Below are 57,671 nucleotides of genomic sequence, written 5' to 3'. Positions count from 1 at the left end.
GTTTTTCTTGTGGGAAAAGCTCCTCGATAATCATTATTAAACCGAAAATGAGGGTTTGCCGATATTGACGGTGAGTAGTCTCCTTTACACTCATTTTAATGCTCCTTTTCCATATGATCTGCTGAAAGATTTTCGATATTTGAATAATTCTCCAGAAGTGCGACACCTTCCTCTGTCTTTGGAGAATGACTTTCCTATAGTTATGGTATACTGGAGAAGGAAAAATGTCTATCTGTGGCGAATACAAATCGGATATTGTCTTGGGGAGTGAAGCGCATTGTACGAAAGCACTAGAGGAAACTATCCGGAACAAACAGGAAAAGAAGCCATTGCCTTGGGTATGGTTCCGGTGGGAGGATTATTTGTTCCAAAGCATTACCCTAAAATCAACTGGGAAGACATTCGCGGAATAACCTATCCGCAGCTTGCCCAATTGATTTTTCAATCCTATCTTCCCGATTTTACGAAAGAAAAATGTATTGAGGCTTCAGAAATATATAATAAGAATGTCTTTGATTCTGATAATCCCGCACCATTGGTAAACGTAGGGAAGATGGGAATACTGGAATTATGGCATGGACCTACTGCTGCCTTTAAGGATATGGCGTTACAAGTTCTGCCCCATTTACTTGGAGAAAGTATGAAGGTTTTAACCCAAACAGATAGAGTCCTGATTCTTGTAGCTACTTCGGGTGATACCGGCAAGGCTGCCTTGGAAGGCTTTAAGAATGTAAAGGGCACAGAGATTATAGTCTTTTATCCCGAGAGTGGCGTCAGCACCGTTCAAGAGCGGCAAATGACCACAACTGATGGAGTGAATACCCGAGTGGTTCCCGTCATGGGCAACTTTGACCAATGTCAATCCGCAGTAAAGGAGATCTTCGCCAATTCAAAATTGAGAGAAACCTTTAATCAACGGGGGATCGCTTTTTCTTCAGCTAATTCAATCAACTGGGGTAGGCTCTTGCCGCAAATCGTCTATTATTTTTGGGCTTATCTACAAGCAGTGGAGTCCCAATCACTTCGTCCCGGAGAAAAGATGAATGTGGTTGTGCCCACGGGTAACTTTGGTAATATCCTTGCAGCCTATTATGCCAGGATGATGGGGTTACCGATTAATAAACTGATTTGTGCCTCCAATGAGAATAATGTTTTGACGGATTTCTTTGTTGAGGGAATCTACAATCGTAATCGATCTTTTTATGTGACCTCCTCGCCATCGATGGATATCTTGATATCCAGCAACTTCGAACGCTTTTTGTATGAGATGTCGGGGAAAAGACCGGATAAAATCAACAATTGGTATAAACAACTTCAGGAACGAGGTGAATTCAAGGTTGATTCCGACACACTGGCCATGGCAAGGGAGGCAGTTGTTGCCGGCTGGGCCAGTGAAGCAGAGGTTCAGATGGTCATTAAGGCTGTCTACCAAGAATACTCTTATGTCTTAGATCCTCATACTGCCGTTGCCGTGAAAGTATACGATGATTATACGAAGAAGACGGGTGATAAGACATTTACAATCATTGCTTCAACGGCAAGCCCGTTCAAATTTGCTAAAACTGTTCTTGAGGGCATCGATGCCAGTGCTGTATCAGGGGATGAATGGATTAATTTAAAGAAGCTGAGTGAGATCACCGGTTGGGCGATTCCCCAAGGACTTCAGGGATTAGAGGATAAACAAACCTTTGGTCTGAGCCACGTCAGACCAAAAGAGATTTCTGAGCTGATTAGAAAAGTTTATATATCTTAAGCCAAAACGAGTTCGGGTGCTGATATGCTCATCCCCCGAACTCGTTTTATATTTCCTATTAATCTTTGGCGAGTGGTTTGGCTTTAGGGTATGAGCCGAGAAGTTTAGTATTAACGCCTATATTTTTTAAAGCCCAGAGAGCATCTTGGAGCGAAGAAGAGAAAACATAACCATCGATGTCAATGAAGAACACATACTCTCCCAACCTTTTTTTTGAAGGTCGCGATTCAATACGGCTTAAATTTATATTTCGTTGGGAAAATTCTTGAAGTGCACTGGCTAGGGCACCGGGAGTATCTCCTGTGACAATTAGAAGTGATGTCTTGTCTTCCTCGCTCATCTCGGCGAGATGATGACCAACGAAAGCAAAACGTGTCGCATTGAGCATAGAGTCTTGAATTTTTTCAGCTAGACAGTGTAGTTTATAGATTTCTGCTGATCGACGAGGACCGATGGCAGCCCAATTATTGTCCGGATTATGTGAGATTTTCGTTGCCGCCTCCGCAGTACTGAAGCAGGGAGAATGCCTTGCTTGGGGTAGTTGAGTTTCTAAGAAGTCACGACATTGCCCTAAGGCTTGTTCGTGAGAAAATACTTGTTCAATCTCCTGCGGGTGCAGTGGTTTGGCGGTGATTAAGCATTGATCGACTGGGTGAATAAATTCTCTCATAATATACAGATTTTCAGTTTGACCTAGCATATCCATGGTAACGGCAACTTGACCTTCGGTTGAGTTTTCTAGCGGAACGAAGGCACCTTCAATCTCAAGAGCTTGACAAGCAGTTAAAAGTTTAGGAATCGTTGTGAAAGGAATGAGCTCCACTGGAGGTTCCATTATTTCCGGTTGAGTGGTTAAAAAGAGCTGGAGCGCTTCTTCTGAAAAGCTGCCCGTCGGTCCCAAATATCCAATTCTCATTCTATCTTCCTCCCCAATGGTATTTTCAAAAATAAAAAGAGCTTAACTATCCCGATGAAAGGGGTGAGTTAAGCATAATTTGATTTTACCAATTATATCAATAACTTTCGACAATGTAAAAGGCTTTTTCCTTTTCTATGTCTAAAAGATGTGATTTTAAGAGATTTCCGCTCACTTTAAACTTGCACAAACCCTATAAGCACGTTAAAATATGTGTGGAAGGTTGGGGAACCTTCCTGGGAGATAGGTGGACGAGGTGGCAGAAACAGGCAGTGGAACGTACGCTGCCTGTTTCACTTTTTTATAGAGTATCCCCTGTTATAATATTTAACATCAGACTTTAGATAAATAACTGCAGAAGAGATTTTTGCTAAATATTCCCCCTAATGTGTATAATAAGCAGGTAAGTGTGATTTAGGAGGTAAGCAAAATGGAACAAGCTAAACAAAAATCTCGCTCGGAGATCCCTCAAGAATATAAATGGAATCTTGAAGACATTTTTCCCCATGATCAAGCTTGGGAAGAAGAGTATACAAAAGCCGAAAAGCTTTTGGTACAAGCTACAGAATTTCAAGGGCGGCTGGGGGAGAGTGCTGAGACATTATTAGCATGCTTTGCCTGGGTTGACGAAATCGGCCAAAGGGTGGGAGAAATCTACACCTATGCACGGATGCGTCGTGATGAGGATAATCGAGAATCCCATTATCAAGCCTTAACAGATCGAGCCGGTACCCTCTCCGTACGTGTCGGGAGCGCTCTGGCCTTCGTAGTTCCTGAAATTCTCTCCCTACCGGATGGGAAGCTTCAGGAATTTCGTCAAGCAAATGCCCAACTAGCCCTCTACGATCATGCCTTAGATGATATTCTACGTAAACGGGAACATGTTTTAAGTCCAGCGGAAGAAAAGCTTCTCGCCGAGATGGGAGAAATTGCCGATGGTCCTAGCACCATTTTCGGGATGGCCAATAACGCTGATCTGAAATTCCCTACCATTAAGGATGAAAAAGGCGCGGAAGTTGAGCTCACCAAAGGTAATTATATTCAATTTATGGAAAGCGAAGATCGACGTGTTCGACAAGAGGCTTTTGAAACCTTCTATGCTACCTATCAAAAGCAGATAAATACTTGGGCAGCTACTCTCAATTCAAATATCAAAGGTGATGCCTTTTTCGCTAAGGCGCGTCGTTACCCCTCGGCAATTGAGTCATCCTTAAATGCCGACAAGGTTCCTCTTACTGTCTATCATTCCTTAATTGAAACGGTTCGTGAGTTTCTGCCAGAGCTTCATCGCTACGTGAAGCTGAGAAAGAAGGCTATGGGACTTGACGAGCTTCATATGTATGATATCTATGTACCTGTTGTGTCTGAAGTCAAGATGAATATTCCCTATACGCAAGCTGTCGAAATGTGTTTGGCAGGGTTGAAGCCTTTAGGACTAGATTATGGTGAGGTTTTAGAGAAGGGATTCAATTCACACTGGATCGATGTGTATGAAAACGAAGGCAAGACGAGCGGTGCTTATTCATGGGGTACATACGGTTCCCATCCTTATGTCTTACTCAATCATCAAGATACCTTGGATTCGATGTTTACGATCGCTCATGAGATGGGTCATTCACTCCATACCTATTATTCGAACCAGACTCAACCTCATATTTATGCCGGGTACACGATATTTGTGGCTGAAGTTGCCTCTACCCTTAATGAAGGTTTAGTCATGAATCACTTACTTAATACAACTGAAGACCCGAAATTGCTAGCCTATTTATTAAATCATTACCTAGAGCAATTTCGTGGCACTGTTTTCCGTCAAACCATGTTCGCGGAGTTTGAAATGAAAACCCATGCCATGGTGGAAGCTGGGGAGGCTCTTACTGCTGATTTGTTGTCTAGTATCTATCTTAAACTCAATGAGGATTATTATGGTCCGGATGTGGTTATGGATCCTCAGATCGCTATAGAATGGGCGAGGATTCCTCATTTTTACAACGCATTCTATGTTTATAAGTATGCCACGGGATTCTCAGCAGCTACGGCCTTAGGCAGAAAGATTCTCGAGGAAGGAGAGCCCGCTGTGAAGAGTTATCTTGAATTTTTGTCTAGCGGCAGCTCAGACTATCCCATCGAGTTATTGCGCAAGGCAGGGGTGGATATGGAGACACCGCTACCTGTGAGAGAAGCTTTACAGGTCTTTAAAGGACTCCTAGATCGCTTGGAGACTCTTCTTTAGAGTTAAGTCCCTGAAAAATTAGTCAAACTTGACAAAGGTTATGGAAAGGGACACTATTTATATTAAAGTGGTTTTTCGAGATTCATAAAAGAAAGGAAGAAGAAAAATGAGTGATGCATGCGGCTCATGTTCATCTGCGAGTACCTGTACTACAGGTAGTTGTTCAGCTAAACCAGAAAAAACGAAAGCCCAACAAGCTAGTAACATTAAAAAGGTTATCGCTATTATGAGCGGCAAAGGGGGGGTAGGTAAATCCTCTGTCACTTCAATGCTTGCCGTAAGTTTAATGAGAAAAGGCTATAAGGTGGGTATCTTAGATGCGGACATTACTGGACCAAGTATTCCGAAGATTTTCGGTTTAAAAGGCAAAGCTAACATAAATGAGACAGGAGTCGTTCCTGCAGAATCACAACATGGCATAAAGGTCATGTCCTTAAATCTAATGGTCCCCAACGAAGATGATCCGGTTATCTGGAGAGGTTCGATTATTACCCAGCTTGTACAGCAGTTCTGGGCCGATGTCATCTGGGGAGAACTGGACTATTTACTTATTGATCTACCGCCGGGAACTGGGGACGTACCCATTACGGTGATGCAAAGTTTGCCCGTATCCGGTGTAGTCATCGTAACCAGCCCTCAGCAATTAGCTGGAATGATTGTTCGTAAAGCTATCAATATGGTGAAAAAATACGATGCACCCATCTTTGGCCTGATTGAAAATATGGCTTATGTATCATGCCCTCATTGTGAAGATAGGATTGAGATTTTTGGTAAACCTCAAGGAGAAACGGAAGCTGCCAATAACGAAATTCCCTATCTCGGACAACTACCCATTGATCCAGTTTTAGCGACTATGTCAGACCTCGGCAAGATCGAGGATTACGAAGCGGAAAAATTTACTGAAATTGCTCAACGATTAGCCGACATCATTAAGACAACTGAATAAAGAGGAAAAGGGGTGGCCGGTTAAGCCGGGAGAACTATGGAATCAACAATACGAGATATTAATTTGGCAACAAAAGGTCAATTGAAAATTGACTGGGTTAAAGCTCATATGCCTGTATTAAATACTTTGAGGGAGGAGTTCGAGAGAACTCTGCCCTTTAAAGGTAAAAAAGTAACTATTTGCCTGCATTTAGAGGCGAAGACAGCTTATCTTGCCAAAGTTGTTCAAGCAGGTGGAGCGGAGGTCACAGTGGTGGCTAGTAATCCTTTATCCACCCAAGATGATGTAGTGGCTGCTTTAGTGGCCGGAGGTGTTCATGCTCACGCTTGGTATGGTGCAACTGATGAGGAGTATCATCAACACCTTCATAAGGCACTGGATTTTGGCCCGGATTACATTATCGATGATGGTGGCGATTTAGTCTCGACCATTCACAAAGAACGCCGAGAATTAATCGGCAAGGTCCAAGGTGGTGCCGAAGAAACGACCACCGGGATTCTCCGTTTACGAGCAATGGAGAAGAATGGAGAATTGGCATTTCCCATGATTGCCGTCAATGATGCTGAAATGAAGTATTTATTTGATAATCGTTATGGCACCGGCCAATCGGTATGGGATGGGATTATGCGCACGACCAATTTGGTAGTAGCCGGAAAAACTGTTTGTGTCGTCGGCTATGGATGGTGCGGTAAAGGTGTTGCCATGAGAGCCAAGGGCCTTGGTGCCCGAGTCATCATCTGCGAAGTCAACCCGATTAAAGCCAATGAAGCCTGGATGGATGGTTTCGAGGTCATGCCTATGGTTGAGGCTGCCCCCTTAGGCGACTTTTTTGTAACGGTTACCGGGAATAAAGACGTGATTACAGGTGAACATTTCCAAGTGATGAAAGATGGTGCGATCTTATCCAATGCCGGTCATTTTGATGTGGAAGTGAATAAAGTCCAACTAAGGGCTATGGCGCAGAGTTGTCGCGAAGTTCGTAACAATATTGAAGAATATCTACTTCAGGATGGTCGCCGAATATATCTCTTAGCTGAAGGCCGGTTGGTCAACCTAGCTGCTGGGGATGGCCATCCTGCAGAGGTCATGGATATGACTTTTGCCTTACAGGCTCTTGCCTTACATTATTTGGCGACTGCCAAGGATTCCTTAGAGTCTAAAGTTTATTCCGTTCCCTTAGAGATAGATAAGCGAGTGGCTGAGCTAAAGTTAAGAACTTTGGGATTGAAGATTGATCTACTGTCTGAGGAACAGGAAAATTATCTAGCGAATTGGCAGCATAGCTAAGTTTATCTTGAGTGCGTAAAAAGGTCTGATGTATTTTACATCAGACCTTTTTACGTCCCTCTATAAGATTGCGCACATAGATAGTCTGCTTACCGGCACATTAGCCACTGTGCTCGAATTTCCAGATTTTCTAGTTGGATTGATAAAATGAGGCTTAAAGTGAGACAAGAAGGATAAACTATGGATATATCGGCTCAGGAAAGGAAGGTATATCCATTGCGTTATATTTGGCGAGTTTTTATAATTCTTGTTATGTTATTCCTAGTAAAAGGTATTTTTCAAGAGGAACAACCTCAAGCTTATATTTCTAATCCTCAGGTTAAAGTATTGATGGATGAAATTGAATGGAGGGCTTCCCAACTACAGAAAGCCGCTCAGGATTTACCGGGAAGTATTGAAGTCATGCTGCGGCGAATATTTAATGATGGAATGCCAGCAATTGAGGCAAAATCAGTTTAATACCAGCTTATTGGATTCTTGCGTTCATTTTCGAAGTAAAGCAAGCTCAAGGACAGTCAATGTTGAGTTGTAAAAAAGATTGATTTCGTTATAATATAAATATTATAATTGTCTTTGAGCTATGGTGCGCTATTCTAGTGCGTGAAATGGCAGTCGAAGGCGGGCCTAATAATCCGCTAAGGGCATACCGATGAAGTTCCTGGTGGTGGCTTTCGACGCCCAGTCGAGGGTTGCTGCTGGGGGTTAAGGTTGAGGGGGATCCGCAATGGCATGCGGGCGATACCCTCTTCCGTGGAGGCCTAAGTTCGTGGCTGAGTTTTTGGTTACGGCTTGGGGTATGAACCTGCATTAGGAAGGAACTTAGTGCAGTGTAGCCTGCCTTGAGGTGGAGATGTTGGGAGGGCTAAAGGGACTTCTGCTCATTGGCCGATGGGTTTGAGTCTGCCTGAAATTCTTTTCTGCAAAAGAGGCTAAGCTGTCATGGGCCGTTAAGGAAAACTTCTAGAGCGAAAACTAACGAGGATTAAAGTGCGTTCTTAGTGGCGATCAAGTGCTAGATTGGGCGACATTCTAGGCTGAGGGAAAGGGGAAACCGCCTTTACAGGAAACTGGAGGAGCTCAGTGGGAAAACCTACTCGACCTATGGCGCAATATTTATTCGTCTGTGTCCTAAGGCTCAAAGATAAACACCTCTCGTGAGAGAGGTGTTTTTTTTTACATTAATTTTTAAGTTAAGCATAATATTGTGGATCGGGGGAAAGGGTTTTATAGAAAAGAACACTAGATAGATCTAGTTTTAGTAATAGGGAACCCAAGGCACAAGTCGGTGATTTTTACATTCTCCTCCCGGCTCGGCCGGTGTCAGATTATGAATGTACAGATCCGATTTTCCACATCGTCTAGTCCGTTTGTAATAGCATTGACGACAGAGTTCGACGCGGTAGTTGAGAATCATAGCTTAACTCCTTTGTCATTAAAGTGTGCATATATGGCGGCAGCTGCTGAAGAAGGAAGCCCTGCTTTCTGAAGATCCTCTAAGTTGGCTTGGCGGATGTTGTCTATCGATTTAAAATACCGCAATAGTTGTTGTCTTCTCTTCTGTCCGACACCAGGTATACCGTCAAGCTCAGAGAGCATCATGCTTTTTGTGCGTTGCTGTCGATGGAAGGTGATTGCAAAACGATGGACTTCATTTTGAATTCGTTCTAGTAGGCGGAAACCGGCTGACCGACGTTCAAAAAAATGGGGATGTCCTGCTGAGTCCATTAGAACTGAGGTTTGATGCCGATCATTTTTGACCATACCCGCTACATAAATATCAACCTTCAAGGCTGCGAGGGCTTCTTTTGCCGCATTGATCTGACCCTTACCCCCATCCACGAGAATTAGATCTGGGAGGGGGAGGCTTTCTTGAAGGAGGCGTGCATAACGTCGCTCGATCACTTGGTGCATGGAGGCTGTGTCATCCATAGTGGGCATGGGCTGTATCTTGAACTTGCGATATTGACTGCGATTCGGTTTTCCATCCATGAATTGTATCATACCAGCGACACTATGAGTTCCCGCAATATTGGAAATGTCAAAGGATTCGATCGTTCGCGGGGAGGGTATGTTTAAAGCATTCCCGATTTCCTCTAGGGCTTGGGTGCATTCTTCCAAATCGCGAATTTCGATGGAGATCTGTTCGTGTAAAGTGGTTTGGGCATTTTCCATGGCCATCTGGACTAAATCATGCTTTTGGCCCTTTTGAGGTATAACCATGGGGAAAAGCTTGCCTAATACGCTGAGATCAAGCGGAGGCAAGAGTATTTCTTGGGGAAGGGTGGGGCTTTCGGTATAGAACTGGGCTAAAAAAGAGATGAAGGCCTCTTCCGGTTCTTCATAATAGGGGAAGATAAAATTATCCCGGGAGAGGAGTTTGCCTTGGCGTAGATAAAAAATTTGTATACATAGTTGATCTCGAGAAAAAGCATATCCTACCACATCTCGATCCACAAAGTCGTTTAAGGTGATATTCTGCTTTTCTCCGACTTTCTTAAGATCTTCAATCAGGTCCCTAAATTCTTGGGCTCGTTCAAATTCTAAGTTCTCCGCAGCCTGTATCATCTTGGACTGTAAGGCTTTAAGGATGGCTCCTTGATCCCCCTTGAGAAAGGTGGCAGCATCCTTGCGAATAGTCTCATAGGCCACTCGGGGCACATTCTGGGTACATGGACCTAGACATTGACCAAGATGATAGTAAAGACAGGGCTTGCTAGGAATCTGACGACATTTGCGAAAGGGGAAAAGTCGATTCAGCAAGCGCGCCGCTTCCTTGGCTGCTGTCGCATTAGGATAGGGTCCGTAATATTTTCCTGCTCCCTTTTTTACCTGCCGTGTTACTAAGATGCGCGGATGATCTTCATCGGTAATCGTTATAAAAGGGTAGGTTTTATCATCTCTCAATAAAATATTGTATTTGGGATTATGTTTTTTGATTAAATTGCATTCTAAAAGCAAGGCCTCTACTTCTGAATCCGTGAGAATAGTCTCAAAGTCTGCAATTTGGCTAATCATCAGCTGAGTTTTTCCATTATGGGAACCCGTGAAATACGAACGGACTCGGTTTTTAAGGATTTTGGCTTTGCCTACATATATGATTTGGCCGGAAGTATCTTTCATAAGATAAACTCCCGGTTTGTCCGGTAATAAACTAAGTTTTTTGCGAAGTCTCTCCATCTTGCACACCTCGGTATTATTCTAGACGGAGATGAAGAGTTATGCAAGCAAAAGACTTTTGGTGACGCTTTGCTATGGACAAACATATCGAACAACTTTCATTAGTATAATTACTTATAGGATCTCATGATCGGGATAGAGGAGGGGTTCAGTTGTCGAATTTTTGGGGGCGGCCACCGCGCAATGATATAGGGCAGGATTTACAGGCATTGGCCTTTTGGGTATTGCTCATAGGAATAGGAGCGTATATTATTTTCCCGAATTTTTTTAGTGATGTCTATGCACGCCTTAGCGACCCTGCGGCTCAACTGGTTGACTCTTCCACCGGGTCCTATGATCCGAATTGTAATGGGGATAGTACCTATGATTTCAATAAGAATATAAGCACTACCTATCCTGATACATCATCAGGTTATCTTTATTCCACCGGAGATACAAATCTCGGATCTCCAGCCTCGTCTCTTTATCTCGGGAATGAAGTGTCAACTGGCTATTGGATACTTTTTGTAGCTGAAGGAGAATTTAAACAGCTGGCAGCAACCAGCGAAGCCTATACATTTCTATTGCGCTTAATTGAAAATGATCAGACCAGTGGCGGAAAGAATACAGTAATTATGGTTGCTAATGGTCAAATTAGAAAGTTTTCTGTTGCTGATGAAATCTATCAGATTGTGATCAATATGGCGGCCATTGACACGCGAGCAAAACTTGGCTAAGGGAAATTTCTGATCATTAAGTATAGAGGAGCTTGGCCCCAGCGGCAAAGAGAATCAATCCGAGTAATTGCCAAGGATTCCAAGCAAGACGCTCAGTGCCGAATAGTCCGAGATGATCAATAATAAGGGCAGCGCCCACCTGACCGATGATAATAGCGGTTGTCGCGTTGCATACACCAATCTTGGGAATGCTCAAGGCTACTAATCCAACAATAACGACACTAAGAACTCCGCCAAGATAAAGATACCATGGTATAGAAAGCCAATTGTATTCTAAGAACGGGACCCGAGCGATTAGGACTGCAATTAATGCCACGACAGTTCCGATTATATGAACTACCAAGGTGGTGGCTAAAATTGACGATTTTTGATAGAGTTCAGAATTCAATGTGCCTTGAAGAGCCATGGTGACACCGGAGATAGCAGCTATAATAGCGGGAAGAGATAAAAATTTATTCATGAGAACCTCCTGATATAAATATTGATTGAATTGGTCAAGTTCTCCAAGTCCGACAAGAAGTAGTTCGTATTTCCAATGTAGCTCAAGGGTAAAATGAAATTGTAGAAATAATTGAAAAGAGGTGGCGTCGTGGAAATTGATTACAACTTAGTTCAACGGGCCCAGATGCTACTAACGCTTGATCATCCACTTTCACAAGTGCGGGATATCTTGCTTTGCGAAGGATATCCTCAAGATCAAGTGGTTGAATTGATAGATGCTACTGAAGAAGTGTTGAATTATCTTGTTCCTCCTGAATATGATGAGAATAAAATAGGGATTGACATAATGAGGCCGGGTGAAAAAACGGAGGGAAGAAAGCCCGGCGTGGATATTTTAATCGATAAGCATTCAGGAAAATTGAGCTTGATGACCCCGCAATATCAAGAAACTTGGAAAGTCGCAAACGAAGTGCGTAAGGCAATAAGACATCAAAGATCTGTTGGACGATATTACCATTAGGTTACTCACCAAGGCGAGCAATTAAGCTACGCCTTTTTTATTGTAGATAGGTAGCAAGGTTTTAGATAGTATATTGTTTTCTGGAACTCCGGAAATTATGTTATAATTTTTTATTGATGCATGTATAACCTAATATCAATAGTATTAAGCATCTGTCAAAGATGCTTTTATCATACTAAGCGACGGTTATGTTTTGTTGTGTAGTTAACAATACATAGAATCTATGTTTTACTTATGGAGGTAAAGAGGTAGATGGCAGGTTTAAAAGAACACTCATATATATATCGAGCATTTCCGGCACTAACGCATTCCCCGTTCCGCTGGTTCTGGGGAGGGCAGATTATTTCACTTATCGGAACCTGGACTCAGAATATTGGGCAGGTGTGGTTAGTTTTGCAGTTGACAAATTCGCCTTTTTTACTCGGCTGGGTCTCGGCAATGCAATTCTTACCGACCATGCTGTTTTCCCTTCAGGCCGGAGCTTGGATTGATAGGCTACCCAAACGAAACGTTCTGATTGTAACCCAAAGTATCTTCATGATTTTAGCATTTGCTTTGGCCTTCTTAGTAGGAACTGGGGCTATTCAATATTGGATGCTTATCATAATGGCTTTTACTCTCGGTATCGCGAATACTGTGGATATCCCGGCCCGACAATCATTTATAATCGAATTAGTGGGTAGGGAGCATTTAGCCAACGGAATTGCTTTGAATTCGGCAATTTTTAATGGGGCTCGTCTCATCGGTCCAGCCATTGCTGGTATTATCATGGGCTTCTGGGGGCCGATGTGGTGTTTTTTGATTAATGGATTTAGCTTCATAGGAGTGTTGGGGATTTTGATTTTCGTAAAAGCTATACCACATGGCGAACGTATTAAGGCTAGGCATAAATCCTTAAGAAAAGATATTCTTGATGGTCTGAGATATATAGGGAAAACCCCGCGCATTCTATTGGTCATGATGATGATGGGATTTTTAAGTGCCATCGCCATGAATTTTAATGTTCTGGTACCTGTGCTTGCAAAAATTGATTTGCAGGAAGAGGCCTTAGGATACGGGCTTCTGATGAGCTCTTTAGGGTTTGGAGCCCTCATTGGAGCCTTAACTGTGGCCATTAGAAGTGCCGAAGGTCCGCAACCCCGTATGCTTCTGATTGGTGCCTTTGGCTTAGGGATTTTCAATGTTGTAGTCGGATTGCAGAATACATATTTCACCAGTGCTTTGTTTCTTGTTTTTTTAGGTTGGTCAATGATCGTTTTCTCTGCTTCCGCCAATTCACTAATTCAAATAACTGTGGATGGACACTATCGGGGAAGAGTTATGAGTGCTTATAACCTTGTTTTTGGTGGTATGATCCCGGTAGGAAGTCTTTATGCGGGAACATTGTCGGATTTCTGGGGAGCGAAAGTAACTTTTGTCATAAGCGGAATTCTCACTTTAATATTTATGGTTGGGATTGTTTTTGTACTTAGGCATCTTCGAAAGGGTGAACACCATGAAAATAGCGGTTATGTCTGATACGCATTTGCGTGAGGGAAAATCTTTACCAAGGTGGGTTTGGGAGCAGGTTGAAGGAGTGGACTTAATCCTCCACGCTGGTGATGTGATAGACATTGGTCTCTTAACAGATTTAAAGCAGGTAGCCCCACTAGAAGCAGTAAAAGGGAATTGTGATGGTTGGGAATTAGCTCGCTTACCGCAGCGAAGCATAGTTAGCTGCGGGGAAATTAAAATTGGCTTGACCCACGGAGCTGAAGGACCGGGACGCACAACCACTGAGAGAGCGATGAGGAATTTTGAGCATGACCAAGTTGATCTGATTATTTTTGGTCATAGCCATGAACCCTATCTAAAAAAACATGGTGAAATCCTTCTGTTTAATCCGGGTTCTCCCACGGATAAACGGCGGCAGACTAGCTATTCGATGGGAATAGTTAATATTGCGGGCAAGGAGATTGATGCCCGGCATATCTTCTCTGAATCAAGGTGAATAGATGAAACATCGAAGAAATAAAGTCAAGCGGGAACACGGAATTATTCAAGATGCCTTGGATTGGCTTGAAGAACTAAGCCAAAACCCACAAATTTCCGATATAATACCTGGAGTAATACAAGTTAACCGCTCTCCAGAGCGCGGGATTGTTTATAAATACGAAACACAAACGGGTTGTAAAATTCTACTGAAAAGCAATGGGTCGATTCAAGAAGCCTTTGTTGTGACTCAGGAACCAGAATTTGTTCGTCAGTGGGTGGAAGCGCAATTCCCTTCTGATAACAAATCGTCAAGCAATCAACCAGAGACAGCAGATGGCAAAAAGATTCCTTCAGTTAAAGAAAAACATGATAAGGGTAATCTAAAACAGCGATCAAGGAAAAAGGCAGTCTCCGATAAGAGTTCCTTCAACAAGAATAACTTGCATTCTAAAAAATCTTCTTTATCTGAAAAAAAGATTGAGAGGATATACGTGAACAATGAAGATTTTGAAGGAAATTTAGGACAGAGAATAGATGCTAAAACGCACCAGGCCTTGAAGGCATTGCAGAAGGATTTGAAAATGAACAAGGGTAAGGATAAGAAGAACTAGTTCATATAGGAGTGGGATAATTTGGAGCTACAAGGTTTGGGGCCAATTAATCTACCTTTAAAAAATACTGGACTTCAACCGGGGCAGAAATTCCTTGTCGAGGTCATCCAGAAGGATCCTAGCGGGAAGGCTCAAATTCGCATTGCTGGACAAGTGATTCCGGCTATGCTGGAGATTTCCGTTGAACCGGGTGCGAAATTCTGGGCATCAATCCATAAAATTGATGAGAATGGAGTTGTGCTTGTTCGAGATAATAGTAATTATTCCGGTAAAGATACCCCCACTGATTCCCAAAGGCTGGAGCGACTATATATTGAGTTTGCTTCCCCTAGGGGGAAATCCATATCTGATCTATTAAGTTCAGTTCTAACAGAAAGCAAAGGCACCCCTGTAGTTACAGATGGCAAGGGCACTCCCGTGACCACAGATGGCAAGGGCGCCCCGGTGACCACAGATGGCAAGGGCACCCCTGTAGTTACAGATGGCAAGGGCACTCCCGTGACCACAGATGGCAAGGGCACCCCTGTAGTTACAGATGGCAAGGGCACTCCCGTGACCACAGATGGCAAGGGCGCCCCGGTGACCACAGATGGCAAGGGCACCCCTGTAGTTACAGATGGCAAGGGCACTCCCGTGACCACAGATGGCAAGGACACTCCCGTGACCACAGATGGCAAGGGCACTCCCGTGACCACAGATGGCAAGGGCACTCCCGTGACCACAGATGGCAAGGGCACTCCCGTGACCACAGATGGCAAGGGCACCCCTGTGGCTACAGATGGCAAGGGCACTCCTGTGACCACAGATAGCAAGGGCGCCCCCGTGACCACAGATGGCAAGGGCACTCCCGTGACCACAGATGGCAAGGGCACTCCCGTGACCACAGATGGCAAGGGCACCCCTGTGGCTACAGATGGCAAGGGCACTCCTGTGACCACAGATAGCAAGGGCGCCCCCGTGACCATGGAAAGCAAGGGCACCCCGATCCCCATTGATGGTAAGGGTACATCAGTGCTTATCGATGGGAAAGGCCTGCAAAGTAGCAAAGGTGTTCAAAATGCTGTCAATGAGGAGATGTTCAATCTTTCAGGAAAAGAAATGATTGCTTCCTTTATCAATAATAATATTCCTCAGTGGTCTAATCTCGGCACAGATGGCTTTCTGCAGCTCTTTATGTTATTTAAGGGTTTGGGCTTAGATTATGAACGGAGACTCAAAAATATTGAGACTATGAAAGATGGGGATATCCAGAATTTGCAAATAGAGCTAAAAAAGAGCCTTAAGGGTATCATCCTATCCTTGCTAAATAGTAGTGAGTCCACCGGAGCCGAGAAATCCCTCTTTTCCGGTCTTCTGGAGCGCTTAACAGGGCAGCAAATTCTCTTGCAAGCAGGTAACCCTGATGCTCCCTTTTACCTCATGGAAATACCTCTCCAATCAGAAGGAGAGCTATATACCCAGACGCTAGCCTTTAAAGCTTCACGCAAGGGCAAAAAAATAGACCTAGATCATTGTCGTTTAGCACTTCATGCCGAAACCCCCACATTAGGTGAGCTGGGACTAGAGGGATGGTTGTATGAAGGTCAGTTAACCCTTAAGCTTTTAAGCGAAAAACAAGAAGAGCTACAGACTTTGATTGAGGAAAATTATGAGTCGACCCGCACCATATTCCAGCAAATGGGAATTACCCTTCACCCCATCGGAGTAGGGCAGCTCAAGACTGCGGAAGAATTTCATCGATTTCTCAAAGGAGAATTGCGTGAAGGGGTGAACTATCAGGTATGAAGGAAAAAGCCGCTGCCCTTGCTTATGACCATGCCGGAGCTCCAAAAGTCGTAGCTAAAGGCTCTGGGGAAGTAGCTCGTAAAATTATTGAGCAAGCCATTGAATATGGAATTCCCATTCAAAAAGATGAGGTATTAATTGAGACCCTTATGAAAGTTGAGTATGGGGAAGAGATACCTCCACAGCTCTATCAAGTTGTCGCTGAGCTCTTAGCTTTTATTTACCGTCTTGACAAACAGGCAATGAAATCACCAGCCCAGAAGATTAAGAGGAATGGTCCTCTAGATGAAGAATAAGCATAAAAAAGGCGTTCAAACGTTGCCAGAGACCTGAGTTTGAACGCTTTTTTTATGCTATTAGTTACTCTTATAATAGATTTAGGCATCAACGGGGTGCTTTTTGAGATTCAATTGACGCCTAGCTAAGACTGTAGCCACTTGCTCATTGTCCCCTAGTTGAAATCCGGCGAGACGCCATTCGCGGAAAGCCTGCCAGAAATGTTGTTCTGAAATGCGGCGGGTATATCGCTCGGATTCATCATCGTAAGGCCAAAAAACATCAACCCAAAGGGTCCCTTTATTGGTAAGTACAAGAACGAAATGATTCAGTTCTTGGCTTTGAGATTCGGTGTTTTTCATAAGGATATGGGATCTGCCGTTCGGGAAGTCTGTTTTCAAGTAAACTAACTTCATCTGGATCCTCCTTTTGCTCACACATTTAAGTTGGAACACTTTAATTATAGCACTTTAGGTGTTAAAAAACGACGACTAGAAGGAATATTCATTCTTTTATCATAGAATAAAAAACAGATGGAAAACGTCTACAATAGTTTATGTCAAACACGATTAAAAGTGAATCCCTTTGTATGGAAGAAGAAAGGATAGGACAGAATAAAAAGCGATTAAACATTATGATGAGGGGGTACAATTATGCTAACAATCGTTCATACTTTCGACTCACCCGATCGTGACCGGTTATTATCAGATATCCGAAGCGGATTAGATGACCTAGATCAGATCGGAGGGTTTAAGTATGCTAGTATCAATGAGCAAACGAATACGAATGAAATAATGGTTATGACGAAATGGGACGATGTGAATGCATACGATAATTGGGCATCTACCCTAGGGGAAAACAAAGCCTTTAAACAGTCCACTCCGCAAATGTTTGACGTGATTGATGAGAAATTCTAAGTGGTGGGATACTTAAAGAATGGTGGCGATGTAAGAAAAGGAGATGTACAAGGCTCCTTTTCTTAACAGCTTTTGTTAAAATATATAATGATAAGACTGGTTAAAAATAATTGTGTAATGAATTTTAAAAATTTAAAATATTATGATGATTATTACTATAAAATTGTGTATACTATAGATAAGTTTAGATTAAGAAATAAATGGGGGTGTCAAGGTTGAGGTTAGCCTTAGAAGTAAATCCGGTAAAGGAATGTCAAAGCTGTGCACGGCGTGATGAGCGAGAAGTTTCTTCTCAAATCCTCTCGTACCAAATTGCACATCAACTCCTCTCGCGCGTACCGGGACATATTCAAGTCGATGGGAATTTTCTAATTCTTAATCTCGAAGGGCATGACCCCCTCTATTTTGACTTGAGTTTGGGTTCAGTTCGGGTTAGGAACTTGAATATTCCGTTTGAGCAGCGTTACAATCGAGAAAAAGCAGTCGATGAATTAGTGAGAAAGATTATGCAAGAAGCTCAGATTAATCCCAGCTATGGGACTTATACCATTGATCCCATAACAACTTTAATTGTGAAGCTGATTGAAATTTACCATGCTCGGTGTTGTCTTCATATCGCATCGGTTCATGTCCAAGATGCTAACTCGATTTGGGAAATAAAGCTACATGAGGATGGGCCCAGTGGCTGGATTCAAAGTAATGGGATTTTAAGAAATAGTTTTGGAGAAGAGATGAGCATTCAAAATTGGGAACATCTGCGACCAGAGAAATTAGCTATGTATGTGTTTGGCTTTTATCGATTTTGTAGCCACTTCCCCAGCCCAACTAAATAGGGATAGCATATTACCTTGTTATCCTTGTGCCAACTTAATTCTTGATGTGGATATAAAAGAAAACAAGAAGCTGCTAATTAAACTGACAGTTTAAATGTGCTTCTTGTTTTCTTTTTTGGATTTAATTCAATTCATTATCATAGCGTATAGGTACCTGCTCGGTCTTCTGTAGCATGACAAGAAATTGACTAAAAGCAGATTCAAGATTTGGATTAGGGATACCCTGAAGGACCATAGTTTGGTTCAAAATAACTCGACCAGGATGAAGCCCGCTGACCTCTATTTGAATATTGGTAATTTCTAATGTAGTGAGTTCATCATCGATAAGAAGTTCAAAGGATTTAGCTTCAGGAAAAGTAGCTTCTAATAAAATTGTTTCTGATGGACGAATCGGAAGCTCAGCCATCATTGAGGAGATAGCGGGTAGTATGTTCTGACTGTTTTGTCCTTCTATCTCTATTCTTTCTCGATCTTCAAAATTTATTTCTGAAAAATCTTTTTTAGCTTCAAGAACACTAACCGGGGGAAGAGAGTCTTCCGCTATTGAAAGTGCTGAAGTCTCATTAGGGTTAACAGGGTTTTGTTTTGGAACGCTTTCAACGGTGGTATCGCTTTCAACGGTGGTATCGCTTTCAACGGTGGTATCGCTTTCAACGGTGGTAGCGCTGGCATCAGAATCAGGCAAAGAATGCAGATCCCCCAAGACAAAGGAGGCTTCGAGAAGAAGCTGTTGCATCACCGCAAAGTTTGTATTCCAAGTTAATTGGATAGGTATTTTCTGTACTTCTCCCTCAGAAGACATCGTTACTATTGAATAAATACCCCCTTTGGATAAAAAGGGTCTCTCAGCACAACCACTAAGTAAAAAGAGTAAAAGGATGATACACATCCAAGAAAAAATCTTACGGAGCTTATTCAAGGTTTGTTCCTCCCAGAAACATTATGTAGAGTCTTATCCTATTACAAATATTCGATTCAAAATCTGAATAGTCATAGCATTTATTCGCTCTTTCTTGGCTAATCCCTTCTTTTGGCAGGTTACATTGATTCCCTGTGAAAATATGTGTAAAATGACTTAAGAAAGGGGCTTATTATGATTGCTAAAAAGATAGTGGTTATAGATATAGAAACCACTGGATTAGATATATACAAAGATGAGATTATTGAATTTGCCGCCTTGAGTATAGACGAGGGGAAGGATCCAGAGATATTTAGTGTTTTGGTTTCCCCGAAAAGGCAAGTGCCTGAGCGGATTTTGCGACTAACAGGGTTAAGCTTTGATGAACTGAAGCAGGCCCAACCCATTGAGTCTTATTGCGATATAATTCTGAATCTTTTTCGGGATGCTATCATTGTAGGTCATAATGTGAATTTCGATTTAGGGTTTGTTGAGCGTGCGTTAAATATTCATTTTGAAAACCCTATCTGGGATACCTTGGAAATTGCTCGGGTCTTTTTTCCCAATATGAATAATTATCGATTGGCAGATCTTGTGAAAAGGCTTGACTTAGAACCTTTAGAAAAGGCTCATCGGGCAATGAATGATGCCCAGGCTGCTTGGAACCTCTTAAAGAAATGCTGGGAAAAAGGGATGACTCTGGATGCCAGTTTCTATCAAAGAGCACTCCCTTTAGCTGGAGGCTCGAAGCTCACTGGCTTTCTCAAGGAATTAGATAAGACCATTAGGAAAGAGTTCCCAGATCGATTAATACGAACGGATTTAGTTCTATACGATCAGGAGTTAGGACTTTTTGAACCGCAGGAGGAGGAAGCCCCGATTCCTGAGGATATAAAGTGGATTGATCAATGTTTTACCCCAGGGGGAATCCTTGAAAGTAATCTGAAGGGTTACGAAAGCCGCCCAGGTCAGCTACATATGGCCAAAGCGGTTGCTAAGGCTTTAGCTACCTCTACTCATTGTGTTGCAGAGGCAGGTACTGGTACCGGCAAGTCCTATGCTTACTTAATCCCGAGCCTTTGGTGGGCACGGAAGACAAATAAGAAGGTTGTAGTAGCGACTCATACCATACCCTTACAGGAGCAGCTCTATAAAAAAGATCTGCCTATCCTTTCTCAAATCTTGCCGTTCTCTTTTCATGGAGTTTTATTAAAAGGAAAAGGGAATTATCTATGTTTAAAAAGATGGCTCACCGTGCAAAGCCACTTTACAGAGTATGACTATGGTGAACGACTTGCCCTTCTCAGTGTCATGATTTGGCTCAGGGAGACGAGCACCGGAGACTGGCAAGAGGTTTCCCAAATACCCAGTCTGTCAAGACTATGGGGTAATTTGAACGCAGAAGAGGAAAGCTGTGTCCCGGGAAAATGCCCACAGGCTAACCGTTGTTATATGCTTCATGCCCGCAAACGTGCTGAAGAGGCAGACCTAATCATTGTCAATCATTCTTTGCTTTTTTCGGATATTAAGACGGAGAACAACATATTACCGGAATTCCATGAATTAGTAATTGATGAAGCTCATCATCTTCACCAGTCGGCCTTAGAGCAATTAGGTAATGAGATAAGTCTCGAGCAGATTTCCAGAGTCCTGAATCTTCTTAGTCGCTCAATGGCTGGAAGCTTTTACGGGAATGTGAAGGCCCGTGCTCAATTATGGGAACGCATTTTATCAGAATCACTTTGGAATCGTTTTCGGGGGCATTTAGAAAGATTGCCTGAGGCTTGTGATGAACTTTTTCTGCAGACAGAAGAAGTCTTCGCCAGCTTCGAACAGATTCTAGGCAATGAGCTTTCTTACCGATTAACAGCGCACAGTCAAAACGAAAGCTGGTGGCAGACAATCACTGTGCAAATTGAAAATTTCCAAGGACGCCTCAAAGCAATCGTAGACCTGTTAAAAGCAATGTATAATCTTCTTGAGCCTTTGGATGATGAAGATGCAGCTTCCCTTGCTTATGAACTTTCGGGTCGGATACGTAATCTAGAAGAGGTACGGGACTGTTTTAACCTCGCTATGCAGGTGGAGAAAAGCACTCGTGTTAGTTGGTTAGAACGTAATAATCGTTTGTTGTTGAAAACCTCACCTGTTGATGTAAGTACTTTGCTAAAAGAGAAACTTTTCAAGCCCCTCAATAGTGCTGTATTGACCTCAGCAACGTTAAGCATTGCCAACTCCTTTCAGCATTTTTTGCAAGAAAATGGTTTAGGCACGGATACGGCTACTTTGATTGTGGATTCTCCCTTTGACTATGACCAACAAATGCAGTTCATCGTAGTTAAAGATCTCATTGAGCCGAATCATAGTAATTTGTTTGACTCTGAGAAGATTGCTCTTTTTATCTCTGAAGTAACAGAGCGTATGAAAGGTAGAACTCTGGTGCTTTTTACCTCTCATCAATTTTTACGTGAAATACACCACCCTTTAAGTCGGTATTTAGGAGATTCGGGAATTGAATTATTGGCTCAAGGGATTGACGGGGGACGCCATGCACTTCTTGATGCCTTTATCAACAATCCCAAGAGCGTTTTATTGGGAGCCAATAGCTTTTGGGAGGGTATCGATATTCCTGGAGATAAGCTATCCTGTGTGATTCTTATCAAGCTTCCTTTTGGGCCGCCTAATCGACCGTTGATAGCTGCCCGCTCCGAATATCTGGAGGCTCAAGGGAAAAACGCCTTTTATGAATTTCTTCTCCCCGAAGCTGTACTTCGCTTTAAGCAAGGATTTGGTCGTTTGATCCGTTCCAAGTCTGATCGAGGACTTGTGATTCTTTGTGATAACAGAGTTATTGAGAAACGCTATGGAAGGATATTCTTGAATTCTTTACCTGTCAAAACCCATGTCCGATGCAACGAAACGCAAATTCTTGACCATATAGATAACTGGCTTGACGAGATGCGCCAGAAGGAACTGCTTTTATAAAATGAGGAAAGATGTTAAACTATAGCATAAGCTGGTAGCCAAGCTATAGTTGACATTAGAGGGGTATACATGAAGATTGATAGTTCTCCCACCAGATGGAGATAGTTATGCTGCAGTATAATTTGGGCAAGAATATGTTGGGAGAGTGAAGATTCGTGAATAGTAGGTCTATTAAGGTAGATATGATTCCGAGCCTATTTACCTTAGGGAATTTATTTTTTGGTTTTTTAGCAATTATTTGGACGATGAATGGAAATTACCAAGTGGCATCCGGACTCATCATATTATCGGTGCTTATGGATAGTATGGATGGAAAAGTTGCTCGTAAATTATCTGTTAGTACAGATTTTGGTAGAGAACTTGATTCTTTATGTGATGTGGTTTCATTCGGTGTTGCTCCGGCGATTTTAACCTATAAGGTTTTGTTAGAGGGACATATGGGATTTTGGGGTGTGCTTCTAGCTGCTGCTTTTGCTTTATGTGGAGCGGTACGCTTGGCTCGGTTTAATGTTTTGAATATCACGACTCATTTTGTTGGAGTGCCTATCACCTTTGCCGGAGGGTTGATGGCCTTACTTGTGCTTTTTTATCAAAGCTTGCCGTGGATCGTATATCCTATCGCCTTGGCTTTGCTGGCATTTCTTATGGTTTCGTCCTTCAAAGTACCGAAGTTAGGAAAATAAATTGCGAAAAATACATTGAAGAAGGTCGGGTACGAGATTTTTAATTTCTCTGTACCCTTTTTTTGTTTTTCACCCATTGCAAGAGCATCGCATATAGTATGGCACGGAAAACTTGCATGGAGGGGAAAACATGGATAGTCAACAAGTAAATTGGACAAATGTTGGATTAAGAATGGTTCAAGGATTAACCACGGTTATCGATGCCATTCGTCAATTAGATGCCCAAGAGGCTTCGTTAGTAATGAAATTACTTGGGAAAACTTGTACGAAGACAATGAAAGAAGGGGTAGGTCATCAATTTGGGATTGCTCTTGTGGAAACCAGCGCTCAACTAGCAATGAAAGATAAACTTGTGGTTGAGGACGTCCTCAGGATTATCAGCTCTATTATCGGACGACTTTACTTTACGGCAAGCAGCGAGGAAGAAAAGCAATTGGTCGCCCAGTTGGAAGAGGCAGTCAAAAATTACCAAATAATTTGAGTCCCATCAGGTGATCGAGTGCATAAGTTAATAAAGAAGGAAAGAGGTGATTTGAATGAAGGTTTATTATGTACGTCTGCCTGAGTTCGTACTCAGCTTTCTCCGTAAAGTGTTCAATTAGGATTAGCTAGTTTGTATCACATAAAAAAATACTTAAAACATGACATGAAATCACCCTCTTGTCTATAGATATAGAGTAAAAGACAAGCGAGGAGTGAGAAAATGGCTCGTAGCCGTTATGTCATGCTCATGGCAATTACTTTAATTTGTTTAGCGGGAATTGTTTCCTGGAAATCGCCTCAAGCAGTAATGGTTGCCCTAACAGAACCTCAGTATGCAGATTCTCCACGGGTTGCAGTTCAACGATATTGGGGCTATCTCGACACAAGACAGCTCGAACTTGCAGAACAATTGATTTTAGCAAAGGAATTAAATCCTTTCGGACAACAGGAAGTTGAACTTTGGAAGAAACAAGTCACAAACAATCCCTTAATCAGCCTGAAGAAATTGGAATTTGCCAATTCGTTAGATCCCAATGTAATTATGGTGAGTGTAGAATGGTCTTCTCCGATGAAGGATAAAATTCTTGAAACTTATCTTATAGAGACCCGATCCACTACAGAAGGGTGGAAAATCACTCAAATTCAGAAAGTCAATGCTCAATCATTAGCTAAAGTTCAATGAACCAAACGCGCTCAAAGCGCGTTTTTGATTTGCCCAAGTATATTTTCTTGAGCAAAGGTTTAGAATGAATTGTAAGAGCATAAGTGTTCCTAAAAGCACACCAAGAAGTGCTCTAGGTCACAACATGGTTTCTGCTTTTTTGGTAGAGTTAACTCATAATCGTTAAGGAGGATAAATAAATGGCTGATATGAAGAAAGAGAATATTGAACTAGATTGCTCGCATTGTGGAACAACCAGTGAGCTCACACCCGTCATAACTTATGTACACCAAGGGGAGGAAAAGCACGTCTGTGTTCATTGTCTTCCGGCGTTAATTCATGGTTGAAAGATATCGAGGTGTTTGAGATGAAATTTACTTTAGAAATGAAGCTTAAGGATATTATGGCAGCGAACCCCAAAACAGTTGAAGCTATGCAGGAACTTGGCTTGCACTGCTTGGGTTGCCCTTTCTCTGTGAATGAGACTTTGCTTAATGCAGCACAGATGCATAAATTGGATCCCGAGAAGCTGCTAACAGCTGTCAATTCGGTAGAGCAAGGGGAAATGTCTGATGAGGCAAAGGCAAAGGCTCAACCTAAGGGTGCTATTTTACAGATGGATAAAAAGACTTATGCCATAGCTCCACATATTCCTGCCGGAGTTGCCACCCCTGAGATATTACGAAAAATTGCCGATGTAGCAGAGAAATACAACGCCGCAGCCATTAAAGTGACTTCCGCACAGCGGATTGCCATAGTGGGATTAGATCCGGCGGATATCTCTAATGCCTGGGATGATTTGGGTATGGACCCTGGACATGCTATAGGAATGTGTGTGCGCAGTGTCAAGGTCTGCCCGGGAAAGACCTTCTGCAAACGAGGGTTGCAAGAGACCCTGGGTATTGGCATGGAGATCGACAAACGATACCATGGTATGTCTTTACCTGCGAAATTCAAAATCGGGATTGCCGGTTGCCCCAATAAATGCACGGACTCCATGAACGTTGACTTGGGCGTGATGGGAACCAGTAAAGGTTATCATGTCTATGTAGGCGGTAATGGCGGTGTGAAACCACGTAGCGGAGATCTGTTAGTGGAAAACCTTCAAGCAGATGAACTGATACCGGTTATGGATGCAGTGGTTGAATACTTTAAAGAGCATGCTAAGCCTCAAGAACGATTAGGTAGAATGATCGATCGTATCGGCTTAGATGGATTGCATGAAACGGTTATAAAAGTTATCAATTCTTAAGTTCAATTTGGATAGAAAATTTTTAGGGGGCGTATCAAACGATACGCCCCCTATGTTAATATAGGTGTAGTCCTAATCAAGATGAATGGCATCGGTGGGACAGCCATCCGCAGCTTCTTGAGCGGATTCTTCGAGTTCACTGGGTACTGGATTGACATAAGCTTCAGCAAGACCCTCATCATTCATTCGGAAGACCTCAGGACAAACGGACACACAAGCGCCGCAACCAATACAATTTTCATCAACAGATGCATTCATGTTCACAAGACCTCCTTTGCTAAATTTCTAATTCAATGTTCCCTTATTTTGGAGTTGTTATGCATTTCATGAGCAAGGACAAAAGGTCCCTCAAACGAATTATGATAAAGTAGAGGTAGGGGGGAGTATTATGGGACCCGAATTTAACCTTCGTAAAGCTACCCATGAGGATTTGGTGCAAATCAATGAAATATATAATTGGGCAGTACTGAACACAGTGGCAACTTTTGACCTCGAAGAACGTTCTCTCGAGAGAGCTGAACGCTGGTTTGAATCACATTTAGATCCCTATTACCCACTATTCGTGGTTGAAAACCAGAGGGGAGTCACTGGATGGGGGAGTTTATCGCCTTTCCACACCCGACCAGCTTACAAAGAAAGTGGAGAGTTTTCCATATATATAGCACCTGAATGGTCCGGTAAATCAATGGGAGATGCCCTGTTAGAAACCCTCTGCAAAGAGGCGAGAAAATTAGGATACCATACCTTATTGGGTTTGATTACGGCGACTAATGAGAAGAGTCTTAACCTAGCTCTAAAGCATGGTTTTTTCGAAACGGGTAAATATCGAGAAGTCGGTAAAAAGTTCGAACAATGTTTGGATGTCATCGTAATGCAGAGAATTCTTGCTTAATCTTATGATTATCTATGAAAATGAACACCACTACTTAAGTGGATTTCCCGCCGGGATTCGGGCGGAAATAACAACAAATAACTCAATTGGGGAAAAATGGAAATATTTAACGATGGATAAATATCCATATATATCCACAAACTCCTTTGTTTCTAGGCTTTTTTGAAAAATAAGATAATTCAGTTGATTACTTATTTTTTACGATTTCGACATCTCCATTGAAGTATAATAGGGTCACCGGCAAGAAGACAAGAGAGAATTGACAGTATAGAGAGATTAAAAGTCCGGAAAATATCACAAGGCGGGATGATAAGAGAAATGGGAAAGAAAGTAAAAATTGTTGTTGCGGATGATAATCGAAATTTGTGCCAAATGCTACAAGATTTTCTTCAAAGTCAGGATGACCTTGAGGTGGTGGGGGTAGCGTATAATGGAGTCGAAGCATGGGATCTCGTTCAATCTCAAGAACCAGACCTTATCATAATCGATTTGGTTATGCCTAGCTTGGATGGTTTGGGTGTTTTAGAGCGGATCAATGGACGAACCGCAATTTCACGTCCTAAGGTGATCATGCTTACGGCATTTGGTCAAGAATCCCTGACCCATCAAGCGATGGTTTTAGGGGTGGATTACTTCATTTTGAAACCTTTTGATTTGGAAGTATTAGGTAAGAGAGTTCGCAGTTTAACCCAAAACTGTACTCCTTCTTCTAGTCCTATGACTTCCTCGATAAGTTCTGTTACCAATGCCGGAAGCAGCGTCAATTTAGGAGCTGAAGTTACCAATATGATGCATCAGATCGGGATACCTGCTCATGTAAAGGGATACCAGTACATAAGAGATGCCATACTTATGGTTGTGGAAGATGTTTCATTATTAGGTGCCGTGACCAAAGAACTTTATCCGGCTATAGCCAAGAAGTATGATACCGCTCCCAGCCGAGTAGAACGGGGCATACGTCATGCCATCGAATTAGCTTGGGAACGGGGCCATACGGAAACCTTAAAACGTATTTTTGGGTATTCCATGAATATCGAAAGACAGAAACCTACCAATTCTGAGTTTGTCGCTCTATTAGCGGATAAGTTAAGAGTTATGAGTAAAGTTAGCTGAAGTAAAGCAGTTGATATACCAAAAGCACAGTTCTGTTAGAGGGGCGAGAAATCGCCCCTATTCTACATTTTACTTCATAAACCCTGTTTTTTGCTTAAAACTCGGATTTTGTCGGATGCGACCTCTAGCTTCTAATATATACCTGTTCTTATTAATTTTACCAATCATTATCAGAACCTTCGTAAAATATCCAAATTGACAAAGTTCGCTCTGGTTGATAGAATTGATACGCATCTCTGTTTTATATAATGGCTTATATATGGTCATTCATATGAGAATTAGGACGCATTTTTTTGCGTCTAAATTTGCTTTAATGACGGGGACAGGCTTTTATAAGAGTGAGGGGTTATTGACGTATGCTAAAGTACACTATTAAGCGAATCTTTCTGGCAGTGATGACAATCTTCGTGGTTGCGACCATAACGTTCTTTCTTATGAACATGGTGCCCGGTGGTCCGTTTGTTGCAGAAAAGTCCATTAGTGCACAAGCTCAAGCCGCACTATATGAGAAATTTGGGTTGGATAAACCCTTGATTGTGCAATACAAAAACTATATGTTAAGTGTTGCACAGGGCGACTTTGGCTTGAGTTTAAAACAGCGTGGCCGCACGGTTAGTGATATCATTTTCAGCAAGTTTCCGATTTCGGCTAGGCTAGGTGGTATCGCAGTGGTTCTGGCATTATCGCTTGGGATTCCTCTGGGAAGCATTGCTGCGCTCAACCGCGGTAAATGGCTCGACGATTTGATCATCGTTATCGCTACCTGTGGCATTGCCTTTCCCAGTTTTGTTATCTGTACTGTAGGTATGTATGTGTTCGGCGTCTACCTAGGGGTATTGCCGACCATGGGTCTCACGACACCTGCTCATTATGTCCTTCCTGTATTTGCACTTTCCTTCTATCCCACAGCCTATATTACTCGACTGATGCGCTCGTCCATGCTGGATGTGATTGGTCAGGACTATATGCGGACGGCCCGAGCCAAGGGACTTTCCCAGATGACCAGTCTTTTCAAGCACGCTTTGCGCAACGCGATTCTACCTGTAATCACTTATGTGGGCCCTATGTTGGCCTTCACCCTGACTGGCAGTTTCATTGTGGAGAAGATTTTCGTCATTCCCGGTTTAGGCGGTCAGTTCGTCAGTTCCATCGTCAATCGTGATTACACAGTTATTATGGGTACCACAATATTCTTGGCAACGCTGGTTATCACCATTAATGCAATGATCGATATCCTTTATAAGTTTATTGATCCCCGTATTCAACTTAAATAGGGAGGGCAGAAAATGACAGAAAAAAATCCGCTTAGCTTGCAATTAAAGGTTGAAGATTTTCTGCCTGCAACAGATGCAGAAAAGCAAAGTCTCACTCAAATGCGTCCTGGAGTCGGCTTTTGGAAAGATGCCATGCGGCGATTAAGGAAAAACAAGGTGGCAATGATAAGCCTTACGATTATTCTAATTGTTATGTTCTTTTCTTTTATTGTGCCTAATTTGTATCCTTATAAATATGAGCAGCAAATCAAGGGCTCCGAGTACCTCAAACCCATGACCTACTCCACGCAGGAACAGATTCGTATTGATGCCGGGGAAGAAGTATTTCCGCATATTCTAGGAACGGACAATTTGGGCCGTGATTATGCTGTCCGAGTGATGGTGGGTAGCCGCATCTCCTTAATGGTTGGTTTAATCGCTTCCGCTATCATACTTCTTATTGGTTCGACTTACGGTGCCGTGTCGGGATACTTTGGTGGGTGGGTAGATCTCATCATGATGCGTATTGTCGATATCATCTATACAGTACCTGATATCCTTTTGATCGTGCTGATTTCCTTTGCAATCAGGGATCCTCTGGCCCTACTGGCCGCAAAGCCCGGCTTTGGGTGGATTCAAACGGTCGGCCCCAATTTAATTAGTATTTTTTTGGTGTTTGCCCTGTTATACTGGGTAGGCATGGCTCGGATTGTCCGTAGCCAGGTCCTGGCCCTTAAGCAGAATGAATATGTGACTGCTGCCAGAGCTTTAGGTGCTGGTACTGGGCGTATTATCCGTAAGCATCTGCTGACCAACTGTATCGGTACTTTGATTGTTACCACGACGCTGCAGATTCCTTCTTCAATTTTTACGGAGAGCTTTTTGAGCTTCCTCGGCTTAGGGGTTGCTGTTCCGTTACCTTCTTTGGGTTCGCTGGCCAGTGATGCCCTTAACGGACTGAACAGCTATCCTTATTTGTTGTTAGCACCTGCTTTTCTGATTAGCCTCATTATTCTCAGTTTTAACTTATTAGGCGATGGTCTGCGGGACGCATTCGACCCCAAGATGAAGAGTTGAGGAAGGAGAAACATAATGAACGAGTACTTGGTTGATATCCGCAACGAGAGGCTCTCCTTCTTTACCCCGGCAGGTGAGGTAAAGGCACTCAATGATGTGTCCCTGCATGTCCGTGAAGGTGAAGTATTGGGTATTGTGGGGGAGAGCGGTTCCGGAAAATCGGTTACCTCTTACAGTCTAATGGGGCTGACGGCTCATCCTGGCCGAATCATTGGCGGCGATCTCTATTTTAACGGACACCATATCAATAAGATGACGGAAAAGGAGTTGCGTGAAATCAGAGGCAACGAGGTTTCCATCATCTTTCAGGACCCGATGACTAGCCTCAATCCGGTCTATACCGTCGGCAACCAGATCCGGGAGGTTATTCTTATGCATACCAACAAAAGCCGGAAGGAGGCCAATGAGCGCGCCCGGGAACTTTTACAGTTAGTAGGCATTAACGAACCGGAAAAACGCTTAAAACAATATCCTCATGAGTTGTCCGGTGGTATGCGCCAGCGGGTGATGATTGCTATTGCTTTGGCCTGCGAGCCTAAGCTGTTGATTGCTGATGAGCCGACTACTGCTTTGGATGTGACGATTCAAGCGCAGATTATAGAATTGATGATGAATCTGAGGGAAAGGATGGGAATGTCCATTATTCTGATTACCCACGACTTGGGTGTTGTGGCCGGAATGTGCGACCGCATTGCAGTTATGTATGCCGGCAAGGTGATAGAATCAGGTACCACGGATGAGATTTTTTATCAACCTTCCCATGAATATACCAAAGGACTGCTCCAAAGTGTCCCTAATATAAATGAGCGAGATCACAAGCAATTGGTGCCCATTGAGGGTTTACCGGTGGATATGTTAAATCCTCCGGCGGGATGTCCCTTTGCCCCCCGTTGTCGTTCATGTATGAAAATTTGCCTGAGCAGTATGCCGGCCTATACCCAACTTAGTGAGGACCATTACAGTGCATGCTGGCTGCTGGACAAAGCAAAATTCGAAGGGCAGACGGAGGTTCAGCATGACTGAAAATAATAAATTGCTGGAAATACAGCACTTAAAACAATACTTTCCGGTTAAGAGCGACCAACTTTTTGAGAAAAAAGTCGTCAAAGCTGTGGATGATGTATCCTTCCATATCAATAAAGGTGAGACCTTGGGTATTGTGGGTGAATCAGGCTGCGGTAAGACGACGACTGGACGAACTTTACTGAGGTTGCATGAACCCACTGGGGGTAAAATCATCTACGAGGGAAAAGACATCACTCATGTCAACATGCTGCCCTATCGGCGTAAAATGCAGATTGTGTTTCAGGATCCCTATGCAAGTCTTAATCCTCGCATGACCGTCGGGGACATTGTGGGTGAGGCCATTGATATTCATCGTTTGGCAGCGAATGCCCAGGAACGCCGAGAGCGTATTGTGGAGCTGTTAAGCTTAGTGGGACTGAATACTGAGCATGCCAACCGCTATCCCCATGAATTCTCCGGCGGCCAGCGCCAAAGAGTGGGTATTGCTCGTGCTCTGGCAGTAAGCCCCGAGTTTATCGTTTGTGACGAGCCAATTTCCGCACTGGATGTATCCATTCAGGCTCAGGTGGTCAATATGTTTGAAGAACTTCAGCAGCGTATGGGACTGACGTATCTGTTTATTTCCCATAATTTGAGCGTGGTGAAGCATATATCCAATCGCATCGGCGTTATGTATCTGGGTAAGCTGGTGGAGCTGGCTGACAGCTATGAACTGACTTTTCACAGTGTGCATCCCTATACCCGTAGTTTGATTTCAGCCATCCCGATAGCCGACCCCAAAGTTTCACGCAGCACTAATCGTATAGTTCTTGAGGGTGATGTCCCTAGCCCCGTGAATCCTCCCTCTGGCTGCCGTTTTCGTACCCGGTGTTTCTATGCTGACGAACGGTGTGCCGTAGAGGAACCCGAGTGGAGAGAGGTCTCTGCCGGTCACTTCGCCGCTTGCCATCATTTGGATCGTGTTCAATGATCCATTCTTATAATTATTTACCGTGCAACAATCGCGGTGAATGATAAATAACCAGAAGAAAAAGGAGGAAAAGAAAGTATGAAAAGAAAGACTACCCTAGTGTTGGTCATCATCATGATCCTATCCCTTACTCTTACCGCTTGCGGTAAAACGTCCACTCCCGCTCAATCTGACGCGGAGAAAGCCCCCAAACAACTTGTGGCCCAGATAGGTCCCAATCCCGAGACCCTTGACCCTGCTTTGAACAGTGCAGTGGACGGTGGCAACATGCTCCTATTTGCCTTTGACTGTTTGCTCAATGTGGACAAAGACAACAAGATTATTCCCGGTGCCGCTGAGAAATGGGAGACCAGTCCAGATGGCTTGACCTGGACCTTCCATCTGCGTGAAGGGCTGAAGTGGTCCGATGGATCACCCTTAACTGCCAAGGATTTTGTGTACAGTTGGAAACGGGTTGCTGATCCTGCTACCGCTGCGCCCTATGGTCAAACCATGCTTGGCATGGTGAAAGGTTTTGATGAGGCTGCCGGCGGCAATCCTGATGCCCTAGCCGTTTCTGCACCTGATGACAAGACTTTCGTTGTTGAACTGGCTAATCCTACCGCTTACTTTGATAGCCTAGCCGCCTTCGCGGCCTTGAGCCCTGTACAACAGGCTACTATTGAAGCTAATGGCGATGCTTGGGCGACAAAACCCGAGAGCTATATCGGTAATGGACCCTTCTATATCAGTGAATGGGTACCTAGCTCCTATATTCTATTTACTAAAAATCCAAATTACCGCGATGCGGCTTCTATTAAACTGGATTCCATCAAGCTGCTTCTCATCGAGGATTCTAATGCAGCTTACGCCGCCTATAAGACCGGCGAAGCCATGATGATTAAGGATGTACCAACTGCAGAAATTCCATCTCTGCAGGGCAACAGCGAATTCTATATTGACCCTCTGCTCGGTACCTATTATGTTGACTTAAATAATACCTTAGACCAATTCTCGGATCCCCGTGTCCGTATGGCTTTGAGCTTGGCCATCGACCGCAAATACGTGGCTGAAACTCTGATGCAAGGCACCTATACCCCTGCCTCTAATTTCATCGGCACAGGTGTAGCCGATTGGGATGGAAGCAGCTTCATGGACAATGCCAATGGCGGTAAGCCATATATTAGTATTGATGATCATGAAGGAAACCTAACCAAAGCCAAAGAGCTTTTGGCTGAGGCTGGTTATCCCGAAGGTAAAGGCTTCCCTGCCATTACGTACTCCCTCAATGATGCTGGTTATCACAAAGTGGTTGCCCAATACATTCAACAAGCTTGGAAGGAATTGGGACTTACAGTGAGCGTGGAAGTAGTCGAGTGGGCAAGCTTCACTCCTCAGCGCCGTGCAGGTGATTATCAAATTAGCCGCGATGGTTGGTTGTTTGATTACAATGATGCCTCCAATATGTTGGAACTGATGTACAGCACCAATGGCAACAACAATGCCAAGTATAACAGCCCAGCTTTTGATGCACTGATGGATAAAGCGGCTGCTGAAGTCGATCCTAAGACGCGTTCCGGCTATTTGCATCAGGCTGAAGATGTCATGATGGCTGATGCTGCGATCATACCGATCGCTTATTACAATCAGTTCTATCTACAAAGCCCCAAAATCACAGGTTCCTGGTACTCTCCTTACGGCTACTGGTACTTCCAGTACGCCGACATCGCAGAATAAAGAATTCTGACTTTAATCACATTACTAAGGGCATGGGCCGCCGATTATCGGCGGCTCTTGCTTCTGAGTGAGTTACAACAGAACCTTGTTTGCAGTGGGGATTGGCTATTGAAATTATAAGTAGCCTTCAACTAAATTTGACAGATATGGAGGATCAAGATATGGGAAAGCTCATCATTATCGAAGGCGGGGATGGAAGCGGGAAAGCTACACAAACGAGAAATCTTTGGAATCGCTTCACTCAGGAAGGCCTGCAGGCGATGAAGGTTGAGTTTCCTAATTATGCAAGTCCTTCGTCAGCCCTTGTTAAAATGTACCTTGGCGGAGAATTTGGGAGCGACCCTAACGCGGTGAATCCCTACGCCGCTTCTACTTTTTATGCGGTAGATCGTTATACTTCCTATAAAACTATATGGGGGAAATTTTATCATGATGGTGGAATTGTTCTTGCGGATCGGTACACCACCTCAAATATGATTCATCAAGCTGTCAAAATCAAAGATGCTGATGAATGGGAAAGCTATATAGGGTGGTTGAAAGATTTTGAATATCGACTGATGGGCTTACCAGCACCGGATCTAGTGATTTATCTTAATATGCCTCCTGACTATAGTATTCATTTTATTGCGAATCGAGAGGATAAATCTGTTGTATCTAGCCAAGATATTCACGAAAAAAATGTGTCTTATCTTAAAGAATCCTATCTAAATGCACAGAAGATAAGAATTCACGAACAATGGGTTAATATTGATTGTATATCTGAAGGAAAGCTAAAATCCATTGAGGAAATTCATGAGGAAATCTATCAAGCTGTTCAGGGGCTATTGGTTTCATAAGGACTTCCAAATCATGACTTGACAAAGACTGGCTCATTTAGTAAAGTAATAAAGCGGTTAATTTACGCGCGCTCGTAGCTCAGGGGATAGAGTGACGGTTTCCGAGGCCGCAGGTCGCAGGTTCAAATCCTGCCGGGCGCACCATATGAAAGTCAGACACTGCAAGGGATTGCAGTGTTTTTGTTTAACCAGATATAGTAAAGAAGCCGGGGGTGTGTTCCACCGGCTTTTGCGAGAGGGCTCTTCAGCTCTTCCCGTTAATTAGTCTATATAAGAGCTAGACAGTCTTGATGATTGATTGATACTAATACCATCCATAGGGATATGGAGCATAATAGGCGGATGGGTAATAGCGAGGTCGCGTGATTGTAGCGCCTAAACCAAACCCCAGTGCAAAGGGAAGAAATCCAAAACCAAACATTAGATCAGCTCCTCCTGCCCTTGATAAATAATGAGGGAATTTTTTACAAGATAACACCTAAAGCGATAAGAATTAGAACTGCGATTACTATTATTCCTACACCGACGCCACGACCTGCCCCGCCCATTCCGCCATAACCCATTCCGAACATTGATATTTCCACCTTTCTATTTAAAATACAATTCCCATTGCGATGAGCAGAAGAATAATTACTACAACTGTAGCGATTCCGGCGCCAAAGTGTCCAGTTCCTAAAGCAGCTCCATCAACTCCGCCAAATGCCATTTGCATTTCCTCCTTTGTTAAGAGATAGTTTATACTATGCAAGGGGTGGAATATAAGGAACAATATGGAATACTATCGCTACTTATTCAAATTAAGTCACGAATAGACATCACGTTTCAAATCGCTTACTATTAGGGGAGTGTTTATCTGGCAAGCATAAATTATTTTTGGGGAAGGTATAATCTAAGGAGAATTTCCTGACTATAATATGATTATAAAAACGGATAGGATTATTAGAAACGGATAGATTTTTATATCTATTCGTAATGCAGCAAGATGGGTGGGATTTCTATGGAATGGAGAAAAAACTCGCTACGGGTACCATGGATGCATTTTAATAGATTAGCAGCAATTAGTATCGGTGCTTTCATCGTCGCTGCCAGCATTAATTCCTTGATATTGCCCAATAAGATAGCAGATGGAGGAGTTACGGGGATTGCGATTATTATTTATTACTTAACCAATCTATCCGTTAGTAAAATCGTGATCCTTTTGAACATCCCTCTATTTATCGTAGGCTGGAAAATGGTAGGGCGAATGTTTCTGATCTACAGCATGATCGGAGTGGGAGTATTTTCTCTCGCTTTAGATATAACGAAAGTAATACCTAATCCGACGAGTGATCCTTTACTGGCATGTATTTTTGCCGGCGTCGTGAGCGGTATTGGTATGGGAATAATTTTCCGTAGTCGTGGGTCTTTGGGTGGAACCGATATTCTCGCTGTGTTCTTTAGCCGCACCACATCCTTTAGTGTGGGGCAGGTTCTGATGGTGATCGATGCTTTGATTTTTGTTGCTGCCGCAATTTTTCTGGGACCGGAAAGAGCCATGTATGCGATGATTTACATGTTTATTGCGACGAAGGTTATTGACATGGTTCAGGAGGGTATAAATCCCTCTAAGAGTGTCCTTGTTGTCACTCAGGACCCTCAGGGAGTTGCCAAAGACATCATGGAAAAGCTGGATCGTGGAGTCACGCTTTTTCAAGCAAAGGGTGCCTATTCTAATGAGGATAAAGAAGTAGTCTACTGTGTCATCAATCGGACGGAAATGTCGCAAATAAAAGAGATTATTCGCAATCGCGACCCTAAGGCCTTCCTGTCTATTTCCGATGTGCCGGAAGTGGTTGGCGAGGGATTCTCTGCTTGGAAAGGACACTGAGATTAGATAAAGAATAGAGAGTGAGTAAATGTTAAGGAAAAAGAGATCCTCAAGAGGATATAAAAAAAGAAAGCGCCTCCTGAAAATCCTCATTGGTGGGATCCTCATCTTCGGCATTCTTTTTTTGAGTAGTCCCTATTTAAAACATGTCATGGCCTTTCGAGGGGCTATCGATCGTTATGATTTTATTGCTCTTTCTCAGGAGCTCAGTTGGATGGAGGATAAGGCCGGCTGGCTTAAAGTAGTACCGGCAATTCGCGAGGGTGAGCTTTGGCTGAAGCTTAATCAAGGAAGTTATGAAAATTTAGAAGCGGATTTGCTGAAATATGATGACGATACCCAACGTTTATGGCTTTTACAGCTCTATTGCCTTCAAGGAAAGCCTAAAGAGGCGGAATCAATTCTGCAAACATTTAAGGCGTTTCCTCTGCAAAGACTTGCCGAAGGTTTATTATGGTATGAGGAAGAGTCATATGAGGAGGCTGTAAATGTTCTGCTTACGATTAATGACACTGACCTTAATCGGGAGGAACAAGTATTAAAGAATATTGCTCTAACGAGAAGCCACATGGCCATAGGTGATCTAGACCGGGCCCAAAAATCTTGGCGAACCGCTTCTGAGACCTCTTCTGCACACCCGCAGGTTTTGGCAACTGAATATGACTTAGCCCTGACCTTAGGTCAATGGGATAGAGCCAAAGAGCTGAGTCGTCAGCTTGTCGTGACTGATAACATTTCATATACTCAGCAATTATTAGTGAAAAAGGCGATTTTGTCGCTTGTTATCGGTGAACGCGAGAGATATGAAGATACCCTCAAGGAAATAGACAAGCTGGAGGATGGGGAAGCTTGTCTTCAATATTTAGCAGGAATTGAAGTGTATGAACACGGTGACTTTGTAAAAGCTGCTGAGCATCTTCAAGGGGCATTGGATTTAGGTTTACCACAGTTTGTCGAGAAAGACGCCATCATTGCTTTACAGCAAGCAAATGAGCGCATTGAAGCTGAGAATGCTTTGCAGAAAATTACTGGAAAGTGAGTAATCTTAACTAAAGATAGGAGCCGTATTCTTAATAGACCCTAGCAATTATATCTGTAAGTGACGTATAAGATATAAGTGATATAAGTGATATAAGTGGTATAAGTGGTATAAAGAGAATCTTATGGGGTAGCCGCCGGTTTTTCCAAAGGTGGTAAATTGCTTTCAGGAGGCCAAGTTTCTGTGGCGCTTTTAAGTAGTTGGCCTACGGGGATGAGTTGATAATTCTTGGACTGCAAGCGATCAATGACCACTGGAAGTGCTTTAATCGTGTCAGGAGCTGAATCTGAGGCGTGGAAGAGAATGATATCTCCGGGACCTGCACCATGACCCTTAGGAAGACCATTGAGAACGTTGTTAATTACTGCTTCAGGTCCGGGCCTTTTCCAATCTAGAGAGTCCACACTCCATTGAATGACTTGGTATCCTAGCCTAGCAGAGACACTAATCAGCTTATTATCGTAAGCCCCATTGGGTGGTCTTAATAAGGAAATATTTTGACCGGTGAGCTCCTCCAGAACTGCATGAGCACTGGTTATTTCGCGTTCGATTTCGCCAGGGCCTAAGGTGTTTAAGTCCACATGTCGATTGCCATGAGAAGCGATTTCATGACCATCGGCAACCATTCGTTTGACTAAATCTTCATGTTTTGAAGCCCAAGGGCTGGATATGAAAAAAGTCGCCTTGACACCCTTTTCCTTTAATATATTCAGGATAGGCTCAGCAGTTTTTTCACCCCAACTGATGTCGAAGGTGAGGCCGATTTCATTGGTGGTTACTACAGCCGAATATATTGGTTTTAACTTGCTGGAGAAGACAGATATTACATTTTCGCGATAGGCGAGCACAACGAATAAGAGAATAGCCCACAGCATGACGTTTCGCCAAGATGGCCGTTTGAATACAATAAATCGCATGATATTCCCCCCTCCCCAAAAGATATTCAGGAGGAAAGCCGAACATGAGGGGAGAGTTGTACCAAAATTCACCAAATCCTCAAGAATCTCATTTCGATAGATAAGTACAAGCAAAAGAAGCACCCTGAGGGGTGCTTCTTAGTTTAAACTAATTAATGTTTAACGACTAAAACGTGAACCTAAAATAAATCTCAGGAGGTCATAACCGAATAATAATTTAAGAAAGAAGTGGAGTACGAGAATACTAGTGACAAAGTAAACGGCAATACGAATAACCACGAAAGCGATGGAGAAAAACCAAGTAAAAACTTGACTGAGAATAATAGCAGAAAAATAAAGTGCGATAATCAAGAGGATAATCTTTAACACAGTGATCCAGTTAGAATACGGAGCTGGACGATATGCGTTCATAATAGCACCTCCTACAGCACCAGATTAACATATTTCGACTTAACTGTCTAGATTGCATATTAATTCGCCTAGAGGCTTGTTTTCGCGCCAAAAAGCCCTTCCGTGCATATGATGAAAATGATACGGAGGGAATGCTAATGAAAGAAGAGAGTTTGGATATTTGGCGAACCCTGATGGAAAAAGGTACTACCTATTTAGCACAAGCAGATTACATTCAAGCAGAGGATTACTATAGGCGGGCAATAAGAATCGCCAAAAAGTTAGACGTACCTTTAGTTAAGGCATTTTCTCTAAGATTGATGGCTACTGTTCAAGTTAAGCAAGGTAAAATCGAAGCAGCTGAAAAAGGCTTTCGCGAAGCCTTGCAAATTTGTGAAGAGGTATCTAATTATAAAGGAATGTCTGAAGCATTTGCTGGTTTAGCAAGTATCGCCGTAGAAAAAGATACTTGGGAAAGTGCTATTTATTGGTTTAACCGTGCTATTGAAGTATACCCTAGCGAGTCGCCCCCTCTACGCTTAGCTATGCTATATAGTGATCTAGGCCAAGTTTACTCAGCTTTAGAGCGATGGTCGGAAGCCCAAATTAGCTACAAGAACGCGTTAGAGCTGTGTCATCGGTACAGTTACCCGAAAGGTGAGGGGGAATTAAGTGTACTGATTGGAGAATCCTGTTACCGACAAGGTAACCAGAAAGATGCTATTGTCCATATTCGTTACTCCTGCAAGATTTTTGCTAGTCTAGGCGAAGAGTTGTCATTAGCCAATGCTCTGCAATACTACGCTTTTATGAAATTTGAACAGCAAAGCCTTACGGAGGCCCTCGCCGCAATGCAAAGGGCAGTAATATTACAGATGAGGAATCAGCTATGGAGCGATGCCAGCGAATCTAGTTACTTTATGGCAAAAATTCTGCAAAACCTGGGGTATCTCGATGAAGCTCAGTATTACTTAGAGCTATCTATTCAATACTGCACAGATTTGGAAAATAGTTTAGCGATTCGCCTGCAGAGCTTGGGCAAATTGATGGTTAATAAAGAAGAATATGGACAGGCTAAAGGATATTTGTTAGAGGCATCAACCATCTTTGAACAGCTAGGAGACGATCTTCGCCTTGGTGAGTGTTATGAATATCTTGCTTTTCTTTTAGATGCGATGGGTGAAGAGGAAGAAGGAGAATATTTCCGTAAAGAAGCCAAGCGTATGATTGCAGGTTATCATGCTCATTCCCTGAGCGCAGTACAACGTTTAGCAGAATATTATGAGAGCAGGCGTCAATACCTGGATGCTCTTCAATGCTTTTGGCAATCCATAGAGATCGCCCATGATATAGGCTATGAGACTATTGATCTGGAACGGGCAGTTCAAAGAGTGTCACGCAAGATTCGTCATAAAAAATAGTGAAATTTTCGAAGATCACTAGGAAAGTTTTCGGAATTCAGTTAAACTATGGATAAAGGTAAGAGTAGGGTTGGTGAGAGATATTGTGAGATTAGATGATATGCTGCTTTTAGAATGCTTGGAAGATCTGCATCTTATGATTGAACAGTCACTTGAAAAAGTTTCTAAGGTACGCTCAGTTCATGTCACCCATTTTGAAGAATGGGCTGAAGAAATCAGAAACCATCGGCGAATTTTTGAAGAGATTTCTTTACCCTCTCGATTAATTATTGAACATTTAATGCACTGTCGGCATAAAGCCGGACAAGTAGCTCTTGAAACGGGTCAGATGAGCCTGTCGTTCACCAGCATCGGCAGAATACAGGTTGAACCTTTTGGTATCATCAAGCTTAAATGTGGTGAATTAGAAACGACATGGCGAGATAGCAGCTATACTTATTATTTTTACCCGGATAAAGTGGAACTGCGCGCGATAGATGAAATGTCAGCCATTAAAATACTCTTTACTTACTCCTTTACCCAGCAGATTGTTGAAAAATTTCCGGAACTCATTCAATGTCCTAATGTGGCCTATATCCACCCTCAGCTAGAACAATGGACAAAGCAGGTGTAATTTTATGGAAAAACTGGAACGGGGTTTAGTACAAATTTATACAGGGGACAACAAGGGGAAAACAACAGCAGCTCTGGGTTTGACTTTAAGAGCAGTAGGTCATGGATTCCATGTATTTATCCTGCAGTTTATGAAAGGCCGTCAAGACTATGGTGAGTTGCAGGGACTGAAGCGCTTGGAGCCTGAATGCCAGATCGAACAGTTTGGTTTGCCAGGCTGGGTTCATAAAGGACAGGCAAAAGAAGCAGATTGTCTTGAAGCTCTCAAAGGGCTCGAGCGTGCTCGTGAGCTAATTACATCTGGAGAGTGGGATATTGTTATACTCGACGAGATTATCAACGCAATCTGGTTTGAATTGATTCCGGAAGAGCTGGTCTTGGATCTGTTGGAAGCTAAACCCGGGCATGTAGAAATTATCATGACGGGACGCAATGCTTCATCAACCTTAATAGACAAAGCTCATTTGGTTACGGAAATGGTTTCGATAAAGCATCCTTATGAACTTGGCATTCAAGCCCGTAAGGGAATAGAATATTGATATCTCTGTATTTTTGGAAAAAGTTCTGTCCATAAGGACAGGGCTTTTTGCGTATCAGATAGTTTGGAATACAATATACAATTTCCAAGTATTGAAAAATAGTATATTTTTCTATAATTTTCAAAATTATTTTTAATTTACACTAGATTTCACAAAAGTGTTGTGTTAGAATAAGAGCAAGATAGTACTTTCACAAGAGCGGAGGTGTAGTCACATGTATGTCGCACAGTTTGAGTCGACGACAAAGCACGGGATTCCATTTAGCTTACAGAAGCTTAGACGGGGAGATCGAGTGATTACCTATAATTCAAAAATGGGAACTGTGGTAAGGTTAGAAAAAGATGAATATGGTGAATATTTTATTGTCCAATTGGATGTTATGGCTGGGGAATATGCCTATGAGGCTCGCGATTTAAGAAAATTGCAATAATTAGGTGATACCCATTGTCCAACCCATTAAAAACGCTTGTAAGCTTATGCTTGCAAGCGTTTTTTGCTTCTAGGGTAATCTTGACACGACCAGGTAGTCAAGTAGGGTAAGAAAAATGTAATGTCTCTTCTATTTAGATGAGGCATATATTAAAAATAAGCCTGAAAGGTGTACTTGTTCAGCGAAAGGGAGGGCGACCATGGAAGTAATACAATGGCTTAGGAATTTCAGAGATAGTGAAGAAGCTTTAGTTTGGAACGGAAATTTTAGCGAGTACCTGCAAATGGTGGTAGAGAATCCTAATTTAGCGATGCATGCCCATGCTCGAATCTATGAGATGATTCACAAAGCAGGCATTAAAGATCTAAACAATCAAAAAAGTTATGCATTCTTTAATAAAGAACTCTTTGGTATGGAAAAAACCTTAGAACGTTTGGTAGAGGAGTACTTTCATTCAGCAGCTAAACGGATGGATGTTAGAAAGAGAATTCTTCTGCTTATGGGCCCTGTTAGCGGCGGGAAGTCGACCATCGTCACCATGTTGAAGAATGGCTTGGAAGAATATACTCGAACAGAGGAGGGAGCTGTATACGCTATTGACGGCTGCCCTATGCATGAGGATCCCTTGCACCTGCTTCCCCAGGTTCTGCGCGAAGAATTTGAACAGAAATACGGAATTCGCATTGAAGGGAATCTTTGTCCGGTCTGTCGGCTGCGGGTAGAAGAGGAGTTTCATGGCTATGTAGAAAATGTTCCAGTAAAACGAGTCCTTTTTTCCGAAGAGAAGCGGGTGGGCATCGGCACGTTTACCCCTTCTGATCCAAAGTCTCAAGATATTGCCGATCTGACGGGAAGCATTGACTTCTCAACCATCACGGAATATGGTTCAGAATCAGATCCTCGAGCTTACCGCTTTGACGGCGAATTGAATAAGGCCAATCGCGGACTTATGGAATTCCAAGAAATGCTCAAATCGGATGAGAAATTTCTCTGGAACCTCTTGAGCCTCTCTCAAGAAGGAAATTTCAAAGCGGGACGTTTTGCTTTAATCTCGGCCGATGAACTGATTATTGCCCACACTAACGAAAACGAATATAAATCCTTTGTGGCTAATAAAAAGAATGAAGCCCTTCAATCGCGCATTATTGTCATTCCTGTACCATATAATTTGAAGGTTAGCTCAGAAATCAAGATATATGAGAAACTAATCCAACAAAGCGATCTCAAGGGAGTCCATCTGGCACCTCATAGCCTCTGGACCGCTTCGGTCTTTAGTATCATCTCACGAATGAAGCCCTCGAAGAAACAGGGTATGGATTTAGTTAAGAAAATGCGCCTTTATGATGGGGAAGATGTAGAAGGATTTAATCAAAAAGATATTAAGGACATCATGACGGAAGGGGAAGAGCAAGGGGAAGGTATGAGTGGCGTTGATCCTCGCTATGTCATCAATCGCATATCAACAGCGCTGATTAGAGATCAGAAGTCTTGCATTAATGCCTTGGACATTCTGCGGGCTCTTAAGGATGGTTTATCACAACATACCTCGATTACTAAGGAAGAAAGAGAGAATCTCGTCAACCTAATTTCTCTGGCCCGTAAAGAATACGATGAAGTAGCCAAGAAGGAAGTCCAAAAGGCTTTTGTATACGCCTATGAAGAATCAGCTAAGTCCTTACTTAATAACTACTTGGACAATGTAGAGGCCTACTGCAACTCGACCAAACTTTATGATTCCATAACAGGGGAAGAGCTTGAGCCCGATGAACAACTGATGCGCAGTATTGAAGAGCAGATTGGGGTATCAGAAAATGCAAAAAAAGCTTTTCGGGAAGAGATTCTCATTCGTATCTCAATTTATGCCCGTAAAAGTAAAACCTTTCAATATACATCCCATGAACGGCTTAGAGAGGCTATCGAGAAAAAGTTGTTCGCCGATCTTAAGGATGTAATAAAGGTCACCACCTCGGTGAGTCATCCGGATCAAGAGCAATTGCGCCGCATCAATGAAGTAACAGACCGTCTTATACAGCTTCATGGCTATTGTCCCGTTTGTGCCAACGAGATTGTAAAATATGTCGGTTCCCTTCTCAATCGCTAAGGGAGTGTGTACCATGAGTGATGATATTATTGTCAGCCGCGAGGACTGGAGCCTACATCGTAAGGGGTATCTGGATCAAAGTCGACATAAGGAGAAGGTACAAGAGGTCATCAAAAAGCAGCTGGGTGATTTAATTGTCGATGAAAGTATCATCATCAGTGATGGCAAGAAAACTATGAAAGTCCCCATGCGGTCATTGGAGGAGTTCCGCTTTCGGTTTGATTACAACAAAAGGAATCATACCGGGCAAGGAAACAAGAAAATGAAGGATGGAGAAATTCTCGCTCGAGATAATGCGCGTAAGCATGTGGCTGGAAATAGTCAGGGTGCTGGGGAGGAGCCTGGGATCGATATCTACGAGGCTGAAGTCACCTATGAAGATTTGGCGGCCATCCTTTTTGATGAGTTGCAACTTCCTAATTTAGACGATAAAAAACGACCTTTGATTGCCCATGATAAGCCAGAATTTAGGGATATACGCAAAAAAGGTCTGATGGCCAACATCGATAAGAAACGCACTTTAATCGAAAGTATTAAGAGGCAAGCGTTGGCGGGGAAAAGGCAGAATCTGTGCATCACTCCCGAGGATCTGCGTTTTAAGACTTGGGAAACTCATCCCAATTACGAAACCAATGCGGTTATTATTGCTATGATGGATACCTCTGGATCCATGGGACAATTTGAAAAGTACATTTCGCGAACCTTCTTTTTCTGGATGGTACGTTTCTTAAGAGAGAAATATGAAAATGTCGAGATGCGCTTTTTGGCCCATCATACGGAAGCGAAAGAAGTGACGGAAGAAGAGTTCTTCACCCGGGGAGAGAGCGGGGGTACCCGCTGCTCCTCTGTTTATCAACTTGCCCTTGAAATGATTCAGCGGGAATATCCTCCGGCTCATTATAATATTTATCCGGTTCATTTTACCGATGGAGATAATATTGGTTCTGATAACACTCGAGCAATGAATCTTATGCAAAAATTAGTGGAAATTAGCCAGGTGGTGGGCTATGGAGAAATTCTCCGAACCCATTATTCCAGCACCCTGATGACGACGTTGAGGCGTATTGCCGATCCCAAGCTCCGCTTGGTGACGATTCGCGATCGCCAAGAGGTTTATGAAGCCTTGAAAACAGTATTTTCATAAGTGAGGGGTATGCAATCTACCGGTTAAAACGATCAAATATGTGAGGAGGGGTGTCCGTGGATTATGAAGTTACTGAACTTAGCTATCATGCGAAGGAGATTGTTCAGGTGGCTAAGGGGTTAGGGCTTGACTTTTATCCGGTGCATTTTGAAGTCTGTCCGTCGGAAGCCCTCTACTCTTTTGGGGCCTATGGGATGCCGGTGCGCTTTACTCATTGGAGTTTTGGGAAGGCTTTTTATCGCATGAAAATGCAGTATGATTTAAACCTCACACGGATCTATGAGCTTGTTATCAATTCCAATCCGGCGTACGCCTTTCTGTTGGAAGGCAATCGGCTAATCCAAAACAAACTCGTCATTGGGCATGTTTACGCCCATGTGGATTTTTTCAAGAATAATCGCTATTTCCAGAGGACACCACAGGACATGGTGGTGCGCATGGAAGCTCATGCCCGTCGGATACGGGATTATGAATTGGAATATGGACGGGAGACGGTGGAGAAAACACTGGATGCAGTTTTAGCCATTCAAGAGCATGTCGAATTTCGAGCTCATTTAGGGAAGAGGAAAGAAGATACTTATTCTTCTGGCAAGAAAATTGCCCAGGAAAAGAAAAAGCCCATCCCTTCCTCGGAGTATGCAGATCTCTGGGATGATGAACCAGATCAGAAAAGTGAGGAGAGGGTTATTGAGGAAGATCTATTGCTTTACCTTATCACATATTCCCCAGCCTTAAAGGATTGGCAACGAGATATTATCAGCATGATTCGTGAAGAATCTCTCTATTTTTATCCGCAAATCGAAACAAAGATTATCAATGAGGGATGGGCAACCTTTTGGCATTCTAGGATCATGCGTGAACTGGATTTAACCGATGCCGAGGCTTTGGATTTTGCGGTGATGCATAGTCAAGTAGTGCAGCCTTCCCGTCTTCAGCTCAATCCTTACTACCTAGGGGTGAAAATATGGGAAAGCTTAGCGGAACGGCATGATTTAGAGACCTTATTCGAAATACGAGAGACGGAGAATGATGTGTCTTTCCTACGCAATTATCTCAACCAAGAATTGGTTGATGATCTAAATCTCTTTAACTACCGCAAAGTAGGAGCCCATTGGCAAGTTATGGATACGGCTTGGGAAAAAGTACGCGATAATTTGGTTAGGCAGTTGGTGAATGGAGGTCATCCGCGAATTCTCGTTAGGGATGGAGATTATGAGGGCAAAGGGGGACTATATCTCCATCACGTTCATGAAGGAATGGATTTGGATATCGTTTATCTTGAGAAGACCTTGCTGCTCTTGGAAAGCTTATGGGGAAAAGGGGCATATCTGGAAACCGTAGTGGATGGAAAACAAGTGCTTTTTGAGTGTTCCAATCAAGGGATTTCACGGAAAAATATATCTTTACTTAACCATGGCTAGATTAAGAGCCAAGGATAGGAGGTAAGCAGATGCTCGAAGGGCTGCTCGGCCAATTAGGGGAATTCGTGGTTCAGCTCATCTCTAGCTTAGGCTATTTCGGGGTGTTTTTGGCTATGGCAATTGAAAGCGCTTGTATTCCCTTGCCCAGTGAGATTATTCTCCCCTTTACAGGGTACATGGTATATCTCGGGCATTTCGATTTTTGGACAGCTACTCTTGCAGCGACCTTGGGAAATCTATTCGGGGGTGTAGTGGCCTATTACGTGGGAGTACGAGGAGGGAGGCCTTTTATTCAACGTTATGGCCATTACATCTTTATCAAGGAGAAAGAACTCAAGTGGACAGAACGATTGTTTAGCAAGCATGGAGAAGTTACAGTCTTGGTGGGGCGCATGTTACCCATTATTCGCACCTTCATATCCCTACCCGCAGGGATCGCAAAAATGAATCCGGTCAAAATGGCTGTCTATACGGTATTAGGCGCCTTGCCTTGGTGTATGTTTTTAATCATTGTAGGAGAAAAGCTCGGTGCCAATTGGAATTCCCTAAAACCCTTATTTCACCGCCTCGATCTTCTCATCGGTATTCTACTTTTGTTCGGTATTGGCTATTGGTTACTAATGCGTATCAAGCATAGACGATAGGGAAATATCAAATGCCATAATAAGCTACAAAAAAATCCCCTTTGGGATAGTCCTAAACAGGGTGTTTCAGGTGTCTACCCAAAGGAGAGATTAGAGATTACAGATTACTGATCACGGCAAAGTGGGCAAACCCCAAAAAAGCGTAGCCAATGCTCCTCAATTTGATAACCGCTGTCCTGTTCCAATTTGTCTGCAATATGGGAAATCGGGCACTCTCCCAGCAATTCTTCGGTATGACCACATTGGGAGCATATCAATTGGTGGGAATGATGGTGATGTGAATGCTTGTTTTCCAGACGGTATTTCTCACCACCGGCACCGAATTCCTCGGACTTCAAGAGACCGAGGCTTTTTAGCAAGTCTAAGACTCGATAGATGGAAGCAACACCAATATGGGTGTTTTCCTGTTCAAGTAAATGATGTATATCGTAAGCACCTAAGAATTCTGAATGGTTAGCTAAAATACCAATCACTTTTTTGCGAGCGGAGGTCAGTCGATATCCTCTTTCTTGAATGAGTTGGATGATATCATCAGTGTTCACGGAGGTCATCCTTTCTCAGATAGTTTTACCCGGCCAAGACTACGGCGTAGGCCGACGCGTTTAGTGGAAAAGAGAAAGCTTATCAAAAAAATTATAGCAGCTGTCAGGGCGATACTAGCGCCTGAAGCAACGTTTAAATAATAGGATAGATAAAGTCCGACAATAGCACTCAATAGGCCAAAGAAAATTGCAAGAAGAACGAGTTTCTTCAGTGAATGAGTCCATTGAAAGGCAGACGCTGCTGGAATGGTCAAGAGTGCTGTGACTAGGATAATCCCCACTGTTTGGGAGGCCACAACCACGGTTACGGCAATGATGGCCAGCATAGCATAATGTAAACGAGCACGTGGTAAGCCAGTCACTTCCGCCATCTCTGGATCGAAGGCATAATACACAAATTCTTTATAGAAAAGAGTTAAAATGAGAAGAATCAGCAGGGTAGAACTGACAATAATCAATAGATCAAAAGAGCCAATCGAGAGGACTGAACCAAAGAGGTAACCAGTTAAATTGGTGGAATAGAACTTTAGGGAGCTAATTAAAGCCACTCCTAAGGCCATGGAGGTCGAGAAGAGGATGCCGATCGCCGTATCCAAGCTGACCTTAGTCTTTTCATGGAGCACACCGATAAACAAAGCAAGGCCAATGGTATAAATATTTCCGGCGATGTACAGATTCCAATCCAATAGATAGCCGATGGCTAAGCCTGCCAAAGATCCATGAGCCAAGCCTTCGCCGATGAAGGCCAGACGCCTTAAAATAACAAAGGTTCCCACTACGGCAGTAAGAATAGCCACAGCAATGGTTCCGATTAAAGCCTGCTGCATGAAGGGATATTGTAAGGGATCAGTTAATAGGTGCATTGCGAATTATCCCTCCCATTTGACTTCCCAAGAATGTACGCTGTAATATATCGGGAACGAGGACTTCCTCTGGTGTGCCAAAAGCAATGACGGTTTGGTTCAGACACAAAATTAAATCAAAGTGATGATATTCCAAAGCTGCTAAATCATGGGTCGTAGTAAGGATGGTAATTCCTTCGCCATGTAAATCTTCAATAAGACGATAAATACTTTGCTGTGAAGGGATATCTAACCCGGTAGCGGGTTCGTCTAAAAGTAAAAGCTGCGATTCGGTGGCCAGGGCTCTGGCAATCAAAACCCTTTGCTGCTGACCTCCAGAAAGTTGGCCAATGGGACGATTTTTAAGATGGAGCATGTTGACTTTTTGCAATGCCTGCTCGACAAGATGATGATCCTCTGCCCGGGGACGTTTCAGCCATCCCAAACGCCCCGTTCTGCCCAGCAAAACGACTTCATAAACAGAAATTGGGAAGTCCTTATCCATGGTTTTAAGCTGGGGGACATATCCCAGCTGTACTTTTCGGCGCCAATCCTGAGTAGGAGGATGACCAAATACCTTAACCGTTCCTTGGGAGGGAGAATTCAAACCGACGATGCTTTTAATAAGAGTCGATTTGCCAGAGCCATTGGGTCCGATAATGCCAATGCAAGAGCCACTGGGGATTTTAAGATTAATATCCCAGAGAATTTCCTGTTGGGGTAGGGTAAAGTAAAACGATTCAAATTCTACTGCAAGGGGTAGTTGAGGATGGGGGATATGCATATGAAAACCTTCTTCCATCAGCGGGATTATGAGCTTAGTGGCTTACTTATTATTTTAAAGCGGAGACAAAAGCGTTCGTATTGTGCTTCATGATGTCAATATAGCTATCAGTCTCTGATGTGACACCCAAAGTGTCGTTGTATAAATCCTCCACGACCTTAACCCCTGTATCTTGGGCAAGTTGAAGTATAAGCTTGGTATTAAAGCCTACCTCCCCAAAGATAGCTTTTACATTATGATCCTGAATCAGTTGAAAGAGTTGAGCGTATTCCTTAGGGAGAGGCTCGGATTCTTCTCCGGAAATAACCGAACCAAGAACAGTAAGACCATAACGTTCTGTATAATAAGCCCAGGCATTATGGTAGACGATAATCTGGCGATGTTCTTCTGGAATGGCTTGAATTTGTTCTTTTATCCATTGATCTAAGGATTCCAGCTCCAGAAGATAGCTTTGAGCATTGGCAGTAAAGACTTCACGATCCTGAGGGTAGGTTTCAATTAAGACATCACGGATTTTCTCAACATAATGTTGAGCGTTTGTTACATCCAGCCATAAGTGAGGGTTGCCCTGAGAGTGATCATGTCCATCCCCTTCGGTATGGGTCTCTTCTTCTATGGCATCATGTTCTTCTTTAACCCCTAAGATAGGGAGTCCATCAGCTAATACCACGGTCCGGATAGTGGGGTTTTGGGAATTCGCAATGAGATTTTCTAAATAGGACTCCTGGCCGACACCGTTAGCAAAAAAGAGTTTTGCCGTCGCTACCTGCCGAACTGCATTAGCTTTTGGTTCATAGGTATGGGGGTCACTGCCTGTGGGCACCAAGCTGACGACTTGAATTCGATCTCCGCCCACTTCCTTAATCAGGTCGGCAAGGGGTGAAATGCTGGTGATGACCACGTTTTGCTGGAGATTGCTGACGGGCTCCTCGGCTGAGCAGCCACCTATAAAAAAGGCAAGAGATGCTGCCAGAATAATCATTAAAGATTTCGAAGTGTTGCTGAATGATTGCATAGGGCCTCCTTATTGATATGTTGTTTCAATAAGAAAGTGTAGTACAGAAAAATATAAATGTCAAATTATTGAGTTCAATTTATTCATAAACGTGGTAAATGAGCTGAAAAATGGTTATAATCAGGAAGAGAATTCAATTTTAGGAGGATATAGCTGTGAGCGAACAAGAATTAGATGGCAAGAAACCCGTCGTAACGATTGAAATGGAAAATGGAAACCAAATAAAGATTGAACTTTATCCGGAGATAGCTCCAGAGACGGTGAAGAATTTCGTTGCCTTAGTTGAAAAAGGTTTTTATGATGGGATTATATTCCATCGTGTAATTCCCGGTTTTATGATTCAGGGTGGAGATCCCCAAGGAACTGGAATGGGCGGATGCGGCTATAGCATTAAAGGTGAATTTACCTCTAATGGTTTCCCAAATGACCTTAAGCATGATCGAGGGGTTATCTCTATGGCACGTACGGCAAACCCTAACTCAGCAGGATCTCAATTCTTCCTTATGCATGCAAATTCACCTCACTTGGATGGACAATATGCTTCCTTTGGTCGAATTATTGAGGGGATTGAAGAAGTAGATCGCATAGCTAGTGAAAAACGCGATTATCGTGATAAACCAATCGAAGATCAGCAGATGAAAAAGGTTACAGTAGATTTCCAATAAGACTATAAGTAAAAATCATTCGCTTGATTACATAAGCAGCAAACATGGAAAAAGAGAGGGAATGTCCCTCTTTTTCCTCTTTTGAGAATATAAACTTAAAGTACATGTTAAGGAAAGATTATAGGCAAGAATAGATTATAGGTAAGAAAAGATCATTGTAAGAAAAGATCATTGTAAGAAAAGATCATTGTAAGAAGTGATCATGGTAAGATGGTGGGAAAGGAAGGAGGAGGGATATGATTTGGATTTCGTCAGACTTTAATCGTATGGGAGAAAATATTCTGAATGGATACTCTCCTGATCGAGCTCCTTTCTCCACGTTAATATATGGCCCCGCAGGGGTAGGAAAATCTGAACTTCTTTTGCATTGTTTTAAACGATTAAAAAATCAATACCCAATTCTCCATCTTGATGCCCAAGACTTTATTAAGAGTTATGCATTTTCAGCCCAGGAAGGAACCCTGACTCAATTTCGTCACAGAGTCCGCACCCCAGCGGTGTTGATTGTTGATCATCTTGAATTGTTAAAAGGGAAGGTTCGCAGTATCGAAGAATTCTATCATACTTATGAAGCACTATTTCAAAGTAATTGTAAAATGATCTGCGGATTTCGTGGGGAACCTTCTCAATTAGATGTGCTAGGGCATAAACTGGCCTCGCGATTACGGGGAGGGCTAGCTGTTCCGATTAGGCAGCCGAGCCGAGATGACATTTTAAACTATTTACAAAGGCTGGCTCACGCTAAGTTTTTAATCCTAGAAGAGCAAGTGTTGGAGGCCATGACGGAAGAAATAGATAATTTCCCGGAAGCTCAGAACCTTCTAAAGGATTTTATTCAGTATGCTAATAAGATGGAAGGGGCTCTGGATAAGGAAGCATTAACAGCTTATTTTGTCTACCAAAAGCAGAGGGAAAACTTTCGTCCCACCCCGCACAATATAGTTCGTCATGTTGCGACGATGACGGGAACGAATCTTGCTGATATTTATGGTGCTTCGAGAGTTCCTAAAGTGCGAGAGGCTCGGGCGCTAGCGATCTACGGAATACGTGGCCTCTGTCAGCTTTCATATCCGGAGATAGGATCATTGCTGAACAAATCTCACAGCAGTGTGATCAAATCCTATCAACAGCTTCAGGACCTCAACAAGCAAGATCCCGAAATGAGCGAAAAAATCAAAAGGTTCTTAGGTTATTTTAATGCTCAAGACGACGTTAATTTTAGGAATGGGGTATGATTCGTGACTGCTAAGATTAAGAAAATTGCCGTTCTCACCAGTGGCGGAGATGCACCGGGGATGAATGCGGCCATCCGTGCCGTAGTACGCAAGGGGATATATCATGGGCTTGAAGTTCTTGGGGTAAAAAAGGGTTACGAAGGACTTATCCATGGTGAATTCATCACTATGAATCTGGGAGCTGTAGCAGATATTATTCATCGTGGTGGAACGATGCTTATGACGGCCCGCTCTCCAGAGATGATGACTCCAGAAGGGCAAAAAAATGCAGCTGAACAATTGCGTTACCGTGATATTGATGCCTTGATCATTATTGGCGGGGATGGCTCTTTCCTCGGGGCGCAAACCCTTTCGGCCCAAGGGATACCGATTGTAGGTATACCGGGCACGATTGATAACGATATTTCGGGAACGGATTTGACTATTGGTTTTGATACCGCAGTCAATAATGTGGTTCAGGCTGTAAGCAAAATTCGCGATACGGCTACTTCTCATGATCGCACCTTCCTAGTGGAAGTCATGGGTCGGGATTGTGGTAATATTGCGCTCCAGTCGGGTGTAGCTTGCGGCGCTGAATCCATTATCGTACCGGAGATTATGCCGGATATGGAAGATATCATGGCAAAATTAGCACGTGGTCATCAGCGAGGGAAAAATCACAGTATCATTATTGTCGCAGAAGGCGCGGCAAGTGCTTTTAAGCTAGGAGAAGAACTTCGCCAGGGTACAGGATTTGAGACCCGAGTTACGATTTTAGGTCATATTCAACGGGGAGGAAGTCCCAGTGCAATGGATGTAGTCTTGGCCTCTCAGATGGGTGGAAAGGCCGTAGAAATCCTTTGTGCAGGCGAAACGGATCGCATGACAGCCTATGTGAATCAAGAAATCGTTTCTCTCCCCTTAGAAATAGCTTATGGAGAGCGGAGGCCTTTGAACAGAGCTCTCTATGATTTAGCAAATCAGTTAGCGATTTAAGTCTTGATACTCAAAGAGACAAGAAAAGAAAAAACGAAGATATAGAGGAAATTAAGCATATCAGGTAGAATTCTTGCATTTGAGGTGATCAGTGTGGAACAGGTATTTGCCTTAGATATTGGCACGCGCTTGGTAATGGGGCTCATTATGGAAAAGACTTCCGAGGGCTATCAGATAATCGCGCAGGCGCAAACAGAGCATCGCCAGCGCTCGATGTATGACGGTCAGATTCACGACGTTGAAGCAGTCGCTCAAGCTGTGCAATGGGTTAAAGAGGAGCTTGAAGCAAAGATTAAGAGGAAGCTATCCTTTGTATCTGTTGCGGCAGCCGGGCGAGCGCTTAAAACTGTTGTGGCTACCGCGCATAAATCTCAACTAGTTCCTATCGTATGGGAAAGAGAAGATGTTTTTGCTCTCGAAATGGAAGCAGTACAACATGCCCTGCGGGAATTACAACCTGATGAAGGTACCCCTTACCATTGCGTTGGATATAGTACCATTGAAGCTTTTTTGGAGGGCCAAAGTCTAGCCAAGCTTATCGGACAAAGAGGAAAAGATGTTCAGGTTAAGGTGATTGCCACATTTTTACCTCGTACGGTTATCGATGGCTTAACAGGAGTAATTACCAGAGCCGGCTTAGAAATGCGAGACTTGACCTTAGAACCTATTGCGGCCGGAAGAGCTGCCATTCCACCGGATATGAGGAGAATGAACCTTGCGTTAGTCGATGTGGGAGCAGGTACTTCTGATATTGCCCTGACCCAAAACGGATCATTTTTCGCCTATGGGATGGTGCCCATGGCGGGGGATGCAATCACAGAAAGAATTTGCCAGCATTTTTTGTTGGATTTTAAAACCGGAGAAACTATCAAACGCAGTTTAAGTTTAAATTCGCAAATTACCTTCACTGACTTTCTTGGAGCGGAAACAACAGTTGACAAGGAAGAAATTATCGAAGAAATTCGCCCGGTTGTTTTCGAATTAGCTCAAAAAATAGCCAAGGAATTGCTTCGACTCAATCTAAAGAATCCCCATGCGATTATTCTCGTCGGTGGGGGAAGCTTAACCCCTTTTTTGGCTGAAATTCTTTCTGAACTTCTTGAATTGCCGAGAAATAGAGTGGGTATTCAAATCCGCGAAAGGATTCAGGGTGTCTCGGGTGAAGAAACTCTCAAGGGACCTGACGCCATTACACCCATCGGAATTGGGATATCTACCTTAGAAGGGGAAGGGTTACAGTACTTTTCAGTTCGTGTTAATGACATCCCTGTTCAAGTTTTTGAGTTGCAATTAGCGACAGTTTCCGATGCACTTCTGGCAGCGGGAATAGAACCAAGACTTCTTGTCGGTCGACCAGGCTCGGCGTTAATCTTTGAATTTAACGGGGAGATGAAGATTCTAAAGGGAGAATTCGGAAAGCCAGCTCAATTTATTCTCAATGGCAATGAGGCAAAATTGGACCAAGAACTTAAGCCGGGGGATAGTATTAAATTTCTACCTGCTGTCGATGGGAAAGATGCTCAAATAACTTTTGCCGACTTGATCCCTAGGGCACTAGCCAAGAAGATTAAGGTCAATGGGCAAAAACTACTTTTTACTCCGCGAACCTATTGTAATGGTCATTTGGTAGAAGATGATATGAAAGTTGTCGATGGCGCCAAGATAGAGGTTTCTGCCAATCGAACAATAAAGGATTTATTGCGTTTTCTTCATGAAAAGGATTATCAGCGGACGGAGATTCGCTATAAAATTGACGGTCAAGAACATACTTTTCCGGGAGGAAGAGAAATTTTTGTTAACCAACAAAAATCAGCCCTCGAGCGGGTTGTTCAGGATGGTGATGATATTGTCATCCGTGTCAAAGAGATTACGATTAGAGATTTGCATTTAAATCCCCGGCCTATGGTGTTTTGTGTCAATGGTGAAGAAGTTCATTTTCCTCCCCAAATTCACCGTGTGCTCTCCCGTGGTAAAATTCTCACAGGTCAGGATAAAGTGGAAGATGGAATGGAACTAATCGTTGAGGGTTATGAAACCAGACCTATCCTTTCTGATTTACTTCCTCATATTAAGATACCTCAGGAGATGCCCGCTAATGCTCGGTTATCCTTGAAGAAAAACGGCCAACAAGCAGAGTTCACAACCCCTCTCATTCCGGGAGATCGCATCGAGATCCATTGGGAAAAAATCATTCCCCAATAATAAGCAAAAAACCCCATCTATTACATGATGGGGAAGGGCTATTGCCCGGGTGGAAAAGGGTTGAGGAGTGTTTGGTCTTAGTATAGATTAATCGAAATATTCTGTCAGCAAAGTGACCTTCAACGGTATATAATTATCCGTGAATGGTTGAATTTGCACTCTTGACATTCTGCTGTCAGGCTCTAAAATGATAATGGAGGTGTCATAATTATGTTATTTCAATGGATAATGGGTTTTGTTGCTCTTGGTGCTCTTATTGTATTATTAGCTTCGGACAGATGGTCCAGTAAATCTAAGCATTCTAGTTATTATGAACAAGTGAAGAAACCTTCTGGCAAAGAAGCACGTTTAGCCAATCTTCCGGACACATCAACTAATGATAAATTTTACTCAAAGTTAAATGCTCATTAGAAAATAAAAAAGAAGCCTGCAGGGCTTCTTTTTTATTTTCTATCTGTAAGTTTCTATCTGTAAGTTTCTATCTGTAAGTTTCTATCTGTAAGTTTCTATCTGTAAGTTTCTATCTGTAAGTTTCTATCTGTAAGTTTCTATCTGTAAGTTTCTATCTGTAAGTTTCTATCTGTAAGTTTCTATCTGTAAGTTTCTATCTGTAAGTTTCTATCTGTAAGTTTCTATCTGTAACTGTTGTTGTTTTAACTGTTACTATCTTAATGACCTCGTTTCTTTAGTTCTCCGGGAATTAACTCATAATGGCAAAAGGCAGATTCCTCTATTGAGAGCACGAATTGAACCTCTTCAAGGATTTTGTTTTGCTTTTCCCGAGGACTCAGACCTTCAATATTAAAGGCTGCTAAATGCTCAAGTACTTCTTGAGCAATCCTGATTTGATGTAATTCGTGAGTTCCCGTAAAGTGAAATTGATAAAGGTGTTGTTGGGTTTCTTCAATCATGAGGGCACGACGTCCCAGGGTGGCTTTGTTTAAGACCTGCATGGCATCGACTGCGCAGGACTGTGTAAAAGCTTTAACTAATAGTTCAGAATCTGGAGTAGGCCGAATGCCCATCTCCCGTTGAGCCAGCTGAGCAACCCGATAACCTACAGCAATCCCGGGACAGGTATGACCATGAAAGTCTATGACAAGCTCCCAAGGAGTTTTTTCAACGCACATAATAATCCCTCCCCAATCGATTCTATAGTACTATTTTAACTCTTTTGGGAGAGATTAGAAAGCCAATTATTGTTTCTATTTAAATTCTAGCGAATTTGCTTTACTTCATCTACGAATGATGACTCCGATGATTCCACCAATACCACCGGTAGCAATGCAGATGATGGATTTTTCACCTAATGCTAACCAGGAAAGGGTATCCGGACTTAAGACTGTGAACAAGAGGAGTAATAAAACGATAAAGACCATGCCAATTCCGATACCGTAATAGAGACCTTTCGTACCGGCACGATAAGCAGTGACCACCGCAGCTACGAATACGCTGACCCCGACGATAAAATTATAGGCCGAAGAAGACTCGCGAAGGGGGGTGAAGGTAAACAATAGGCTAAGGATTAATGAAAGAAGCAGGGCAACACCGGACGCAATTAATATTCCTTTAAGAACAAGATTCAATTGAAATGATTTGGACATAGGTCATACCTCCTTTGACTAATAGAATCTATGCATGTTCAAGGTAGAGTATGCTTGAGAAGGGATACTATTAATGAAATTGGATTTTTCTAAAATTTAGGTTTATAATGTGGTTAAGATATTACCGGATTAGCCGGCAGGGGAGATGGTTTCTTGGCCTTAAGAGATAAGACGAATCAGCGATTTAAGGGATTTTTTGAGAAACAGTCGAAACGAAATGAAGGAAAAGAATTTGAAATTGCCTATTCTGAAATTCAAAGAGAGACAGGAGCGGCCAGTAGCACGATGAAACGTGCCCTTGAAGCATTAGCAGCTGAAGGTTGGCTCGAAATTAATCCTGGACGGAATTCGCGTTATGGACTTTTCAAATTGCTGCAGCCGGAAACGAATTCTGAGGACATTTCTACCCCTATCTCTGAACTTTCTTCGGCACCTGATTACGAGTCTTCTGCTCCAGATCCCGCTCCTGCACAAGAATCTGATTTCCATGTTACTTCAGCTATGGATTCCGACCAACGTGAACTTCAAGCGAAAATTTATGAATTAGAACATCTTGTGGATGGGCTGCGTCGAAGAATAAGGACTCAAGAAATGACCATCGCTCTTCTGCAGGATCGCATGGCTGAGATTGAAGACAAGCTTTATCGAAGGTAATTTTCCAGCTCTTACATGGTGTTTTTTTTAGCTTAAGTGATATAATGAAAATGTATCCTGCGTTGTTCGTAGAATATCTTGGTTTTGATCCTATTTATGACACGGGAGCTGTCGTGATGAATCCTGTACATCAGGCCCCACTTGTAGGGGAAGGTGGAAAGATTTATCCGGGTACCCACCTGCGAGAGCAGGGTCAGAAACCTGGAGTTTTACGGCAAGGCGGGGATGGTAGGGATTTTCCCTACCATTGTTTTTTATTCTAATAATTAAAAAATCCACAAGGGGGCTATATGATTAAGATCATTTTTACTCGACATGGTGAAACCCTCTGGAATATTGAAGGCCGCGTTCAAGGAGCAATGGATTCACCTCTTACCCCAAAAGGAGTATTGCAAGCACGC

The 57,671-nt window shown here is 42.9% G+C and carries 60 protein-coding genes, 1 tRNA gene and 1 other RNA gene (2 of these 62 cut by a window edge); 47 read left to right on the top strand and 15 right to left on the bottom strand.

Annotated features, from left to right (window positions below; translation table 11 throughout):
• On the bottom strand, positions 1–94 hold the beginning of the coding sequence (locus DESDI_RS10275) for a uridine kinase family protein (protein WP_041219409.1). 1,295 nt of this gene lie to the left of the window's left edge; 94 of the gene's 1,389 nt are visible here — the first part of the coding sequence; the start codon lies at positions 92–94; its stop codon lies off the left edge, out of view.
• Between the two features lie 183 nt (positions 95–277).
• Between DESDI_RS10275 and thrC the strand changes: the two genes are divergently transcribed.
• A complete protein-coding gene (gene thrC, locus DESDI_RS10270; protein ID WP_015262549.1) occupies positions 278–1,753 on the top strand; it encodes a threonine synthase in 1,476 nt (491 codons plus the stop codon).
• 58 nt (positions 1,754–1,811) lie between these two features.
• Here thrC and pheA read toward each other — a convergent pair whose 3' ends face one another.
• Positions 1,812–2,669, bottom strand: a complete 858-nt coding sequence (gene pheA, locus DESDI_RS10265; protein ID WP_015262548.1) for a prephenate dehydratase — start codon at positions 2,667–2,669, stop codon at positions 1,812–1,814.
• Between the two features lie 430 nt (positions 2,670–3,099).
• On the opposite strand from pheA, the gene pepF reads away from it, so the two are divergent.
• The 4 genes from pepF (at position 3,100) to DESDI_RS10245 (ending at position 7,591) form a co-directional block, all read left to right on the top strand.
• The gene (gene pepF / locus DESDI_RS10260) at positions 3,100–4,899 is read left to right on the top strand and encodes an oligoendopeptidase F (RefSeq protein ID WP_015262547.1); all 1,800 of its coding nucleotides are present in this window, start codon (positions 3,100–3,102) and stop codon (positions 4,897–4,899) included.
• A gap of 106 nt (positions 4,900–5,005) precedes the next feature.
• Entirely contained in the window at positions 5,006–5,845 is an 840-nt protein-coding gene (locus DESDI_RS10255; protein WP_015262546.1) for an Mrp/NBP35 family ATP-binding protein, read from the top strand.
• A 36-nt stretch (positions 5,846–5,881) separates the two neighbouring features.
• A complete protein-coding gene (locus DESDI_RS10250; protein ID WP_015262545.1) occupies positions 5,882–7,132 on the top strand; it encodes an adenosylhomocysteinase in 1,251 nt (416 codons plus the stop codon).
• A 180-nt stretch (positions 7,133–7,312) separates the two neighbouring features.
• Positions 7,313–7,591, top strand: a complete 279-nt coding sequence (locus DESDI_RS10245) for a hypothetical protein (protein ID WP_015262544.1) — start codon at positions 7,313–7,315, stop codon at positions 7,589–7,591.
• Between the two features lie 951 nt (positions 7,592–8,542).
• Here DESDI_RS10245 and uvrC read toward each other — a convergent pair.
• A complete protein-coding gene (gene uvrC, locus DESDI_RS10240) occupies positions 8,543–10,309 on the bottom strand; it encodes an excinuclease ABC subunit UvrC (protein WP_015262542.1) in 1,767 nt (588 codons plus the stop codon).
• A 152-nt stretch (positions 10,310–10,461) separates the two neighbouring features.
• On the opposite strand from uvrC, the gene DESDI_RS10235 reads away from it, so the two are divergent.
• The gene (locus DESDI_RS10235) at positions 10,462–11,025 is read left to right on the top strand and encodes a hypothetical protein (RefSeq protein ID WP_015262541.1); all 564 of its coding nucleotides are present in this window, start codon (positions 10,462–10,464) and stop codon (positions 11,023–11,025) included.
• A gap of 16 nt (positions 11,026–11,041) precedes the next feature.
• On the opposite strand, the gene DESDI_RS10230 is transcribed toward DESDI_RS10235, so the two are convergent.
• The gene (locus DESDI_RS10230; RefSeq protein WP_015262540.1) at positions 11,042–11,485 is read right to left on the bottom strand and encodes a DMT family transporter; all 444 of its coding nucleotides are present in this window, start codon (positions 11,483–11,485) and stop codon (positions 11,042–11,044) included.
• Positions 11,486–11,614: 129 nt separating this feature from the next.
• Here DESDI_RS10230 and DESDI_RS10225 point away from each other — a divergent pair, with 129 nt between their 5' ends.
• From DESDI_RS10225 to DESDI_RS10200, 6 genes are all read left to right on the top strand, one after another.
• Positions 11,615–11,986, top strand: coding sequence for a hypothetical protein (locus tag DESDI_RS10225; RefSeq protein WP_015262539.1), 372 nt, complete (start codon positions 11,615–11,617; stop codon positions 11,984–11,986).
• Positions 11,987–12,238: 252 nt separating this feature from the next.
• On the top strand, positions 12,239–13,504 hold the full coding sequence (locus tag DESDI_RS10220; protein WP_015262538.1) for an MFS transporter: 1,266 nt from the start codon (positions 12,239–12,241) through the stop codon (positions 13,502–13,504).
• The gene (locus tag DESDI_RS10215; protein ID WP_015262537.1) at positions 13,482–13,976 is read left to right on the top strand and encodes a metallophosphoesterase family protein; all 495 of its coding nucleotides are present in this window, start codon (positions 13,482–13,484) and stop codon (positions 13,974–13,976) included. Before DESDI_RS10220 ends, DESDI_RS10215 begins: the two co-directional genes overlap by 23 nt.
• A gap of 58 nt (positions 13,977–14,034) precedes the next feature.
• Positions 14,035–14,571, top strand: a complete 537-nt coding sequence (locus DESDI_RS17320) for a DUF2103 domain-containing protein (RefSeq protein ID WP_242825388.1) — start codon at positions 14,035–14,037, stop codon at positions 14,569–14,571.
• Positions 14,572–14,592: 21 nt separating this feature from the next.
• Complete coding sequence (locus DESDI_RS10205) at positions 14,593–16,356, top strand: hypothetical protein (RefSeq protein WP_015262535.1); 1,764 nt, start codon at positions 14,593–14,595, stop codon at positions 16,354–16,356.
• Positions 16,353–16,652 carry an EscU/YscU/HrcU family type III secretion system export apparatus switch protein gene (locus DESDI_RS10200; RefSeq protein ID WP_015262534.1) on the top strand — a complete coding sequence of 100 codons (300 nt, stop codon included), beginning with the start codon at positions 16,353–16,355 and terminating at the stop codon, positions 16,650–16,652. Before DESDI_RS10205 ends, DESDI_RS10200 begins: the two co-directional genes overlap by 4 nt.
• Before the next feature lie 81 nt (positions 16,653–16,733).
• Here the strand turns inward: DESDI_RS10200 and DESDI_RS10195 are convergent, their stop codons facing one another.
• Positions 16,734–17,048: a hypothetical protein gene (locus DESDI_RS10195; protein ID WP_015262533.1), complete on the bottom strand. Its 315-nt coding sequence runs from the start codon at positions 17,046–17,048 to the stop codon at positions 16,734–16,736.
• A 237-nt stretch (positions 17,049–17,285) separates the two neighbouring features.
• Here DESDI_RS10195 and DESDI_RS10190 point away from each other — a divergent pair, with 237 nt between their 5' ends.
• Positions 17,286–17,549, top strand: coding sequence for a hypothetical protein (locus DESDI_RS10190; protein WP_015262532.1), 264 nt, complete (start codon positions 17,286–17,288; stop codon positions 17,547–17,549).
• 206 nt (positions 17,550–17,755) lie between these two features.
• Positions 17,756–18,382 (top strand): hypothetical protein, encoded by a 627-nt coding sequence (locus DESDI_RS10185; protein WP_041219406.1) that lies wholly within the window; start codon positions 17,756–17,758, stop codon positions 18,380–18,382.
• A gap of 121 nt (positions 18,383–18,503) precedes the next feature.
• Here DESDI_RS10185 and DESDI_RS10180 read toward each other — a convergent pair whose 3' ends face one another.
• Complete coding sequence (locus tag DESDI_RS10180) at positions 18,504–19,301, bottom strand: hypothetical protein (protein WP_015262530.1); 798 nt, start codon at positions 19,299–19,301, stop codon at positions 18,504–18,506.
• Positions 19,302–19,475: 174 nt separating this feature from the next.
• On the opposite strand from DESDI_RS10180, the gene DESDI_RS10175 reads away from it, so the two are divergent.
• From DESDI_RS10175 to DESDI_RS10155, 6 genes are all read left to right on the top strand, one after another.
• Positions 19,476–22,265 carry a helicase C-terminal domain-containing protein gene (locus tag DESDI_RS10175; protein ID WP_015262529.1) on the top strand — a complete coding sequence of 930 codons (2,790 nt, stop codon included), beginning with the start codon at positions 19,476–19,478 and terminating at the stop codon, positions 22,263–22,265.
• Positions 22,266–22,420: 155 nt separating this feature from the next.
• Positions 22,421–22,948: a CDP-diacylglycerol--serine O-phosphatidyltransferase gene (gene pssA / locus DESDI_RS10170; protein ID WP_041219404.1), complete on the top strand. Its 528-nt coding sequence runs from the start codon at positions 22,421–22,423 to the stop codon at positions 22,946–22,948.
• 130 nt (positions 22,949–23,078) lie between these two features.
• Positions 23,079–23,429, top strand: a complete 351-nt coding sequence (locus DESDI_RS10165; protein ID WP_015262527.1) for a hypothetical protein — start codon at positions 23,079–23,081, stop codon at positions 23,427–23,429.
• A gap of 222 nt (positions 23,430–23,651) precedes the next feature.
• Positions 23,652–24,113 carry a hypothetical protein gene (locus DESDI_RS10160; protein WP_015262526.1) on the top strand — a complete coding sequence of 154 codons (462 nt, stop codon included), beginning with the start codon at positions 23,652–23,654 and terminating at the stop codon, positions 24,111–24,113.
• A 179-nt stretch (positions 24,114–24,292) separates the two neighbouring features.
• The gene (locus DESDI_RS18090) at positions 24,293–24,439 is read left to right on the top strand and encodes a hypothetical protein (RefSeq protein ID WP_172635896.1); all 147 of its coding nucleotides are present in this window, start codon (positions 24,293–24,295) and stop codon (positions 24,437–24,439) included.
• A 20-nt stretch (positions 24,440–24,459) separates the two neighbouring features.
• Positions 24,460–25,344 carry a DUF1858 domain-containing protein gene (locus tag DESDI_RS10155; RefSeq protein ID WP_015262525.1) on the top strand — a complete coding sequence of 295 codons (885 nt, stop codon included), beginning with the start codon at positions 24,460–24,462 and terminating at the stop codon, positions 25,342–25,344.
• 72 nt (positions 25,345–25,416) lie between these two features.
• Here the strand turns inward: DESDI_RS10155 and DESDI_RS10150 are convergent, their stop codons facing one another.
• Positions 25,417–25,602: a ferredoxin gene (locus tag DESDI_RS10150; protein ID WP_015262524.1), complete on the bottom strand. Its 186-nt coding sequence runs from the start codon at positions 25,600–25,602 to the stop codon at positions 25,417–25,419.
• A 130-nt stretch (positions 25,603–25,732) separates the two neighbouring features.
• Here DESDI_RS10150 and DESDI_RS10145 point away from each other — a divergent pair, with 130 nt between their 5' ends.
• From DESDI_RS10145 to DESDI_RS10090, 11 genes are all read left to right on the top strand, one after another.
• Complete coding sequence (locus DESDI_RS10145) at positions 25,733–26,236, top strand: GNAT family N-acetyltransferase (RefSeq protein WP_015262523.1); 504 nt, start codon at positions 25,733–25,735, stop codon at positions 26,234–26,236.
• A 318-nt stretch (positions 26,237–26,554) separates the two neighbouring features.
• Positions 26,555–27,349: a sporulation transcription factor Spo0A gene (spo0A, locus tag DESDI_RS10140; protein WP_015262522.1), complete on the top strand. Its 795-nt coding sequence runs from the start codon at positions 26,555–26,557 to the stop codon at positions 27,347–27,349.
• A 356-nt stretch (positions 27,350–27,705) separates the two neighbouring features.
• Positions 27,706–28,623, top strand: a complete 918-nt coding sequence (locus DESDI_RS10135; protein ID WP_015262521.1) for an ABC transporter permease — start codon at positions 27,706–27,708, stop codon at positions 28,621–28,623.
• A gap of 12 nt (positions 28,624–28,635) precedes the next feature.
• Positions 28,636–29,679, top strand: coding sequence for an ABC transporter permease (locus DESDI_RS10130; protein WP_015262520.1), 1,044 nt, complete (start codon positions 28,636–28,638; stop codon positions 29,677–29,679).
• A 15-nt stretch (positions 29,680–29,694) separates the two neighbouring features.
• The gene (locus DESDI_RS10125) at positions 29,695–30,702 is read left to right on the top strand and encodes an ABC transporter ATP-binding protein (RefSeq protein WP_015262519.1); all 1,008 of its coding nucleotides are present in this window, start codon (positions 29,695–29,697) and stop codon (positions 30,700–30,702) included.
• Positions 30,695–31,675, top strand: a complete 981-nt coding sequence (locus DESDI_RS10120) for an ABC transporter ATP-binding protein (protein WP_015262518.1) — start codon at positions 30,695–30,697, stop codon at positions 31,673–31,675. Before DESDI_RS10125 ends, DESDI_RS10120 begins: the two co-directional genes overlap by 8 nt.
• A gap of 78 nt (positions 31,676–31,753) precedes the next feature.
• On the top strand, positions 31,754–33,391 hold the full coding sequence (locus DESDI_RS10115) for a peptide ABC transporter substrate-binding protein (RefSeq protein ID WP_015262517.1): 1,638 nt from the start codon (positions 31,754–31,756) through the stop codon (positions 33,389–33,391).
• Between the two features lie 161 nt (positions 33,392–33,552).
• Positions 33,553–34,227: a dTMP kinase gene (locus DESDI_RS10110; RefSeq protein WP_015262516.1), complete on the top strand. Its 675-nt coding sequence runs from the start codon at positions 33,553–33,555 to the stop codon at positions 34,225–34,227.
• Between the two features lie 68 nt (positions 34,228–34,295).
• Positions 34,296–34,371 (top strand) — tRNA-Arg (locus DESDI_RS10105).
• An 853-nt stretch (positions 34,372–35,224) separates the two neighbouring features.
• The gene (locus DESDI_RS10095; protein WP_015262512.1) at positions 35,225–36,094 is read left to right on the top strand and encodes a YitT family protein; all 870 of its coding nucleotides are present in this window, start codon (positions 35,225–35,227) and stop codon (positions 36,092–36,094) included.
• A 28-nt stretch (positions 36,095–36,122) separates the two neighbouring features.
• Positions 36,123–37,133 (top strand): tetratricopeptide repeat protein, encoded by a 1,011-nt coding sequence (locus DESDI_RS10090; protein ID WP_015262511.1) that lies wholly within the window; start codon positions 36,123–36,125, stop codon positions 37,131–37,133.
• A 122-nt stretch (positions 37,134–37,255) separates the two neighbouring features.
• Here the strand turns inward: DESDI_RS10090 and DESDI_RS10085 are convergent, their stop codons facing one another.
• Together DESDI_RS10085 and DESDI_RS10080 are read right to left on the bottom strand one after the other, a co-directional pair.
• The gene (locus tag DESDI_RS10085) at positions 37,256–38,050 is read right to left on the bottom strand and encodes a polysaccharide deacetylase family protein (RefSeq protein ID WP_015262510.1); all 795 of its coding nucleotides are present in this window, start codon (positions 38,048–38,050) and stop codon (positions 37,256–37,258) included.
• A gap of 159 nt (positions 38,051–38,209) precedes the next feature.
• Entirely contained in the window at positions 38,210–38,461 is a 252-nt protein-coding gene (locus tag DESDI_RS10080; protein ID WP_015262509.1) for a hypothetical protein, read from the bottom strand.
• A 137-nt stretch (positions 38,462–38,598) separates the two neighbouring features.
• Between DESDI_RS10080 and DESDI_RS10075 the strand changes: the two genes are divergently transcribed.
• From DESDI_RS10075 to DESDI_RS10040, 8 genes are all read left to right on the top strand, one after another.
• The gene (locus DESDI_RS10075) at positions 38,599–39,861 is read left to right on the top strand and encodes a tetratricopeptide repeat protein (RefSeq protein ID WP_015262508.1); all 1,263 of its coding nucleotides are present in this window, start codon (positions 38,599–38,601) and stop codon (positions 39,859–39,861) included.
• Positions 39,862–39,946: 85 nt separating this feature from the next.
• Positions 39,947–40,474: a LamG domain-containing protein gene (locus tag DESDI_RS10070; RefSeq protein ID WP_041219902.1), complete on the top strand. Its 528-nt coding sequence runs from the start codon at positions 39,947–39,949 to the stop codon at positions 40,472–40,474.
• Between the two features lie 4 nt (positions 40,475–40,478).
• On the top strand, positions 40,479–41,012 hold the full coding sequence (cobO, locus tag DESDI_RS10065) for a cob(I)yrinic acid a,c-diamide adenosyltransferase (RefSeq protein ID WP_015262506.1): 534 nt from the start codon (positions 40,479–40,481) through the stop codon (positions 41,010–41,012).
• Between the two features lie 214 nt (positions 41,013–41,226).
• The gene (locus tag DESDI_RS10060; protein ID WP_015262505.1) at positions 41,227–41,442 is read left to right on the top strand and encodes a hypothetical protein; all 216 of its coding nucleotides are present in this window, start codon (positions 41,227–41,229) and stop codon (positions 41,440–41,442) included.
• Between the two features lie 199 nt (positions 41,443–41,641).
• Positions 41,642–43,543, top strand: a complete 1,902-nt coding sequence (locus DESDI_RS10055; protein WP_015262504.1) for a PrkA family serine protein kinase — start codon at positions 41,642–41,644, stop codon at positions 43,541–43,543.
• A 13-nt stretch (positions 43,544–43,556) separates the two neighbouring features.
• Positions 43,557–44,687, top strand: coding sequence for a sporulation protein YhbH (yhbH, locus tag DESDI_RS10050; protein WP_015262503.1), 1,131 nt, complete (start codon positions 43,557–43,559; stop codon positions 44,685–44,687).
• Positions 44,688–44,743: 56 nt separating this feature from the next.
• Entirely contained in the window at positions 44,744–46,108 is a 1,365-nt protein-coding gene (locus DESDI_RS10045; RefSeq protein ID WP_015262502.1) for a SpoVR family protein, read from the top strand.
• A gap of 29 nt (positions 46,109–46,137) precedes the next feature.
• Complete coding sequence (locus tag DESDI_RS10040) at positions 46,138–46,752, top strand: DedA family protein (RefSeq protein WP_015262501.1); 615 nt, start codon at positions 46,138–46,140, stop codon at positions 46,750–46,752.
• Positions 46,753–46,856: 104 nt separating this feature from the next.
• Here DESDI_RS10040 and DESDI_RS10035 read toward each other — a convergent pair whose 3' ends face one another.
• From DESDI_RS10035 to DESDI_RS10020, 4 genes are read right to left on the bottom strand one after another with little or no spacing between them, the layout of a single operon-like run.
• Positions 46,857–47,303 carry a Fur family transcriptional regulator gene (locus DESDI_RS10035; RefSeq protein ID WP_015262500.1) on the bottom strand — a complete coding sequence of 149 codons (447 nt, stop codon included), beginning with the start codon at positions 47,301–47,303 and terminating at the stop codon, positions 46,857–46,859.
• Entirely contained in the window at positions 47,300–48,157 is an 858-nt protein-coding gene (locus DESDI_RS10030) for a metal ABC transporter permease (RefSeq protein WP_015262499.1), read from the bottom strand. Before DESDI_RS10030 ends, DESDI_RS10035 begins: the two co-directional genes overlap by 4 nt.
• On the bottom strand, positions 48,141–48,938 hold the full coding sequence (locus tag DESDI_RS10025; protein ID WP_242825386.1) for a metal ABC transporter ATP-binding protein: 798 nt from the start codon (positions 48,936–48,938) through the stop codon (positions 48,141–48,143). The genes DESDI_RS10030 and DESDI_RS10025 overlap by 17 nt, the downstream gene beginning before the upstream one ends.
• Before the next feature lie 31 nt (positions 48,939–48,969).
• Positions 48,970–49,935: a metal ABC transporter substrate-binding protein gene (locus tag DESDI_RS10020; protein WP_015262497.1), complete on the bottom strand. Its 966-nt coding sequence runs from the start codon at positions 49,933–49,935 to the stop codon at positions 48,970–48,972.
• A 155-nt stretch (positions 49,936–50,090) separates the two neighbouring features.
• Between DESDI_RS10020 and DESDI_RS10015 the strand changes: the two genes are divergently transcribed.
• The 5 genes from DESDI_RS10015 to DESDI_RS09995 all read left to right on the top strand — a co-directional run bounded on the left by DESDI_RS10015 (position 50,091) and on the right by DESDI_RS09995 (position 55,423).
• Positions 50,091–50,600 carry a peptidylprolyl isomerase gene (locus DESDI_RS10015; protein ID WP_015262496.1) on the top strand — a complete coding sequence of 170 codons (510 nt, stop codon included), beginning with the start codon at positions 50,091–50,093 and terminating at the stop codon, positions 50,598–50,600.
• A gap of 236 nt (positions 50,601–50,836) precedes the next feature.
• Positions 50,837–51,835: a DnaA/Hda family protein gene (locus DESDI_RS10010; protein WP_015262495.1), complete on the top strand. Its 999-nt coding sequence runs from the start codon at positions 50,837–50,839 to the stop codon at positions 51,833–51,835.
• A gap of 3 nt (positions 51,836–51,838) precedes the next feature.
• Complete coding sequence (gene pfkA, locus DESDI_RS10005) at positions 51,839–52,810, top strand: 6-phosphofructokinase (RefSeq protein ID WP_015262494.1); 972 nt, start codon at positions 51,839–51,841, stop codon at positions 52,808–52,810.
• A 93-nt stretch (positions 52,811–52,903) separates the two neighbouring features.
• Positions 52,904–55,012 carry a cell division protein FtsA gene (locus DESDI_RS10000; RefSeq protein ID WP_015262493.1) on the top strand — a complete coding sequence of 703 codons (2,109 nt, stop codon included), beginning with the start codon at positions 52,904–52,906 and terminating at the stop codon, positions 55,010–55,012.
• Positions 55,013–55,222: 210 nt separating this feature from the next.
• On the top strand, positions 55,223–55,423 hold the full coding sequence (locus tag DESDI_RS09995; protein WP_015262492.1) for a hypothetical protein: 201 nt from the start codon (positions 55,223–55,225) through the stop codon (positions 55,421–55,423).
• Positions 55,424–55,680: 257 nt separating this feature from the next.
• On the opposite strand, the gene DESDI_RS09990 is transcribed toward DESDI_RS09995, so the two are convergent.
• Both DESDI_RS09990 and DESDI_RS09985 read right to left on the bottom strand, forming a co-directional pair.
• Complete coding sequence (locus DESDI_RS09990) at positions 55,681–56,142, bottom strand: formylmethanofuran dehydrogenase subunit E family protein (protein ID WP_015262491.1); 462 nt, start codon at positions 56,140–56,142, stop codon at positions 55,681–55,683.
• Positions 56,143–56,247: 105 nt separating this feature from the next.
• The gene (locus DESDI_RS09985) at positions 56,248–56,616 is read right to left on the bottom strand and encodes a TIGR04086 family membrane protein (RefSeq protein ID WP_015262490.1); all 369 of its coding nucleotides are present in this window, start codon (positions 56,614–56,616) and stop codon (positions 56,248–56,250) included.
• A 153-nt stretch (positions 56,617–56,769) separates the two neighbouring features.
• Between DESDI_RS09985 and DESDI_RS09980 the strand changes: the two genes are divergently transcribed.
• The 3 genes from DESDI_RS09980 to DESDI_RS09970 form a co-directional block, all read left to right on the top strand.
• The gene (locus tag DESDI_RS09980) at positions 56,770–57,270 is read left to right on the top strand and encodes a hypothetical protein (RefSeq protein WP_015262489.1); all 501 of its coding nucleotides are present in this window, start codon (positions 56,770–56,772) and stop codon (positions 57,268–57,270) included.
• A 51-nt stretch (positions 57,271–57,321) separates the two neighbouring features.
• Positions 57,322–57,500, top strand: a non-coding RNA gene (gene ssrS / locus DESDI_RS09975) — 6S RNA.
• Positions 57,501–57,560: 60 nt separating this feature from the next.
• Positions 57,561–57,671: the start of a histidine phosphatase family protein gene (locus DESDI_RS09970; protein ID WP_015262488.1), read on the top strand. Its footprint extends 552 nt past the window's final position; the window shows 111 of its 663 coding nt (coding positions 1–111); its start codon is at positions 57,561–57,563; the stop codon falls past the right edge of the window.

The sequence above is a fragment of the Desulfitobacterium dichloroeliminans LMG P-21439 genome (assembly GCF_000243135.2).
GTDB classification, from domain to species: domain Bacteria; phylum Bacillota; class Desulfitobacteriia; order Desulfitobacteriales; family Desulfitobacteriaceae; genus Desulfitobacterium; species Desulfitobacterium dichloroeliminans.
This window is presented reverse-complemented; position numbering and strand designations above follow the sequence as displayed.

Bases quoted from the DNA above. Each gene is read 5' to 3' on its own strand.
- pheA (WP_015262548.1), bottom strand. From the start codon at position 2,669: ATGAGAATTGGATATTTGGGACCGACGGGCAGCTTTTCAGAAGAAGCG.
- pepF (WP_015262547.1), top strand. From the start codon at position 3,100: ATGGAACAAGCTAAACAAAAATCTCGCTCGGAGATCCCTCAAGAATAT.
- DESDI_RS10255 (WP_015262546.1), top strand. From the start codon at position 5,006: ATGAGTGATGCATGCGGCTCATGTTCATCTGCGAGTACCTGTACTACA.
- DESDI_RS10250 (WP_015262545.1), top strand. From the start codon at position 5,882: ATGGAATCAACAATACGAGATATTAATTTGGCAACAAAAGGTCAATTG.
- DESDI_RS10245 (WP_015262544.1), top strand. From the start codon at position 7,313: ATGGATATATCGGCTCAGGAAAGGAAGGTATATCCATTGCGTTATATT.
- uvrC (WP_015262542.1), bottom strand. From the start codon at position 10,309: ATGGAGAGACTTCGCAAAAAACTTAGTTTATTACCGGACAAACCGGGA.
- DESDI_RS10230 (WP_015262540.1), bottom strand. From the start codon at position 11,485: ATGAATAAATTTTTATCTCTTCCCGCTATTATAGCTGCTATCTCCGGT.
- DESDI_RS10220 (WP_015262538.1), top strand. From the start codon at position 12,239: ATGGCAGGTTTAAAAGAACACTCATATATATATCGAGCATTTCCGGCA.
- DESDI_RS10215 (WP_015262537.1), top strand. From the start codon at position 13,482: ATGAAAATAGCGGTTATGTCTGATACGCATTTGCGTGAGGGAAAATCT.
- DESDI_RS10200 (WP_015262534.1), top strand. From the start codon at position 16,353: ATGAAGGAAAAAGCCGCTGCCCTTGCTTATGACCATGCCGGAGCTCCA.
- DESDI_RS10195 (WP_015262533.1), bottom strand. From the start codon at position 17,048: ATGAAGTTAGTTTACTTGAAAACAGACTTCCCGAACGGCAGATCCCAT.
- DESDI_RS10190 (WP_015262532.1), top strand. From the start codon at position 17,286: ATGCTAACAATCGTTCATACTTTCGACTCACCCGATCGTGACCGGTTA.
- DESDI_RS10175 (WP_015262529.1), top strand. From the start codon at position 19,476: ATGATTGCTAAAAAGATAGTGGTTATAGATATAGAAACCACTGGATTA.
- DESDI_RS10165 (WP_015262527.1), top strand. From the start codon at position 23,079: ATGGATAGTCAACAAGTAAATTGGACAAATGTTGGATTAAGAATGGTT.
- DESDI_RS10160 (WP_015262526.1), top strand. From the start codon at position 23,652: ATGGCTCGTAGCCGTTATGTCATGCTCATGGCAATTACTTTAATTTGT.
- DESDI_RS18090 (WP_172635896.1), top strand. From the start codon at position 24,293: ATGGCTGATATGAAGAAAGAGAATATTGAACTAGATTGCTCGCATTGT.
- DESDI_RS10155 (WP_015262525.1), top strand. From the start codon at position 24,460: ATGAAATTTACTTTAGAAATGAAGCTTAAGGATATTATGGCAGCGAAC.
- DESDI_RS10150 (WP_015262524.1), bottom strand. From the start codon at position 25,602: ATGAATGCATCTGTTGATGAAAATTGTATTGGTTGCGGCGCTTGTGTG.
- DESDI_RS10145 (WP_015262523.1), top strand. From the start codon at position 25,733: ATGGGACCCGAATTTAACCTTCGTAAAGCTACCCATGAGGATTTGGTG.
- spo0A (WP_015262522.1), top strand. From the start codon at position 26,555: ATGGGAAAGAAAGTAAAAATTGTTGTTGCGGATGATAATCGAAATTTG.
- DESDI_RS10135 (WP_015262521.1), top strand. From the start codon at position 27,706: ATGCTAAAGTACACTATTAAGCGAATCTTTCTGGCAGTGATGACAATC.
- DESDI_RS10130 (WP_015262520.1), top strand. From the start codon at position 28,636: ATGACAGAAAAAAATCCGCTTAGCTTGCAATTAAAGGTTGAAGATTTT.
- DESDI_RS10125 (WP_015262519.1), top strand. From the start codon at position 29,695: ATGAACGAGTACTTGGTTGATATCCGCAACGAGAGGCTCTCCTTCTTT.
- DESDI_RS10120 (WP_015262518.1), top strand. From the start codon at position 30,695: ATGACTGAAAATAATAAATTGCTGGAAATACAGCACTTAAAACAATAC.
- DESDI_RS10115 (WP_015262517.1), top strand. From the start codon at position 31,754: ATGAAAAGAAAGACTACCCTAGTGTTGGTCATCATCATGATCCTATCC.
- DESDI_RS10110 (WP_015262516.1), top strand. From the start codon at position 33,553: ATGGGAAAGCTCATCATTATCGAAGGCGGGGATGGAAGCGGGAAAGCT.
- DESDI_RS10095 (WP_015262512.1), top strand. From the start codon at position 35,225: ATGGAATGGAGAAAAAACTCGCTACGGGTACCATGGATGCATTTTAAT.
- DESDI_RS10090 (WP_015262511.1), top strand. From the start codon at position 36,123: ATGTTAAGGAAAAAGAGATCCTCAAGAGGATATAAAAAAAGAAAGCGC.
- DESDI_RS10085 (WP_015262510.1), bottom strand. From the start codon at position 38,050: ATGCGATTTATTGTATTCAAACGGCCATCTTGGCGAAACGTCATGCTG.
- DESDI_RS10080 (WP_015262509.1), bottom strand. From the start codon at position 38,461: ATGAACGCATATCGTCCAGCTCCGTATTCTAACTGGATCACTGTGTTA.
- DESDI_RS10075 (WP_015262508.1), top strand. From the start codon at position 38,599: ATGAAAGAAGAGAGTTTGGATATTTGGCGAACCCTGATGGAAAAAGGT.
- cobO (WP_015262506.1), top strand. From the start codon at position 40,479: ATGGAAAAACTGGAACGGGGTTTAGTACAAATTTATACAGGGGACAAC.
- DESDI_RS10060 (WP_015262505.1), top strand. From the start codon at position 41,227: ATGTATGTCGCACAGTTTGAGTCGACGACAAAGCACGGGATTCCATTT.
- DESDI_RS10055 (WP_015262504.1), top strand. From the start codon at position 41,642: ATGGAAGTAATACAATGGCTTAGGAATTTCAGAGATAGTGAAGAAGCT.
- yhbH (WP_015262503.1), top strand. From the start codon at position 43,557: ATGAGTGATGATATTATTGTCAGCCGCGAGGACTGGAGCCTACATCGT.
- DESDI_RS10040 (WP_015262501.1), top strand. From the start codon at position 46,138: ATGCTCGAAGGGCTGCTCGGCCAATTAGGGGAATTCGTGGTTCAGCTC.
- DESDI_RS10035 (WP_015262500.1), bottom strand. From the start codon at position 47,303: ATGACCTCCGTGAACACTGATGATATCATCCAACTCATTCAAGAAAGA.
- DESDI_RS10030 (WP_015262499.1), bottom strand. From the start codon at position 48,157: ATGCACCTATTAACTGATCCCTTACAATATCCCTTCATGCAGCAGGCT.
- DESDI_RS10025 (WP_242825386.1), bottom strand. From the start codon at position 48,938: ATGGAAGAAGGTTTTCATATGCATATCCCCCATCCTCAACTACCCCTT.
- DESDI_RS10020 (WP_015262497.1), bottom strand. From the start codon at position 49,935: ATGCAATCATTCAGCAACACTTCGAAATCTTTAATGATTATTCTGGCA.
- DESDI_RS10010 (WP_015262495.1), top strand. From the start codon at position 50,837: ATGATTTGGATTTCGTCAGACTTTAATCGTATGGGAGAAAATATTCTG.
- DESDI_RS09995 (WP_015262492.1), top strand. From the start codon at position 55,223: ATGTTATTTCAATGGATAATGGGTTTTGTTGCTCTTGGTGCTCTTATT.
- DESDI_RS09990 (WP_015262491.1), bottom strand. From the start codon at position 56,142: ATGTGCGTTGAAAAAACTCCTTGGGAGCTTGTCATAGACTTTCATGGT.
- DESDI_RS09985 (WP_015262490.1), bottom strand. From the start codon at position 56,616: ATGTCCAAATCATTTCAATTGAATCTTGTTCTTAAAGGAATATTAATT.